Source organism: Cellulophaga algicola DSM 14237, from assembly GCF_000186265.1.
In the GTDB taxonomy this organism is placed as follows: domain Bacteria; phylum Bacteroidota; class Bacteroidia; order Flavobacteriales; family Flavobacteriaceae; genus Cellulophaga; species Cellulophaga algicola.
On the sequence record NC_014934.1, the window covers coordinates 2,939,894 to 2,997,564 of the forward strand.

Below are 57,671 nucleotides of genomic sequence, written 5' to 3' on the forward strand. Positions count from 1 at the left end.
CAATTATTTAGATCCAGATGACGACGGTGATAATACGCCAACCAGTGAAGAAATAGATATTGTAAATGGTGAAGTTGTTTTTAGAGATACTGATAATGACGGTATTCCAGATCACTTAGATCCTGATACAAAATAACATCAAAAACATATAAAATTTAAAAACCTGAAAACTACATGTAGCTTTCAGGTTTTTTTATGCGTTTTTAATTCGTCAGGAGATTTAGATCTTTAAAGATAGACTCAAGATTATTTGATCTGGTCTCGTATCTATTCTATCTGCACTTAATATATTGTTATTGTTGATAGCAGTTATTTCATTTTTAGAAAAACCACGTTCGTAACGTAGATCAATACCAATCTTTCCTAGATTAACACCTGCGCCTATGTTAAGGCCAACAGTAAAATCATTTTTAACATCTCCAAAGGTGATGCCATCATAATCGGTATCTAGTATATATTGTAATGATGGGCCAGCAAATACGGTTAAGGGGCCAATAACATTAAATCCTACTAATAGCGGTGCATCTAGCTTAGACATGTCCAAACTATTATTTTCATAATCAGACTTTGTTTTGGTGTAGACTAGTTCTGGTCTAAAATAAATTTTGTCTCCAAATTTCCCAAAAACACCCACATGGTAGCCAACGTTGCCGTCTGGGTTTTTGTATGCATCTTCTGCAGCATCGAAATAATCGCCATTAGCGCCATAGTTTAGACCTGCTTTAATTCCAAAACCAGGCTCTGTTTGTGCCATTGCTATACCGCCTATCAAGGCCAGTATTGCTGTTAAAATTGTTTTTTTCATGTTTTCTATAGTTTAAAAACAAGAATAGTATCAATAATAATACCAATTCTTGTTTGTTCTCATCTCCATGAACGATTAGCGCGGGGCTTTATTGTTTTTTAATTTATAAGACCTTGTTAAATTTTTAGGAGCAGAATTTTAGTTGTTTCTAATTTTGTATTCAATAATCTCAACTTTATTTTTTTCTTAAGTAATATCCTTGTCGAGTTAACTATATTTGCGCTAATTTAATAGACGATTTGAAATTTACACTAAAGTATACCGATCCACATAGTAAAGCTAGAGCAGGAGAAATGATCACTGATCATGGGAAAATTGAAACTCCAATTTTTATGCCTGTTGGTACTGTTGCCTCTGTAAAAGGAGTGCATCAGAAAGAGCTTAAAGAAGAAATAAACCCAGATATTATTTTAGGGAATACCTATCATTTATACTTGCGTCCTAAGACTCAAATTTTAGAAAAAGCAGGTGGACTCCATAAATTTATGGGCTGGGATAGAAATATCTTAACCGATAGTGGAGGGTATCAAGTATACTCCTTATCTGATAATAGAAAGATAAAAGAAGAAGGCGTAAAGTTTAAATCACACATAGATGGTTCGTACCATACGTTTACTCCAGAAAGTGTAATGGAAGTTCAGCGTATCATAGGAGCAGATATTATCATGGCATTTGATGAGTGTACACCTTACCCTTGTGATTATAAATATGCCCAACGTTCCATGCATATGACCCACCGTTGGTTAGAACGTTGTATTAAGCATTTAGAGAAGCTTCCTTATAAGTATGATTATAGTCAATCTTTTTTTCCGATTGTACAAGGATCAACCTATAAAGATTTAAGACGTCAATCTGCAGAATATATTGCAGGAGTTGGGGCAGAAGGGAATGCTATTGGCGGTTTATCTGTAGGGGAGCCAGCAGATGAAATGTATGCCATGACCGAAGTGGTTTGTGAAATATTACCAGAAGACAAGCCAAGGTATTTAATGGGGGTAGGAACGCCTATAAATATATTGGAAAATATAGCTTTAGGAATTGATATGTTCGATTGCGTAATGCCAACGCGTAATGCTAGAAACGGAATGTTGTTTACAGCACACGGAACTATTAATATAAAGAATAAAAAATGGGAGGATGATTTTTCTCCGGTAGATGAAATGGCAATAACATTTGTAGATACAGAATATTCAAAGGCATATTTACGTCATTTATTTGCGGCCAATGAATATCTAGGGAAACAAATTGCTACCATTCATAATTTAGGATTCTATTTATGGTTAACTCGTGAAGCAAGAAAACATATCTTAGCAGGAGATTTTACCGAATGGAAAAACAAAATGGTAAAACAAATGGATAAAAGACTATAGCCTTGACCATTTTAGATAAATACATATTAAAGCGTTATTTAGTAACATTTTCTGTAATGTTATTATTATTTATCCCAATCGGGATAATGGTACACTTATCTGAGCAATACAATAAAATGCAAGATAATGAGGCGCCATTAAACGAGATATTAATGTATCTAGGTAATTTTTCTATCTATATAGGGAGCATGCTACTACCTATTTTTCTATTTCTTTCTGTCATCTTTTTTACGTCAAAACTAGCAGGTAATACTGAAATTGTAGCCATGCTAAGTTCTGGTATTTCCTATGGTCGTTTTCTTAGACCTTATCTTATGGGTGCGGTTATTGTGGCTGCGTTTATGCTTTTAATGGGCATGTTTATTGTACCTAATGCAAGTAAGGGGTTTAATGAATTTAAGTTCAAGTACTTAAAAAAAGGTAAACAAGACCGGGTTACCGAAAATATTTTTAATCAATTGAATGCTAATGATTTTATTTATGTAAGTAGATTTGATCCCACTAGAGATATAGGATACAATTTTTCCATGGAGCATTTTAATAAAGATAACGTATTAGAATACAAGCTGTCAGCGGCAAATATTAGGTGGATAGAAGCAGATTCTATTTACAGACTTACGTCTTATGTGAAAAGAACTCTAAAGGGTGATACTGAGATTCTAGAGACTAAAAGAAGGTTAGATACCGTATTTCCATTTAAAATAAATGATTTAACACCTGTGTCTTATGTAGCGGAGACTAAAAATTTATTCGAGTTGAATGAGTTTATAGCTAATGAGAAACGTAAGGGAGCATCAAACATTAATACCTATATATTGGTTAAATATAAGCGTTGGACTATGCCAATAACTGCGTTTATATTAACGCTTATTGCAGTAGCAGTATCTTCTCAAAAGCGTAGAGGGGGTATGGGGGTAAATTTAGCTTTCGGTATTTTGGTAGCCTTTGTTTATATATTTTTTGATCGTGTTTTTGGTACTTTGGCAGAGCAGTCTGGTTTTTCACCATTGTTAGCGGTAATTGTACCCAATGTTTTATTCGGTTTTCTAGCATTTTATTTATTGCAAAAAGCCAAAAGATAATTTAGTAAAATAATCACCTTTCTATTACATTAGCGCAATGACAGATAGGCTAAAGAATTACCTTCATTTACATTTTATTATTTTTATTTGGGGATTTACAGCGGTCTTAGGAAAGCTGATAACTATTGATGCTTTACCGCTGGTATGGTATCGAATGGGCATAGCAGTACTGCTAATCGCTGTATTTATTGCTATAAACAAGTTTTCATTAAAGATTGCACCAAAACAGATTGCTAAAATGGCTGTTGTTGGGATAATAATAGCACTGCATTGGCTTACATTTTTTAAGGCGATAAAGGTCTCTAATGTTTCTATTGCTTTAGCCACCTTATCTACCGGAGCACTATTCACAGCAATCATCGAGCCTTTTATATACAAGCGGAAAATGATCTGGTATGAGATTGTTTTTGGTATTGTGGTCGTGATTGGGTTGTACATTATTTTTAATGTAGAAACAGAATATATTGAAGGAATTGTTTTAGCCTTAATCTCTGCATTATTAGCAGCTATCTTTTCTATTGCAAATGGCAAACTCATTCAGTCGCATAGGCCTAGTGTTATCTCTTTTTATGAACTTGGGGCAGGAGTCTTGTTTATTACGGTTTATTTAGCAATTCGTGGCGATTTTGATGCCAGTTTTTTTCAAGTATCTAAGAATGATTGGATCTACCTTTTTATTCTAGCCTCTATATGTACCGCATATGCATTCATAGCATCTGTGCGTGTTATGAAAGTGCTAACGCCTTATACCGTAATGCTTACCGTAAACCTAGAGCCTGTATATGGAATTCTGCTTGCCTTTGTCTTTTTAGGGGAGAGTGAAAAAATGAATCCGCTATTTTATTTTGGAGCATTACTGATTTTGAGCACAGTAGTCGCAAACGGATTAATAAAAAATAAAGGAAAATTAAAAAAACGAAATAGGAGTTAGGCAGACCTATTTAATGTTTTATATTTGTCAACTATTATAATTTAAACAGGAAATACTCATGGAATATTTAGATTTTGAACTTCCCATAAAGGAACTAGAAGAACAATTAGATAAGTGCATGATTATTGGTGAAGAGAGTGATGTAGATGTTACAGAGACCTGCAAACAAATAGAAAAAAAGCTTCTTGAAACCCGTAAGGATATATATAAAAACTTAACCGCTTGGCAGCGCGTACAGTTGTCTAGGCACCCAAACAGACCCTATACACTTGATTATATTAACGCCATCTGTGGAGAAACTTTTTTAGAACTTCATGGGGATCGTAATGTAAAAGATGATAAGGCAATGATTGGTGGTCTTGGAAAAATTGGCGATCAAAGCTTCATGTTCGTAGGACAGCAAAAGGGATATAATACTAAAACACGTCAATACCGAAATTTTGGTATGGCGAATCCTGAAGGATACCGTAAAGCCCTGCGATTGATGAAATCTGCAGAGAAATTTAATGTTCCTGTAGTATGTTTTATTGATACTCCAGGTGCATACCCAGGTATTGAAGCAGAAGAACGTGGTCAAGGAGAAGCAATTGCACGTAATATTCTTGAAATGACACGCTTAAAAGTACCTATCATTGTTGTGATAATTGGTGAAGGTGCCTCTGGTGGAGCTTTAGGGATTGGCGTAGGAGATAAAGTTTTAATGTTAGAGAATACATGGTATTCTGTAATTTCTCCAGAATCTTGCTCTTCTATTTTATGGAGAAGCTGGGAATATAAAGAAATTGCAGCAGAAGCTCTTAAACTTACTGCTACAGATATGAAAAAGTTGAAAATTATTGATGAAATTGTAAGAGAACCAGTAGGCGGCGCTCATAGTTACAGAGATAAAACTTTTGAAATTGTAAAAAACAAAATTTTAACACATTTTGAAGAGCTTAAAAAGTTATCACCAAAAGATTTAGTAAATAAGAGAATGGACAAGTACGCCAACATGGGGGTATTTAACGGTTAATTCCTAATTTATCATACAATTATAAAATCTGAAGAAATAATTCTTCAGATTTTTTTTGTTGTCAACACAAAAACGTAACTTATTAACAGGTAAATTGTTAATGAACTGTTGACATCCAATATCCAATTTTAAAGTTAACCTAAGGTTAATTACATACTTTCGTAATTATGGAGAAACCGAGTCCGATAGTAGGTCACAAAATAGACAAGTCTAATTTAATTAGCTTAGAGCGTGGGAAAATTCCGCCTCAAGCAATTGATTTAGAGGAGGTTGTGATAGGGGCAATGATGATAGATAAGAAAGGTATCGATGAGGTTATTGATATTCTTCACCCAGAAGTTTTTTATAAAGATGCCCATAGATTTATCTATGAAGCGATCTTTAAGTTGTTTGAAACCTCAGAACCAGTCGATTTATTAACCGTTTCTTCGCAATTAAAGAAGGATGGAAAATTAGAAGCTGCAGGAGGAGATTTTTATTTGATAAAATTGACTCAAAAAGTGGCTTCATCTGCCCATATTGAGTTTCATGCTCGTATCATTTTACAAAAATATATTCAGCGTAGTCTAATCAAAATTTCAAATGAAATTATTCAAGCTGCTTATGATGAAGCAACAGATGTATTTGATTTATTAGATACGGCAGAATCTAAATTGTATGATGTTACTCAAGGAAATTTAAAACGATCTGCAGAAACTGCTCAGAATTTAGTAATTCAGGCTAAAAAGAGAATTGAAGAAATTGCCAATAAAGAAGGGCTAAGTGGTGTACCTTCTGGCTTTGATAAAGTAGATAAGCTAACTTCTGGATGGCAGCCGAGTGATTTAATTATTATCGCAGCACGTCCTGGTATGGGTAAAACAGCTTTGACCCTGTCTATGGCAAGAAACATGGCGGTCAACTCTAATATCCCTGTAGCTTTCTTCTCTCTGGAGATGTCTTCTGTACAATTAATTACCCGTTTAATTTCTTCTGAGACAGGTTTGTCATCAGAAAAATTACGTACCGGTAAATTAGAGAAGCATGAATGGGAGCAATTAAATGTGAAGGTGAAAACATTAGAAAAAGCACCTTTGTTTATTGATGATACACCCTCGCTTTCTATCTTTGATTTAAGAGCAAAAGCAAGACGTTTGGCATCCCAACATGGTATCCGAATGATCATGATAGATTACTTGCAGTTAATGACCGCTGGGGGAAGCCAGAAGGGTGGTGGTAACCGTGAACAGGAGATCTCGACCATTTCGCGTAACCTAAAAGCATTAGCAAAAGAATTAAGTGTACCTGTAATTGCCCTATCGCAGCTTTCGCGTGCGGTAGAAACAAGAGGGGGTACAAAGAGACCATTACTTTCGGATCTTAGGGAATCTGGTGCAATTGAGCAAGATGCAGATATTGTATCTTTTATCTATAGACCAGAATACTATAAGATTGATGAATGGGATGATGATGAACGCTCACCGACTGCAGGTCAAGGAGAGTTCATTGTGGCAAAGCACAGGAATGGTGGTTTAGAGAATATTAGGTTAAAGTTTATTGGTAATCAAGGTAAATTTGATAATTTAGATGACTTTGATTCTCCTTTTGAGTTTCAATCAAAAATGAATGATGGAGAAGAAAATCCATTTGCCACTAAAAACCTTCCAAATGCAGATCAAGCTTTTGGTAGTTCTATGAATGAAACACCGCCAGATTTTGATGATAGTGATGTCCCTTTCTAAATTTAAAATTATAACATTTAAAAATAATATAAAGAGAATGCTTTTAATAGGCATTCTCTTTCTTTTTTCTACATCAATGTTTGCCTCTGCAATCCTAATTCCTATGGATGCAGAATCACAAAAAAATCATTTAAAAGCATACGGTATTACCTATTGGATGTTAGCGAAACAACAAAAAGTGCAATGGCTTCTTAACTATAGAGGGGGATCTTTTTTATTGCCAGATGGAGAAGCTATCCGCAAAGAATGCCAAATTAGGGGGGTGTCTTTTGAAGTTATATCGGATAGTGAAGCCAATGCAATTCTTGAAGAAATTTCTAGTCCGTCTAAAAACCAAGAAGCAGTTATTTTAGAGAAAGCACCGAAAATAGCGGTATATACTCCTAGTGGAACATTACCATGGGATGATGCAGTAACCATGGTATTAACCTATGCCGAAATTCCGTATGAAACGGTTTATGATGAAGAGGTTCTAGAAGATGGCTTAGTTTTATTTGATTGGCTGCACCTACACCATGAAGATTTTACAGGGCAATACGGGAAATTTTATGCGGCTTATAAAGCAGCACCTTGGTATTTGCAAAGCAAAAAAGATGCAGAAGCATTAGCGACTAAACTTGGATACAGTAAAGTATCCGAAGAGAAAAGAGCTGTGGCTTTAAAAATTAGAAATTATGTTATTGGTGGAGGGTTTATGTTTGCCATGTGTTCTGCAACAGATAGTTTTGATATTGCATTAGCAGTTTCTGATGATGTAGATATTTGCGAGGCTATGTTTGATGGTGATCCTTCGGATGCAAATTATCAATCTAAATTAAATTATGAAAAGACCTTTGCGTTTAAAGACTTTACTTTAGAGCGGAATCCTTTGGTCTATGAATTTTCATCTATAGATATGACCACAAAAAGAAATATTAATAAAGAGAGTGATTATTTCTCTTTGATGGATTTTTCTGCCAAATGGGATCCTATACCAACAATGCTTTGTCAAAACCATACGAGCTTAGTAAAGGGGTTTATGGGGCAAACCACTTCTTTTGAACGTTCGGAAGTTAAACCAACCGTTCTTGTATTAGGAGAGAATAAAGTCAATGGAGAAGCCCGTTATATTCATGGCATAAAGGGAAAAGGATTTTTTACATTTTATGGAGGTCATGATCCAGAAGATTATCAGCATAGAGTAGGAGACCCAAAAACGGAATTAGAATTGCATCCTTCTTCTCCTGGTTATAGACTTATCTTAAATAATGTTTTGTTTCCTGCAGCAAAAAAGAAGAAGCAGAAAACATAATCGTGCTTCTTTAAGAAGAATTAAGGTTGAAAACAATTCTTTTTTTTTAGGGGCTGACAGAGTGTAAAATTTTCCTCCTTTAAAAAAATAACGATGTATTTACGTGTATCCGTATGCTAGCAAACATTACAAAAATTAATCCCCCATTCGAAAAGGTATTTAAACGAAGCTAAAGAATTTATAGCAAAATACCCTCAGATTACTTCTGAATTTAGAGGGTGTTCTGAAGAAGAAATTAAGACTTTGGAAAGTTTGCATAACTAAAATATACCTGAAGCATTTAAAGAATTTTTAAAGTGGTTCGGTAAAAGTGGTGGAAAAATTCTTAGAGGAACTGATTATTATTATTATTACCCTTACTTGTCAGGAGAAATATATCAAGATTGGATTGAAGATGAAATTGTACCAATAGGATACAAATTTAATGATGTTGGTTTAAATATTTTAAACAGAAATGGTTTTGATGGACAAGAACTAATGAAAGATTCAATGGTAATTATGAGTCATCAAGGATATGCTGTTGAATTTATAAAAACAAATGAAGGCAATAATCCACCTGTATACATATTTGTAGAACAAGGAGATTGGTTAAAAAAATGACCAACAATCTGGGGGAATACTTTTAGCGCATATTTATTAAATATGTTGGAACAAGAGATTAAAGCATTGGAAAAGATAGGTCTCTTAAAATAGAAATTTGATAACAAGGAACTGTGGTTAATAACCTAGGACGTTTGTGCTTAGCCGAAAGTTCAATGCATAGTGATGAAGTACGCTAAATTTAAAATTTGGCGTTTACATCGGAAAAGATAAAAGCAAAATATGGCTATGTGCTAGACCAGAAATTTAGTGACTATTCTCACGATACGTTTCATAAACCGACCCTTAGCTTTGATATAAAAAAACGACATAGTTTAAATGAAATTAACACAAATTATTGGTTCTCAAAAAAAGAATTTGAACTAATTAAAGAAAAATATTTATTGAGCTCAAAAGAGAAAACGATTGATATAGAGTAAATTGGTCATCAAAAATTAATAGAGACACATTCTAGAAAGGGACTAAATATTATTGGTAGTTGTTTTGTTTTAGTAGCTTTAACTTGTTGGATTACACCATTTTTTAATGAAAACCCGAACGATGAATTAGATGTGTTAATCTGGGGCGGAATATTTATGCTAGTCCTTGGGATTACATGTTTTAAAGCCCCAATGGATAACACTTTAACTTTAAGTGGTGGTTATGTTAACTTGCGTTTTTTTCTGGATTCACCATCGAAAAAAGAAGTAGAAATATTTGTAGACACACTCATAAAATTATCCAAGGAAAAAATAAAAGCTAAATATTCTCGAATTGATGCAGACCTGCCAGAATAAACATTTATGAATCAATTGAACTGGTTGCTGAATAATAAACTTATCAGTGAAAATGAATATACTGAAAAGAAAAACGAGTACAAAATATCTAAACTAACGAGATAAATACCAAAGCTAATATCTGCTATTACCAATAGAACATAAAGCGCTATATTTAATTGATTTGTCGTGTTTTCTGGAAGCTGCCAAATCTTTTAAAACTGTCATTAAAATAGAAACAATTATTACAAAACCTACCTTGCCGGCAGGCAGACAAAAAAGCCTTGGCTAAGCGTTAAAACGGAAGGGATAGTACTTATATGATAATCTTATTGTCATAGTTAACTATTGCCAGTAATTCAAGAAAAAAATTATTACTTTGCAAGTAGAAATGAAAAACCCAAGAATCAAATGTTACAAATGCATGATGCCTTCAAGCTCATGTATTTGTAAACACATTAGTCCTTTCCAGACTAAGACTCGTTTTATTATTCTTATGCACCCTAAGGAGTATAAAAAAGAAAAAAATGGAACAGGACGCATGACTAAGCTTCAACTTGAAAATTCAGAAATTATCGTTGGAGTCGATTTTACAAATAATAAACGTGTAAATGAAATACTCGCTAAAGAGAAAAGTTGTTCTTATTTGCTTTATCCGGGGGAAGATAATTTTAACTTATCAATAAGAAAAAGTTCAGAAATAGTTTCATTTATGAGTGATAAGCCGCACATTTTTATTTTAGATGGCACATGGCCTTGCGCGCGTAAAATGCTTAAACTGAGTAAGAACTTGCAACAATTAAAAAGAGTGAGTTTTGATAATACAATAAAGTCAAAATTTATTATCAAGCAACAACCAGCATCTCTTTGTCTTAGTACTATTGAGTCCGTCTATACGGTCTTAAATTTACTTAAGAAAGGTGATTTTGAACAATGCGAGACAGAGGGTTTTCTTATTCCTTTTGAAAAAATGATTGAGTATCAAATAGAATGTATGCTAGACTCAAATAATAAAAACGATCGTTCAAGTGCAAATGGAGCGCTTATCCCTAAGAACATATATAAGAAAATTTCGGAAAGGAATATTATTTTTGAACAAGAAAGTTAGCGGCCTTTTTTGTGAATGTTAGTTGTTAGAGAATTAGTTATTAGCTTAAACGTAATGAAACTGATTAAAAGCGATCGGTTACTAGAATTTAGTATTTAATACACGATACAAATATAGTATGAATAGTAGCTAGTGGCAACGAGCTACGGCCATAAATCATGACATCATAGCTCTTACTACTTCATAAGATTTTCCATACTATTATCGTTGGTAGTAATTATAAACGAAAAAACTATCGCTTAAATATTTAAGGAATTGTAATTGACAAAAAGTATTCAGAAAAATTAACTGCATTTGCCTCCTGGACTAGATGAACTATACTTTTTAAGGAAGAAATTATGTCAGAGGATACTTGCGAAAGTTTTGAAGTAGGAGGTAATTGTGTTTAGAGAAGTAGCTTGCTTTCTATAAAGAATATGCTTTTTATTTCACTATTTTTATATGCCAAACCTTAGCCACAAGTAAAAAAAATGAAAAAGAAATTCTTAGTATTGATCATAACCATTATTTCATTTAGCTGTAAAAGTGAAGAGAAGAAACAGGTTAATTTAGAAGATAAAGAAGCGATAGAGAGAATTGAACTTGTAGAACTAAACTTGAGTACGTTTAAAATTGAAACTGATGAAAATTTGACGTACAGCCAGATTAAAAATTCGGTTAAAAGAAATTTAGAACGTTTGAATGATACAGAAATAGATTCTGCGTCAAAATTGTTTGAGAATTCATTGTTAAAAAGAATAATTCCGAGATGGGAAAATACGCCTTGGTCATTTGAAGGACATACATCAATACCAAAAAAAGGAGAAATAGCTTGTGGTTATTTTGTTTCAACAACGTTGAGAGATGTGGGATTAAAATTAAATAGGTATAAATTAGCTCAACAATCACCAATTAATGAAGCTAAGAGTTTAGCGCTTAATAAAAAAATAATTACTATAGTTGAAGAAGATAATTTGAAGAGAATTCAAGAAATTCATAATAGATTAAGTGAAGGAATTCATTTTATTGGATTTGGAAGAGGGCATGTAGGCTATATTTTTAAACAAGGTAAGGCGTTGTATTTAATACATTCAAATTATATGGGAGGGCGGAGAGTAGAAATAGAAAAAATAGAAGATTCAGATGTCTTTAATAGTTTCGTTGAAATTCATTTAGTTGAATTAAGCACTAATAAAGAATTATTGAACTATTGGAGAAGTGGAAGAGAACTAAAAATAGTACAGTAGGAGAACCTTTGTCAAATTAAGAATGGAGGTGAAAAACAACTCTTTTGTTCATTAGATTTAAACACGATCAATATAGGCTATAATATATTTTCGCCCTTTTTTTATGCTATTTTAGGAGCTGAATAAGTTTTCGATTTTCCCTTTAAAAAAGCAGCATACTTGTATGCCAAATCTATGAGACAAACAAGCTATATAATTTTATTATTAATTTCTACTTGGAGTTATTCTCAAAACAATTCAGGCGATGCTGTTTTTAAAAAAATAATTCATTACGAAATTCAACAAGATACCATAGGAATTTACATCAGCTGTGAAAAATCTAAAGCATTTTTTGACAAAGAAGATTTGAAAGAGCAAACAGTACTTGAAGTACCTGAAAAAATCTTAAATGAACTTGAGGAAAACGCCACAAAAAGTAATCACGGAAGTTGGGATTCAGAATTAATCACTGAACTTAATTATGGCTCAGATTTTATTAAATCAATGCAATGTTTGTCTCTAAAAGAGGCGCAATTATTATATGATAAAAAGAAAAAAAGACAACATATTATCACTCTTAGCGAGCCTGTCTTTGATAATGATTATGAAAATTGTGTTATATCGGTATCTTTTCAATATTTTACTGGAAGTGCCCATGGGTATAGCTATTTTCTTAAAAAAACAGATGGAGTTTGGACGGTAATAGCTTATTATGACGCGTGGATATCCTAAAAAAATAGTATATAGAACAGAGTATACCAAAATGCTAATTTCACTTAAACCAAAGTCAGTTGCTTTGTTTGCTAACTTCTGATTTTCCTTCTGTAAACCTTTACACACACACACACAAACAACATTCATATACATAAACGTTGAAACATTTTTAAAAAGACTATTTGCAAATGGAAAAACCCATTATTATTTCTGAAAACAGGTCTAAATTATTGACAAATGAACGATTTGAATTCGGTTATTTAGAAGTAAAAGAGAGCCTAAAGAAATTGAAAAAGGATGGATTAATTGACGAGAAGCAATTTGAGAAAATTCAGACCGAAGATATGCTCTTAAAAATAAAATACAAGACCTATAAAAAATGTGTTCGGAACATAATAATTGGGCTCGTATTGACGGGAATTGGATATATCGGTAATTCTCCTGCCATCTATGCAGTATTACTCATCGGAATTATATTTTCGGTTAGCTCCTTTTTTGGTGTTTTATCCAATAGAATAACAAAAAATCAAAAGGCATACCTGAAATAAAAAACGTGTTATGGCTAAACCTATAAACAATAAAGGGTTCAAGCTTAATCGAAAAGTCTGTGTATATTTATAGAGTCCCTATACCTCATGGAGGTAGCATTAGACAAAAAAATAAAACTAAACCTACCTCACCGGCAGGCAGTCCATAAGATTTAGCTTCGTTAGTAGATGGAAACGAAAAGTTTCGTTACAACGGCAGTACATATAGCTCGGTCTTAGTAATTAATTTAAACAAAACAATTAATTGATTTACATCATTATCATTATTATCGGTTTATTGATTTTTAGCGCAATCATATACGGTACCTATTACTCAAGCATTCCGAAAGATTTTATTAAAGTGGAAAATGAAATTCTTTATTTTGAGGAACGTATCAGATGGGAATCAGAAACGGGAGGAAACACTGGTCATATAAGTATGCCAACCTGGTATGAACCTATAATTAGTTATAACTATTTAGATATAAAATATATGTATAAAGCGAAAATTAATATAAGTTTAGACGCTCCAGACTTCAATAAATCCATAGAGATTTTTATTAGCCCGAAAAATCCAGAAGATGCCAGACACAAACTTTCAAAATAATTTACCTAAGAAGTTTACGACCGCCAGCGTGTATGAAACAAGCGACTATATAGGGTTCAGTGAGTTAGATGAAAATCTTAAAATATTAGTTAGCTCTCTAAAAGTTAAATCTTTAATTTTTAAATATGAAAGAAAAGACAAAAAAACTATACTCGGTCATTATACTAATTTTAATTTCTGGTTGGAATCAGAAGAGAAAAAGTTAATCCTTTTAGATTGTAAAATAAATAGGAACATGTTGTACGATTTCTTATCAATTTTAAATAAATTCTGTCAGGAAAATATAATTATACTCGATAATCATTTTGAAAAAGATGGTTATCGAATTGATATTTTAAAAAACAAATTGTTAGAAAAATCTATAAAGAAGAAAATTAATTACAGCAAAACAGAAACGTAGTGTGGATTTTGATATTAACAACAAGATATCTAAAGATGTATAAAGTCACTAAATCTATGGATGTTGTACTTTAAAAGACAAAATAAGAACCTCACCTACGAACCGAGAATTTAGCAAATAGTTACTAAAATAATATTCAATTTTGAATATATATATCATAGCCATCATTAGCTTGCTGTTGCTTTTGTGCAATTCTGATAAGAATTCAATAGTTGGTAATTGGCAAATAATTTCACTACAGAGTGATAGAGGGAATGAATTAAAAGAAGGCGATTATAGCTATACTTATGCGTTTAGAAAAGATGGTACATATGAATCTCATTTCCAAGGTGATACTACCCAAGGACAATGGGTTCTTGATTCAAAAAATAAAACAATTGTATTTGATGAGGGCTTCAAAGTTATAAAGGGGTTTTATAAACTGAATTCTAAAATGCTTTCTCTTGAGGTTAAAAAATATATTGGTAAAAGAGAAGATGCTTCTTTTGGGACAATTTTTATAAAACTTGAAAAACTACAGTAAGACTAATTATAGCATTTACCGCCAAATTGAAATATGCACTAAATGACTTAATCGAATGGTTTGTGTATTTTCAGATGGTTACAAAACATTTTAATGTGGTATTAAACATGAAAAATTAAAACAAAATTAAAAGAGTTTGCTAAGTTCAGATATGAAAATTGCTATTTTTAAATCCCGTACTATGCAGCGCTAAGTGTAATTTACCATTAAAATAAAAATTATGGGTTTATTTGATTTATTCAAAAAAGGAAAAAAAAAGAATCAAAAAGGATTTGAATTTGAAGTTGATTTAAAAAAACATTTAATAGATAATTTTTATATAATTCGTTTGCCTATAACATGGAATTCCTATGATAGCGATAGATTTAGGGCTAAAACTAATGATGGGAAATTACAAATGTCCATAGCTAATTATACGAGTCAGGATAAGAAGGATATAAAAATTAATAGTTCTTTTTTTAAAGACTTAAAATTAGAATTATATGACCAATTTGTCACGGAAGGTGAATACGAGGCTTATGAAGATTTAAAAATTACTGATGATTTTATCACTAAAAGTTTTAAAGTCGATCAAGAAACTCAATATTATTATACAACGGCTAAAAATGTAAATGGTCAATTAGTCATAACTGACATAATTATTAGAGAAATTGGAGCTTATAATAAAAAAATGCAGCCTCTATTGCAAATAATAGGTAAATCAATAGAAGTAGCGTAAAGCCCCTTGTGAAAAAACATAGTAATTTGGCTGCGTAAAAAAGGCAGAAAGACTAGCGGTTAGTTTATAAAAAAAATTTAATTAAAAACGTATATGGGTTTAAAAATAAAACTTGTTTTACTAACAATACTCTTAAGTAGTTTGGGCTTTGGACAAAAAAAAAGCAGTTTTGAAAAAGACATAGATTTTGATGGTGTTATAGATACGGTATATGTTGATAGAAATAAGTCGAAAATTATTTGTGTTTTATCAAGTATGAAGTTCTCTAAAATAGAAAGTAAGGAGGTACACATGCAAGTTATGAGTGGAATTTCAGATGCCAAAAATGGTTTCAATTTTGAAAATAATTATATGAGAGCCGGCTATTCTAATCAGTTTAGGTATGATCCCAAAACTGAAAAAATTAGGCTGATTGGTATAAAATTTTATGAGTTTTGCAATACTAATAGTAATGATGCTTGCGGAGATGCAAGCGGTAATTTTTTAACAGGAAATTTTATTGGCGAATGGATATACTTTGAGGAGCGTGATGATAAATATATAAAAATACCCATGGTAAAAGTAAAGGTTTCATTTAAAAATATTTCTTTAGAAGACTTTAATGAAGATACTTATTTTGATTTTGGAAGTACTACCTATGAAATATCTTGTGAAGCTAGAGATAAAATGTTGGCAAAAAGAAAATAGCTAGCTGTGAACTAAGATAAAATAGCTCTTTTCGTCTAGGTTTAAACTAGTACTTATTTTTTTAGGTTATTTTAGAACCTGAAAAAGTTTGCAAATCTTCCCCCAAAGAAAATTACGTTATACTTACATATATCCGTACGTTGGTAATAATTATGAAAAAAACAATCTTCATCATTTATTTTATTTCCTTATGTAGCTGTACAACTGATAATAAGAAAAATAGAAATAATGGACGAGAGAACCTCAAAAACATAATAGAAAAAACTGAACAACGGATTGACTATACATACGTAATTGCAAAATCAGGATTAAATTATAGAACAGAACCTAATGGAGATGTTATTGGGAAATTCAAATTTGGCAATAAGCTAAATATTATCATGAATACAGGTATTACTAAATACATATACGATAATGGTTATATTATTAAAGGGGAATGGTTAGGTATAGAATCGCAAAATGATACTGTATATACTTTTGGAGGATATTTATCTAAAGATAAGGATATAAATATTTATAAATCTAAAAAGCGATTAAGATATTTATATTATTCAAATGGTGGTTTAATAGGTTACTTTAGTGATGGGACTATAACAGGATGTGCAAGATGTGACCCAGATATGAGTAATATAAGTTCTATGTATACAAGTCAAACTACAGGAAGAACTTATACCGTAAATGATAGGGGAGAAATATTAGAAGAAAATAATTATAGTTATGACTATGGTGATGGTCCAACAATAATTAAACCGATTGAAGTTGATGAATATGGTGCAAGAGAATGGGGAATTATTAACTACAAGGAAGTTTTCTGATTTTTTAAAAGAAAAACATATTTTAATGAGCGGGTTTCGTATAAAAAAAGTAAAATTAAATAGGCAAAAATAGAAGTATACTACTATAAATAAAGCTGAACATGCAACAACATAAAGAAACAAAGGGGATTTGTGCTAACTCCTAAGTTCTGTGTTTGTTTGCAAAGTCTGCTAAAGGTAAAATTGGGCATTTAAACCAAAAATAAAAGCTACATATTTATATGGAGCTAAGTTATAAAAACCGAAGTGTAGTGCTTATTTACTGCTCTACATTTCGTATACTAAATTTTGTAAACCATTATGATAGATTTATCTCATGCTGAGAATCGAATTCGCTGTGTCACGAATTTTGAAGACCTTATTTCCATGCCTTTGCTTGGAGAAATTAATGCAAATTGTTGGACTCGTGAATTAGTAGGCAATTTTTCTGAGATTATTAAGCAAGTAGAACTAAACGGAAATATAGCGGAAATTGATCAAGAGGAGCTTCGTGAACTTAAGTTGAGTGAACAAGGACAACTTGCTCGTGAAATTCTTTTAAACGATTTTAAGGCATTAGAAGCCCATGGCGCATCTCCAATTCTTAATTTGATCAAGTGTTATGAAAGGGATGATGCTTACCCTTTTTTTCCTACGGATGTTTATTCTTTTCATGTAGACCGTTCTCCCATAGCAACCGATACCTTTTTATGCACTTACCATGGGGCAGCTAGTGAAATATTACCCAATTCACAAGCCAATCAAAAAATATTAGTTCCTGAAATACGTGATGAACTTAAAAAACTATATGGTGGCCCAGATGCAGGTTTTGAATCATTTTTAAGTGACTATTTCTTTGATTTACACTATGAATCTAAACCTAAGGCGCATATTGTGAACCTAGGTGTTGGTCACTTATGGAGGTTAGCTGTTGATCATCCTGATAGTCAGGTTCTTCCTTGTATTCACCGTGCACCAAAGGAAAAAACGGGAGAGAACCGTTTGTTAATGATCTGTTGAATACAAATCATAATAAGAACAATAGCGTTTTAGGAACGCTGTAATCCAACAAAAGACACATTAGCTCTTCGAGTAAAATTACATAGAGAAATTGAATGCGTTTTAATATGCGCTATAATAATATAGAATGGTTGCGATTAATTAGTTTTTTTTGATTGAGGATCAAGTGTTTAAATGAAAAAAAGTTCACGACAATCTATGAAAATTGCACTTATGCGCTAAATTAAAAGTTGGACTCTTTTATGCTATCTTTGGTTTCTATCTGAAAAATTACACGTATAAATTTGCTGCTTTTCATGTACAAAACCGTTGTAAGCAATTTCGAAAGAGATAATTAGTATAAAAAAATATGATGAAATTAAAATGTATATTCAAACTGTTATTAGTTTTGCTGGTTGTTAATCTAGTTCTAATTTCGTGCAAGGAGAAGCAAAAAAAAATCATTGAAAATTTCAGCAATGAAAAAATAGTAGCACAAAACTCAGCTATCAATACAGATACTCTAGTTTACGCTGAAAAAGACCATTCCAAATCTGGCAGTACACAAATTATTTCAAAAGGAAGAATTACGCTTGGACATGAAGTTAGTGCTTTTTCTCCTTGTGGAGATGATAATGACTTTTGGATTTGGGCAGATGAAGAGGTGAAAGATGTATACTACAATTTAACAAAAGACAAAGAGCCATACACCCCGATATTTGTGAGCATTGAAATTATTGATAGAGGAAAATCAGAAGACGGGTTTGCTGCTGAATATAAAAGTACCTATGAAGTAGTAAAAGTTTTAGAGGCAAGAAATATCTCAGACATGGATTGTGACTAAAGCTGCTTACAGTACTACCTAAATGTAGTACGCATTTTTGGATAAAACCGAATAGCTCGTATATATTTATAATGGAGCTAAATCTCTAGGATTTAGCATTGGACAAAAATATACATCTATATCCGCCTCACGGAAGGTAGACAAAGGGCTTTAGTTTTATGCGTTGGCGGAAAAAATATCCTTGCTTAATTTCTATGCTTATCCCAGTTGTTAGGTGTATCTAAAAATAACCAATATATAAATGAAACAATTAGTAATCTTTATTCTTGGGCTTTTATCTATAAGTTTACTTAGTAGTTTAATTAATCTTGATGACACAATAAAATGTTCTGATAACGGATGTAATGGTCAATATATAGGTGCGGAGTTTATAAACAGGTCTGATATAGCACATCAATTTTCCAACAAAATGTCGGCAAAAGTTGGAGACAAGCTCAAAGAATTATTTAAAGTTGGTAAATATTCGAAAGTCGATTTTGATCATATTATAATGACTACAAAAGGAATGGGAAGCGGAAATGTAACGTATTATTTAGAAATACCTTTTAAACGAGTAAATACAAAATGTGAAGCCTATACTTCTTTCGATCACGTTGGCGGATGGAATCATAAACCTGCATTGAAATCCAGAAAATTACAACTTAAAAATGTTGTTATAGATCATCAAGAATTAGCTATTAGCAACCTTAAAACAACACCCGAAGGGTTACAAGAATATTGGATACAGTGGAAAAACAAGGTTACTCAATCGATGTGTAAATAATAATAACATATATAAAAATAGGTACTGTGCTAAACATAAGATGTAAGCTCTTTTTACACGATATATTTTAAACACTTAGCCGTGGTGAGTTATTAATGAAAAACCGAAAACAGATCTATAAATTTGTTATAAGTATATTATTAATATGGTTTTTTGGCCATATAATGTATATAACAATTGACGGATTAACCAAAAACGAAAAAACAGCTGATATTGCAGTAATTCTTGGGAATAAAGTAAACGAAGATGGTACACTTTCGGAGCGCCTCGAAAAGCGTTTACAATGTGGATTAAGATTGTTCCAAAACGGACAAGTAAAAAAAATAATTGTTAGTGGAGGTTTAGGAAAAGAAGGTTTTTATGAAGGAAACAAGATGAAGGCATATTTAATTAAAAAAAACGTCCCTGATTCTTTGGTTATTATAGACAACTTTGGAAATAACACACTTGCAACTGTTCATAATACAATTAAGTTAAAAGACAGCCTAAATTTTGAAAGCATAATTGTTGTATCACAATACTTTCATTTAACTCGAACAAAAATGTTGTTTAGAAAACAAGGATTGAAAAATATTAGTAGTGCAAGTCCTGAATATTTTGAATTCAGGGATTTCTATTCATTATTTAGAGAATTCGTAGCATATTACGTTGAATAAGAACAGCATATAACAAATAACTGAGTTGTAAAAACAGGCCTTTTTCTTTCTTAAATTCATAAAGTATTGTTCTAGGCTTAAATTGCTGCTTACTCTTTTTTATGCTATTTAAGAGCCTACAAAAGTTTGCAATTCTTCCCCTCAAAGAAAATAATGATATACTTAGGTATATCCGTAGACTTGTACACCATTTGAGAACAAACCATGTGACCTTTAATAATACTGATATTTCTTTAACTGGATTCATAGGAAAAGTAAAAGTTGTTACTGTTTCAATAAACGGAAAAATTTAAGTTGACTGACTTCAAGAAATTAAATTATACAAAAAGGAATTAATAGATAAAGCGATTCGTTGGGTTCCGAAAACTCACAACATATTTAACTACGTTACTAGAATTAATACTGAGGACAATACTTTGCTAAAGGGCATTTGAAGTTGATGTTGATTTTACCACTTATGGAGCAACCGTTTACGCTACCCGAAAAGTGGACTATACTCTTTACTTGAAATTTAAAGATGGACAGTGTAAAATCGAAATAGCTAATTGGCTATTCGACGGAACTGATGCTTTAATGTTATTGATAGGTTATTTTATGAGTTTAGAAGAATATCGTGAATTCAGACTAAAAGCGGTTGAAAACTTTTAGGGAATTGGGAGAAAGTAGCAATCAAATCAATAGAAGATGATAAGAAATTTAAAAAAGATAGCGAGTCTCAACAGAATTATGGGAAAAAGATAATTACGCAAATAGTATAAAACTTAATTCTGATAGATTTAAGCTTATTAAGTTATATAAGAAATAAAGACGAAAAAAATGGCTAGTAGAAAGGGTGTATAATACTATTTATCAAAAATTGCAGTTTTTAGTTTAACCAATGTTAGTCGTTTCGTTTGCTGGTGTCTAATTTTCTTTCGAAAAATCTTCGCATACAAACACGCTACGTTTCTTACCTTAAACGTAAGGAAGCCTAAAAAAAATACTACTAGACAATATACCCAATACAAAAATGAAAAACATATTTACCTTACTCAATTTAGTTTTTTTAGTATGTACACTATTAATTTCTTGTAAGACAGAGAATAAAGAAGAAACTAATTCAAACGCTATACAATTAATAAAATCACAGGACTCAATACAGGGGCTAACTCCAAATATACAGGAAGAAAAAACTACTATTTCTGTATCAGATACCATTCCTAGTGGTTTTATAACCCAATGGTATCTAGACTATGAAGATACTATCACAATACTTACTGATGTTCCTGATTATACATATGATTATATTATTGATTGGGGTGATGGAACTAAGGATAGCCAAGTACAAGAAGACATAACTCACTCTTATGATGAAGGCGGGTACTATACGGTTACTATTACGGGAATGTTTCCGTGCTTTATTTTAGCTGAGTCTGATGACACAGAAAAACTAAGGTCTGTAGAACAATGGGGGACTCAAAAATGGGAATCTATGAAGGGTGCCTTTGAAGGCTGTAAGTATTTAAATATTAAAGCAACAGATACTCCAGATTTATCTAAGGTAACAAATATGCAATATATGTTTTATCAATGTGGCGATTTATATGGAAATTTTAAAGATTGGAATACTTCAAAAGTGACTAAAATGAGCGGTATGTTTGTAGAAATCGACAGTTTTAATGAAGATATTAGTAGTTGGGATACCTGTAAAGTAACCGATATGAATTATATGTTTCAGTACACTTCAAGTTTTAATCAGCCTATTGGCAATTGGAACACCTCTAATGTGAAGGATATGGAAGGTATGTTTGCTGGTGCAAGCGCATTTAATCAAGACATAAGTAATTGGAACACATCTAATGTAACAAATATGTCTTCAATGTTTTACAAGGCAGAATTATTTAACCAACCTATAGGCAAATGGAATACTTCTAACGTCACCAATATGAGTTCTATGTTTGAGAAAGCTAGTAGCTTTAATCAAGATATTAGTAATTGGAACACCTCTAAGGTTACTAAATTCTCTAAGATGTTTTCTTTTACTCAAAATTTTAATCAACCTATTGGTAATTGGAATACTTCTAATGTAACAGATATTTCTGGCATATTCTATGAAGCAAAATCGTTTAATCAACCCATAGGTAACTGGAACATTTCAAAAGTGACCAGTCTAAAACAAGTATTTTACAAGGCTGATTCATTTAATCAAGATATTAATAATTGGGATACTTCTAATGTAACAGATATGAATGAAACATTTTATTATGCTAAATCATTTAACCAACCATTAGAAAAATGGGATATCTCAAATGTTAAGAGTTTGAAAGACTTGTTTTTTAGAGCCCATTCTTTTAATCAAACACTTAATAACTGGGATACTTCTAATATTACTAGTTTGGAAAATGTATTTGATGGAGCATGGTCTTTTAATCAACCTCTTAACAATTGGAATACATCTAATGTCACAACAATGAAAAACATGTTTCATCAAGCAAATGCTTTTGATCAAAACATAAGTAACTGGGACACTTCAAAGGTCACAACAATGAAATCTATGTTTGCGGAAGCAAAGGCTTTTAATAAACCGATTGGTAATTGGGATATCTCTAATGTAGAAAATATAAATGAGATGTTTTTAATAGCCGAATCATTTAATCAAGATATAAATGATTGGGATATATCAAAATTAACAGTTTTAGAAAAAGTATTCTATAGTGCTGCTTCATTTAATCAACCTCTTAATAATTGGAACATCGCTAATATTACAAGTATATTTGCTTTGTTTCATAGTGCAGAATCATTCAATCAAAATATAAACAATTGGGACACCTCTAATCTTAAAATTATGTCTTCTGCTTTTCATGCTGCCAAGGCATATAATCAACCTCTTAATAACTGGGATACCCACAACGTTATGCGCATGGCAAACGTTTTTGGATATGCTGAATCATTTAACCAAGATATCAATAATTGGGATACCTCTAATGTTAAGTCTATGAACAATATGTTCAATAATGCAATTGCTTTTAATCAAGATATTAGTGATTGGGACACCTCTAATGTTACTAATATGGATTCTATGTTTGAAGCTGCCAGTTTATTTGATCAAGATATAAGTAAATGGAATACATCTAAGGTTAAGTACATGAGTTCTATGTTCAGAAATGCACTTACTTTTAATCAAAATCTATCAACATGGCATATCTCTAAATTAACTTCTGTTTCAGATATGTTTCAAGATTCAAATCTATCGACAGAAAATTATGATAATTTATTAATAGGGTGGCAAAATCAAGAAAATAACAATCGCTTGACTTTTGGAGTAGGAAAAACAACATATTCTACTAAGGGAAAAGAAGCTAGAGAAAAAATAATAAGTAAAGGCTGGGAAATATATGATGGAGGACTTCGTAAATAATTAGTAATTCATAAAGCAGTATACCAGTTTAGAACTATGAGATTAACGCTTAGTTTAAGCCAGCTTACAACACTATTTATAAGCAATAATGTAATTGGTGTTGAATTGAAAATCTTATCTCTATTTGTAAAGTCGCCCAATTTATTAGATCTGGCTTTGTTGAAAAAAAATCAAAACCAAAACCAAAAGATTTCGGTATGTGGTTGGTCTAAAACAAGGCTAGTTTGCTCAAGAACTACGTATAGCCTGACTGTTTTTTAATTAAAGTATATATTCAAATATGAAAATAACATTTATAGTAATTGGAACTATTGTTCTGTTAATCCTGCTGTTTCTGATATATAGGTATTTTGCATTTAAAAAAGAAGGTGCTCAAGCTCATAAATTGAGATTTGAGAGAATTCAACCTCTACACGAGAAACTAGAAAATGGAAAAGAAATAAAAAAAGAAGATGTTTTTGACTACGCAAAAGATAATAAAACACGAGAATTGACTTATCAAATACTATCAGACTATAATAAAACGGAGCTATACCCAAGAGCATATTTTACTATAGAAAGTGGGGCTGAAAGTAGTCTAGTTAATTGGCTTGAATTCCCAACCGAATTAGATAAAGCACCTGATGATATAAAACACCTTGAAAAAGTAAAGATTGTATTTGAGGATGAAGATGTGTTTTATCACGTGTTCAAGTATATGACAATTGAACCGCATTGGGCTGCAAAAAATGGATGGATGTTAGGAGTAGTGGGGCCTTATTTTGAAAATAGTAAACCATATGATTTTCCAGCGGCAACTTTTAGCAGATGTAGCAGTAAGTTTGGAGAAATAGAACCTAAAGATGAAGCAAAATGGGTTCATGAAAATATTGCTTTAAAAAGAGCGTAAAGTCCTATTGACAATAGGTATAAATATAAAGTAGGCTTTAGGGTGAAACTAAATGGCTTGTGTGTATTTAGTAAGTCGCTAGATTTTATAGGTTTAGCTTTGGGCAGATAATAGAGATAGCAAAAACCAACCTTACCAGCCAAGAATAAGCTTCAGCTTGGCCCGAAGAAGGAAACGAAACCGTCTCCTTGCTTTCGTGCTAAGCTTAGCTCTATTATTAATTTAAGAAAAGAATTAATTTTAATTCTTAGAAAGTACCTATAAAGTGACTTCCTTCTACATTAACTAATTCAGCACCTTTGGTTACTTCGCCAGTTTCAGTATGTATCACATAGATATTACCATTTTCTCCTACAGGAGCTTGGGTAACGTATATGTCTGTTCCATCAACTACAAAACCTTGGTATTGAAATAAATAAAAGTCTGGATCATAAGGTATAGCATCAATTTTTGTTGCTGTTTTAGTCATTAAATCAGCAAGAGCAAAAAAACCTTGAGCGCCAGCAACACCTTCTTCAGAGCCTCCATGTCTGTATGCTATTACAGCTTTACCATTGGCAGCAGGTCTCCAAGCAAGAATATAGGCATCTTCTATGCCTAAGGCAGTATCTAAATTAAAGTCATAAGAATCATCATATTCATTATTTGCATTAATTTTTAAAATATGAGAACCTTCAGGGTCACTTTGGTTTGCTTGATAAACACTTCCGTTGTAAAGGAAGGCATTAATACTACGGTAACCATTCGTGTTTCCGTACCCTACAGTAGACGTAATTACTGTTGAATTTAATAAAGAAGGGTAATCTAAAATAATAGTTTTAGAGCCTAAAATTTCAAAATCACTATCACTCTCAGTAGTAGCTGGGTCTAGCTTACTTAAGCGTGCTCCTATATATAATTTATCTCCAGTGTCATTTAAGACAGGCATATCTATTCTTGAAATATAATACCCTAATGCTTCTTCTTCAGGGCTTAAAGCAACACTATGTTCTTGAAATTCATTAATTAATGAGTTTTCTAAATCTAAAGTTACTACGCCTATGGTAGCATTTGTACGTGTATAATTTTCATTTTCATCAAATTCATTTTCAGTAGATACATATACAGCAGCTCCTGTTTGATCTCCATCAAATAGCTTGATCCATCGTGGTGCTGTTCCTACATAAGGAGCAATACTTATTTCAGAACCTGTTTGCGTAAAGGTTTGTCCGCCTTCTACAGTATATTTAGTATAGTTACCGCCAGTATCTCCTGCATAGCTAATATTAAATAGTGTGCTACCATCTTCTGATGACTGCAGCCTAGCAGTTCTGTTTGATGGGGCTATAAAACCATTTTCAAAAGGTTCAATAGATACTCTAGGATCTTTGGCGTCTTCACTACTTACAGCGTATATTAATGTTCCTCCATTTCCGTCTCCTGGTTCTTCGCCCATTCTTGCGCCAGCTACAGTTATCCATCGGGATACTGCTTCAGGGTCAGTATCTGTTCCGCTTCCTGCATTACTATCATCGCTACTACAAGAGGTCATTGCGCCTACTGTTAAAAAAATAGCGCATAAAGTTTTAAAATTTAAAAAGGTACGTTTCATATAGAATTGATTATAAATTATTGATGGTGTAATTTAATTTTAGATAAAAAGCTCTTCCCGGTTTCTGTACGGATAAGTTGTCATAAACAGGTTTGTCAAATATGTTTTTAATGTCAAAACTCATTACAAATTTTTTATTGGGAAAAGCGTAGCTAAGTCCAAGATCTTGGCTTAATTGTTCAGGTACTTTAAAAAAGTCGTCTCCTACAGTATTTGACCCTTGGTTTGTTAAGTAAGAGAAATCATCAGTAAAGTATATGGAGTAGAATAAGCTTAAACGAGATTTTTTCTGAACTACATTTTTAAATAAATAACGTAGGCTACCATTCATAGTGAAAAATGGAGTATTGGGAATGTCAAATTCTGTTCCTGCGCCTGATGTTGTTGTCAAATCAAAACGAGAAATAGTAAAGTTTACTCCTAGGTTATTATGGTAAGTATAGTTTAATTGGGCATCTATTCCTTTTGATTTTGCATTGCCTTGGTTTACATAAATAATTAATTCATCATCAACATTTAGTGATGTTTCAATGGGCAGACCAATTCTATCTGTGATATTTCTAGTGAAAAAATTAGTTGAAACCGTAAATTGATGTTTGTTTAGTTTAAACATTCCAAATCGGATTCCTAGGTTATAGTTCTTGCTTTTTTCGGGTCTAATACTTGTATTGGCTATTACATTATCTCCATCATTACCAAATACTTCTGTTTCGTCTGGTAAACGAATAGCTTTTTCTGCGGAGGCTAATAAAGTAATGTTTGGGATAATAGCATAAGAAGTAGCAAAACCATACCCTTCATCTTTATTGGTGCTGCTTACAATTTCGTCAACGATAACATCGGTCCCATTTTCACCTTCTTCAATGGCTGGATCTATACTTATTGTCTTTTGATAGTAATACTTACCAAAGAAACTAGCTTTTAGCTTTTGATCAAAAGCGGTTAGTTCATAAGTTAAAGCGTAAATATTTTTATGTAAATCCCTTGTTCCTTTAAAGGTGTTTTCTAATACAGATTGCAACGCATCACTATCTTCTCGGTCAATACCGCTATAACTATGGTTTGCTAAAACTTTATGGTGAGCGTTAATTGTATAGGACACTCCAGTTCTAATCGATGCCACTTTTCTCTCAATTTTAGCTAAGGTAGGACCGCCTTCTTGTTGAGATCCCCATGTATATTCATACTCATTTCCTCTAAAATCAATAGCTCTTCTGCCACTCCAACTATAAGCTGCGGCAGCAGTATCATTAACAGCGCGATTTCTTTTGCCATACAAACCATTTATTTGTACATCAAAACCTTTCGTAAATACATCTTTCTTTTGATAGATTAAGTTTGCTAATAAAGCATTTGATTCTAGAAACCTGTCTTTATAAGGTGTTATAGTCATAAAAGCCCCATGCTGTACCTCTTTATAATCATCAGAACCTGTAAAACCTATTAAAAATTGATCGGCCCATTTTACGGTTGTAAAACCAATTTGTGCCATTCCGCCAGTAGAACTATAGGCATCATTAAATCTTCTAGCGGTAATCGGGGTTTGTACTCCTCCAATACCCGTAACTACAACGCTTCTGCCAGAAACTTTATAATCATTATCAGAATAATTATGAAAAAGTGATGCTTTAACGGTAAAACCAGATTCTTTAAATCGATATACACCATTCGCACTGGCTTGTAGCGTATTAAAAGAACCATAGGAAATAGCGGTGTTAAAATTATTTTTAGCTTCTTTATGGAGCACTATATTTATAGCGCCACCTAAAGCATCATCTGCTAAATGCCCAGGAACAACACCTTTATAGACCTCAATATTTTTAATCATAGAAGGAGGAATACTATTTAGGCTAAATGAAGAACCATAAATTGAACTAGGAATTCCATCTATAAAAATTCGAATAGAACTTCCAGATAAGCCATTTAAACTATAGCTAACTTCAGATCCTAAGCCTCCATTTTGGCGAATTTTTACACCAACGGTAGTATTTAATAATTCGTTTGTTTGAATGTTTCGGATGCTGGCTTCTTCTGTTTTAACAACGTTTACGGCATAACCGGCCGTTTCTATCTTAGTTTCTTTACTCTGGCCGTTGACAACCACTTCACTTAGTTCGTTGGTTTTTCTAGTCACAGTGGTAGTAATCGAATTTTTTTCCTGGTCTATAGTGATAGCTATTGTTTTCTTGTTGGCTTCAATGGTAGATATATCTATTTGATACGATCCATAATTTATTTCATTAATTTTAAATTGGCCATCAAAATCGGTTACTGCACTATGTGTTGTGCCAATTATTTTGATATGAGCATTTATAACAGGAGTGCCATCATTTAGTAGGACAGTTCCTGCTAATGAACCTGTTTGAGAAAACCCTAGGTTGACTAGTAATAAAGTGGTAATGGCGGTTAAAAAATGCATTTATTTAGACTTAATAAAAATAATTATGCAAATGTATATATTAATAAAGACTAGTTTATAATAAAAAAAGACGCATTTTTAACAGATAGCCTTCTTTTAGTATTTATAAAATTATACGAATTCTTATGAGGGTTGAAAAGGGTAGCGCAAATGGAGAGACCACTATTTTATTGTAATAGTGTGGAGAGGTTTTCTAGAAATCTGAAGAGGATCAGATGATTCAGATGAATATTAGTATAGCGCAGAAGGCCCTATAACAGAATTAGAAGTGTATGCTTCCTATTTAGGTTACCTAATAATTTTAACTATTATAGGGACTATGATGGTATAGATGAAGAAACAAAAAACAAAATGACGAACCTATAATTAAAAAAATTCCTTCGACTTAACCCATGTTAGCCGGGTAGATAATTAGCGACCGCTGAGTGCAATTTTAATTCCCATTAAAATAAAAACAAAGCCGCTCAATTTGTTAGACCAGATGCTAAAACTTGGATTCGTCTTTATTTTATGAGAAAAAGTACTCGCAAAAAAGGTTAAACCTAGATACCAAATCGTTCCTATGAAGGCAAACGTGAGACCCAATAAAATAAAAGGAATAGGGTTTTCTAATTGAGAAGGCGTAATAAATTGAGGAAAAAAGGCTAAAACGAATAATGCAACTTTCGGGTTTAATGTATTGGTTAGAAAACCAGACCAAAAATCACTTTTTACTTTTTTTGGTTGCCTATTGTCTTCTGTGATTGGTAAAATATTTTTAGTGCTTTTTAGCTTTGAAATGCCTAAATAAATTAAATAAAGAGCACCTACATATTTGATTATTGAAAAAGCCATTACAGACTTAGAAAGCAATACAGATAAACCTAGTGCGGCAAATAATGTATGAGTAAGTACTCCAGTGTTTATGCCTAGTGTGGCATAGATGCCAGATTTTCTACCTTGACCAATAGATGTATTCAATACAAATACGGTATCTATTCCTGGTGTCATCATAAAAATTAATGCCGTTAGCATAAAAGTGACGAAATTTTCTATACCCATTTTTTTTAGTTGTTATTGGTAGCGTAAAAGCTTAGGCAAAGGAACTATTTTGATACCCTTTTAAAAATACTTATTTTAGCCTTATTAATGCAATAAACGCATCAAAGATGACAATTCAGCAAATAAAATATTTTTTGGAGCTTTCAAGTGAACTGCATTTTTGGAAAACAGCAGAGAAAGTTTTTATTTCTCAATCTTCATTAAGCAGACAGATTCAATCTCTTGAAAATGAATTGGGACTAAAACTTTTTGAAAGAGATAAAAGAAATGTAAAACTTACGGATGCGGGTAAGTTTCTGCAACAACATTGGACGATGACCATAAAGGATCTAGATCAAATTCAAAGACAAGCAAAGAAAATTGACGAAGGAGTGCTTGGGGTCGTTTCTATTAGCTATCCGGGTTCAGTTGCCTTTAATTTTTTACCTAACTTCTTAGAAATTATAAATACAAACCTACCAGATTTAAAATTAGAATTGACAGAGCCGAATGATGATAGTCATGAAAAATTATTACTAGATTACCAGACAGACATTGCTTTTAGCAGGGATAGAATAGAGAATGAAAATATAGATTCTCTAAAATTATATTCGGAGCCAATCTGTATCGTTGTTCCGGAAAATCATTGGTTTGATAAGGCGTCCTTGAATGATTTAAAAGTATTACAACACGAAAAGTTTATTATATCGGGTTTGCATAAAAAAACGTTCTTTGCATCACTTTTAAGAAGCTTGTTTGTTAAATATAATTTTGAGCCAATAACAAGTATTGAATCTGATTTTGGAGGGATGATTTTAAATCTTGTTTCTAAGGGACTTGGGATTTCTATTCTACCCTATTCTTTTAAATTTGCCAAGCATAAAAAGGTTAGATTTATTGAGTTGAATGAAGAAATAGATTTATTTATTAGTTGGAGGAAAAATGAGCAAAATAAAACAATAAAAAAAGTAGTAACGTTTGCAAAAGCTATAGAAAGATAGGGTTATATAATCTACTTATCCTTTTGAGCCCTGCCGGCCTAACATTTATAAAATAATATGCTGAGTAAATTTAAAAAACGAATTGTACAAATACTAGGAGTATTGATATTATTGGTACTCTGCTTTTTTGTATTTAAGAAAATCAATCTAAATCCTAATTATGAAGTAGGACAAGAAATAGATTCTTTAAATGGAGTGTCTGTTTATTACAATGGGGGAGTAGGCAATGTTGATGGACGCGAACTAACAAAAGATGGTTATAATCTTGGACTGAAGTATCAATGTGTGGAATTTGTGAAACGCTACTATTATGATGCGCTAAAACATAAAATGCCAGATAGTTATGGGCATGCCAAAGATTTTTTTAATCCGCTTGTAAAAGATGGTGAACTAAATACACAACGTAATTTAAATCAATTTATAAACCCGAGTAGTGCTAAGCCTCGAGTGAATGATCTGTTAGTCTATTCAGGAACCCTTCTAAATAAGTATGGACATGTTGCTATTATATCAAATGTAACCGCTAACGGAATTGAAATTATTCAGCAAAATCCAGGACCTTTCGGGGACTCAAGAGAAAATTATATTCTTGTAAATGAAGATGGAAAATGGCGAATTACAAATGATTGGATTATAGGCTGGTTGCGGAAATAGCTTTTTTTATGCTTAAATTCTATTTCTTTCGTTTTCTATATACTTTGTTTATAAGTTGTGTTTCATTCAAAAAAATGAGAGTTGAAATTTAAAAATAAAAAATATATAATAGTATTTGGATTGCTTCTAGGCTACTTTGTGCTTAATTCAGTCAGAATTTATAATTATTCATTTGAGTATAATGAACATAAATCTGATGTTGCAATAGTTCTTGGAGCTGGGACGAATATCGGAAAATTATCTCCAGTTTTTAAAGAAAGAATTAATCATAGTATTTTACTTTATAATAAAGGAATAGTTAAAAAAATCATTCTAACAGGAGGCTTTGGTAAAGGACAAAAAACAATAGGATAGTAAAACCGCAAAATATTACGCCATAGAAAACGGAATTCCTGAAAACAAGATTATCATAGAAGAGAAATCAAAATATACGACAGAAAACACAGAACAATCAAAGCAAATAATGGATTCGCTCAGGATAAAAAATGCTTTACTAGTTTCCGACCCAATTCATATGAAAAGAGCAATGAAAATTGCTAAATACTATGGAATTGACTGCAACCCTTCATCAACTAAGACAACAAAGTATAAATCTACTTATCCTAAAATAAAGCAACTCTTATATGAAACGTTCTATTTTAGTCTAAGGGAGCCATTAAGTATTTTTTCATAGAAACGGAGATGAAAAACGAAAAAATAACAATGGCTATAGTTAATAAGGGTTTTGATGCCTAACCCAAAATGAAGTGCTTATAACCAAGTCCACCAAATTTTTTGATTTGGCTTTAGAACAAAAAAGAGTAAACAAAATAAAAAGTTTTGGCTAAGTACTTAATCGGAAATTAATTACTTTTAACTTCCCATACTAACCATAGCCTAAACGATAATGAATCTTAAGTGTTCTCTTATTTTTATTTGGCTTTACTCCTAACTAATACATTCTTGTTCTATTTTTCTGGATTCTTTAATAAATGCACTCGCAAATGCCGTCTATATAATTAAACTATAATTTTTTAACTAAAGCTGTTAGTTTGTGTACTATTGCTGTGGGGGCTACTCCCCAAGGATCAAATATTGAATCAGGGCTACGCTGTACCCAAGCACTATTCATTCCATACATTTTAGCACCAATAACGTCAAAATTATTGCTAGAGATTAACCAACTTTCTTCTTTTTTAGCTTTAGCAGTTGCTAAGAAATAAGTGTACACAATAGGACTAGGCTTAAACATTTTTACGTTTTCTACACTTACCACCCCTTCAAAGTAATTTAAAATATTTGCAGTAGAAAGGAGTTTTGTAACAGCTTCTTCACTTCCATTAGAAAAAGCAAATAAACGATGACCTGCTTTTTTTAAGGTTTCTAGTCCTTCTGCAACATCATCAAAAGCCGGTAATGTTTTATATTCGTCTAAAAGTGCTCCCTTTTGTTTGTCACTTAAATCTATATGGAATTTAATACAGGCATAATCAAGTGCATTCTGTGTACAGATAGAAAAATCTATGTATTTATCCATTAATCCACGTCTATAGGAATACTCTAATTGCTTGTCTCGCCAAGTATTCATAAAAGGTGTTGCAGTCTCTTTTCCGATTAATTTTTCTAAGGAATTTAATACTGCGGCAGTATCTATTAACGTACCATAAACATCAAAAGCTAAAGTATATTTCATAATTAATTATTTGGAAGTGCTATTTTATTCACCGTAAAAACCATATCCGATATATCTGCTGTGACTTCATTGATTCTAGAATTGGTAAAATATAAATAATTGTTATAAATACTAAAAGTGTCTGCCCACTTTATAGCATCACCTTTAATTAAGGTTTGGATACTATTATCTGGTTTGCGGTACATAATTTTATTATGTTCTAAATCTGCAAAATAAAGAATACCATTTTTATCAAAAATCATTCCGTCTGGAGCTGATGTTTTCGTTTCAAAATTCACCGCTTTTTCAATTTCAAGTTCATCTTCTAGAAGCAAGGCATTTGTAGGTATACTATACAAGTTATATCCTGATAGTGCGTGGTAATACAATTTATCATTCTTATCATCTAACGCAATTCCATCAGAATTTACGGTATTGGTCCATTTTCCATTAGCAAAGGTTAAATAATCTAATGCTGCAGCTGTAGATTTATGATCATCTAGGATTCTTGTGAACGTGCCCGTAGTACGTTCTAAAATAACTAACCCAGAATTCCCAGAGTCTGTAAAATAGATGCGGTTATTCTTTTTATCAATTCGTAAATCATTTATGTAGGAATTTGAATGATAGCTTCCTTCACTAAAAATATAGGTATGCTCCAGTTTTTTTGTATTTATATTAAAAACAAAAACTCTTGGAGCATCTACTACTGCTTTGAAAAGAGGACTTCTTGTGTCTAAGACATATAATAAATCTTCAAAGGCAACGACAGATTGTACCCCAACAAATTTATTAGCTTCTATTTTAGCGCCAATTTCCCAAGAGTTCCATTCTTTGTTAGGGAATGGCGTATTTGTAGTAGCACTTAGTACTTCTACTACAGAATTAGTAACTCCTGTTCTCCACCTAGGGAAATTTACAAAAATGCGCCCCTCATGAGTAACAGAGATACCTGTTACTTGTTGCCCCTTAAAAGAAGTAACCTCGCTAATTTCAGGAGTTGCTATTTGCATTGCTTCAGAAGCTGTTTCTGTTTTCTTAACTACGTTCTCTTTGCATGAAAAAAGGAATAAAGAAAGAAGTATGATATAGCTGAAAGTTTTCATGTTATGATGCTAATATATCCGTTAATATTTTTTTATATACTGCTACAGGTTGTGCACCATTTACGGCACTTTTTCTATTAAAAACAACCGTAGGAACAGAGTTCACACCTAAACTTTTCCAATACTCTTCTTCAGACTTTACTTTGGTACGCATTTCTTTATTGTCTAATACGGAAAAAGCTTCGGTAGCATTTAAACCAATGGCTTCTAATTCTTGTTTTAGAATAGCTCTATCAGACACATCTTTGTGTTCTCCGAAGAATGCATTCAATAAACGCAATTTAAGTTCTGTTTGCTTCCCTTGTTCTTTAGCATATGTTAACAATACATGAGCATCAAAAGTATTAGCCATACGCATCCCTTTAAAATAGTCAAATTTGAAACCAAGTTCTGCTCCAAATTCTGTCATTCGTTCTTGAGATTCCTTCTGTTGTTCAGGAGTAGAGCCATATTTTTCTGTAATATGTTCTTCTACGTCCTGACCTTCTGCAGGCATATTAGGATTTAATTGAAATGGTTGCCATTCTAAGGCTATTTGATCTTGAATACCCATTTCTGTGATAGCTTGTTCTAAGCGTTTGTAGCCAATGGCGCACCAAGGACAAACGACATCAGAAACAACATCTATTATAATTTTATTCTTCATAAGTTTTGTATTTTTTATAAACTATTTACTTATTATATCAGTGTTTAAGAAGGCTTCTTCACTAGGTTCATTTTTATTGATTATACCTTTTGGTAACAAATTTAAAATCATAGAATTTACTATTCTACTTTTTGTTACATCTGGTCTTACGATGAGTACCTTATGAAATACACCCAACATTTCAGGAAACGATTTCGGTTTGCTGTTGTTGATAAAAACAATGCGATAGGTATCGCTATTAAATGAACTTACTTTAGTCACATAAGGGGCTAGTAAGGATTCATCTTCTTTGAATATGGGAGTAATTTTTTCAATACATTCCGTTGATTCTACTTTGCTGTCATTAGCATATTTAACGTAATCGGCTAAGTATAGTTCACTATCTACTTCGCTAGGTTCATATCCTAACATTAAAAAAGATTGATCTTCAGCATTATCCAAATGGAATGGGGTATTTACTTGCTGATCAAAACGGACTAACCAATGATAGGCTAATGTGCTATTAAATTGTTTGGTAGTGAACTTTGATAGTTCATTTTTTAAATCAACCATAATAGATCTGAATTCAGTGGAACTTAAGTTTTTTCCAAAATTAAGATGAACATAACCAGGTTTTGCTGTGCTTGTTCTGAATACGTTTTCAATACAAACTTGTGCGATATGCGCTATGTTAATCTCTTTCACTTCCATTTATGTAGTCTATATAATATTATTTTTTGATCTAAAAGCTTATCAATTTCTAATTTAATTTCATTGATAAGCGCTATAAATTTTTAGTAGTTACTAAAAATACCATTTCAAATGATTACTTAAAATGATATCAGCTCACTAATCTGAAGTTCTCCTTTTACATTGCTATAATTTTTAATATCAGCAGCAAAAGTTTCAGCGTGTGGGCCAAATGCAGTTTGGAAAGATGCAATATCGTCAAATTTTAAATGTGCAATAGCAACATAAGGAGCTAATTCTCCAGGAACTCTACTAGCAATTCCCAAGTCTAATTCTAATCCTTTTAGTGCATCACCAACGGCTTTAACTACCATTGGTAAGTGACTATTTTTATAATATTCGGTATCAAACATAACATCTTTGCTGTTTGGATACATTACAGATACTTTTATCATAACTATATATTTTATCTATTAATTTTTTTTAAAAATCTGCTAGAACAATAGCATCAGAAAAACTTTGATAAGCACTTTCTACTTGTTTGGCCATTGCATCTGGAAATAAATGAAAATCACCAGCTTTTAAAGCAGTAATAATACCTTCAGAAACTTCTGTGGTTGCCGCAGCACCTTCAAAGCCAGCAGCAGCACTCATATCTGTGTCAATAGGCCCTGGATGCACACTTAACACAGTAACCCCTTTAGCACCTAATTCTGTTCTTAACCCCTGTGTTAAAGAATAAGATGCAGCCTTAGAGGCCGAGTATGTAGATAGTTGTGAGAAATTTTTTAGAGAAGCAATAGAGTTTAATTGTACTAAAGCTCCTTTTTTCTCTTCTAATTGTTGAGCAAATGCATTGGCTATACGTAATAAACCAAAAGCATTTACTTGCAATTGTGCGGTAAAATCTTCTTCTACATCTTTACCGATAGTTGCGTAAGGTGTTCCTATGCCAGCATTATTTACAACAATATCTACGTCATTAGCTTGTTTTGCTAATTCATTTATAGCTGCAGTGCTAGACACATCTGCTTTAAGTGTAACCACTTTATTGCCATATTTAGCTTCTAATTCTTTAGTAGAAGATATATCTCTTACTGCTAAATAAACTTTTTTAGCACCATGATTTACAAACGATTCTACAATTGCTTTTCCGATACCTCTATTTGCTCCTGTTACTAAAGCTACTTTATTTTCTATTGTGAAACTCATGATCTATCCTTTTGAATTAATATTTAGGGTGATAAAGTATTTTATACCCAATGCTGTATATTTTTAGATTTAATTTTGGGTACTACATATTGATGTGGTCGTTTTTTTTAAAATTCCCCAAAAAAAAGAAACCTTCCGCTTGTAGGCGAAAGGTTCTTATAGTGCCATTCTCCTGCATTACAATTCTACATTGGCATTCGTATTCTTATTTTTTAGACCAAGCAAATTTTTGGAATGCTTCGTCTACTGGAGTATTAGCAATATGATTTGTGTAATTGCTTATCACTTTTTGAGATAGCCCTAAAATAATTTCTAATACTTGTTGCTCACCATAACCAGCAGCATAAAAAGCTTCTAAATCTTCTTGAGAAACATTGCCACGGTTACGAGTTAACGATAATGTCATCGTACGTAAAGCTTCTAATTTAGCATCTGCAAGAGGTGTTTCATCACGCAAAGCATTTATGATTGTATCATCAACTTTCATCATTTTTGCAATACCAGTATGTGCAGGTACACAATAATGACAAGCATGCTCTACGTTAATTGTTTGCCATACTACTGTAAGTTCATCATTATTAAAAGATGTTTCTGTAAATAGTTGGTGTAAATCTTGGTATGCTTTAAGTAATTGAGGTGAAGTAGCTAAAACACCGTGCAGACCTGGAATCATACCATAAGCTTTTTTAGAATCTTCTAATAATGATTTAGATTTTTCTGGTGCAGTTTCAATAGTTTGAATTTTTAAAGTTGTCATAATTTTAATTTTTATATTCGTATTAATTTTTGTTCTTAATTTAACTAAGCATTCGCTTAGTTATTTAGCAAAAAAAATGTTATAAATTGCTAAAGGTAACTTCTATTATATTTTCTAATTGATCTAGATTAAATACTTTAGAAGCTATTGAAAGTCCTAACAGAGTGTTCATTAAAAAATCTGCTTGCTTTTCTATTAAAATAACTACTCTTTGGTCGTCCTGTTTTAAATTACTTACAAATAAAGTTCGTATTTCATTAGCAAACTTTTTAAGTTCAATCATCACAATAGGATCAGCATCTTCTTTAATTTCATTTACACTATTGGTAACTAAGCAACCTTTTTGTAAGGTACCTTCTTTAGAAAATTCTAAAAAATCATAAAAATATTGTTTTATACCAATGATACCATTGTTAGATTTTTGTAGCTTTTCTTTAATAGCATTAATTTCTATTTTGTAATGCTTAACACTCTCTAAAAAAACGCCTTGTTTATTTTTAAAACTAGCGTAAATAGAGAATTGGTTAATGCCCATTTCTTTTTCAAGCATACGTACGGAGGTAGCCTCATAGCCATTGCGCCAAAAAAGCCCCATAGCTTTCTTTATCACTTCCTCCTCGTTATATTGTTTTTTACGTGCCATTAGTTTTAAACTACAGTACAAAGCTAAGCAATTGCTTTGTTATAAGGAAAAGTTTAACTTTTTCTTATATATTGTAATAGTTAAGTATTTTATTTTGAGGCTATTAACTTTTCTAATATGCGTTCTACACCATAGTTGTCATTGTTGGAAGTACTATAGTTTGCTAATTTTAACACATTAGGATGGGCATTTTCCATGGCAATACTATAGTCGGCTAAGGCTAGCATTTCAAGATCATTATTGTAATCTCCGAATACTAATAATTCATGAGGTTTGATATTGTTTTCTTTCATGACTTTCTCTAAAGCATATCCCTTATTGGCATTTTTACTGGAAATATCTACCCAATTGGCACCTGATATTTTTACTTGCAATTCATCTTCTAAATGGAATACTTTTGGATAGATATACTTTTCTGAGCTTTCAAAATGATAAATAGCAATCTTAACAATTTCACCATCGTAAGCACTCAAATTATCTAGTAGTTCATAATTGGAGTAGTATTCTTTTAGTTTTTGTTCAAATAGTGAAGATTCTTTTGATATATATGCACAGTTTTTACCGCATAGGACTAGATGAATATTTTTTACTCCGTTTAAGAGTGAGATTATTTCGTTCTTAGTTTTGTTTGGTAAGGGAGTTACTAAAATTTCTTTTCCATGCTGCATGGCAAATCCTCCATTCTCTGAAATGACAATAATCTCATTTTTTATTGGAGCTAATTTATCAATTATACTATGGTATTGTCTTCCGCTAGCAGCGACAAATTTTATGTCTCTCTTTTTTAATTCTTCATAGAGCTGGTAAAACTTGTCACTTACTTGATGGTTAGAATTTAAAAGGGTTCCATCCATGTCTGTAACGACCATTTTTATTTGTGATAAATCCATAGGTTCAAAATTTAAAAGCAGCAAAGTTATTCTTTAAGCAGAGAACATTTGTGTTTAAATAGATAAGTTTGTGTGAATATTAGTTTTAAATGTTAAATACAATGAATTTTTATCAAACAGAAGTAAGATTAAGAAGTTTTTCGCGAGGGTTTCATTTGGTTACTACGGAGGTTTTGAATGCACTTCCTGAAATAAAAGCTATTAATGTTGGAATGCTACAGGTTTTTATAAAACACACATCTGCAAGTTTAACCATTAATGAAAATGCAGACCCAACCGTCCGTTTAGATTTCGAAAGTCATATGAATGTTATGGTTCCGGAGAATCAACCCTACTATAAACATGATTATGAGGGTGCTGATGATATGCCTGCCCATATTAAATCTTCATTGATGGGGGCTTCAGTTCAAATTCCAATTACAAATGGGCAGTTAAATTTAGGGATTTGGCAAGGAATCTATTTATGTGAACATCGGGATAATGCTTCTGGTAGACATATCGTTATCACAGCTTTTGGTAATTAGCTTATAAATTTTATAGTTAATGGGTATTTGTAGAATTCTCCTTTTGATGCTGCTATGCCTCCTATTATAGGGTACACAATTAAAAGAAGTGCGAGTGGTATTCCAATGATACTGAGGATAATGATAAATACAAATCCTATGAATATAAAAGTCAATAGTATGGAGATAAAAAACAACATAGCGTAGATTACTCCGTATAACAACATACTCAATTGATAATTGATAACGTGTTTTCCATGTTCATCCATTCCTTTGATTTCAGTCTTTTTAGTAGACCATAGGACTACGGGTATGATGATGCCGAAAAATCCAAAGAAATTTAAGAGTTGACTATAATGTAAAAGAGCTAAGGTGCTATTGTCTTCTTTTAACGTGTGTTCTATTATAGGGTTTTCAATTAAATTGTTTTCAATCATTTTTATAATTCTTACTGAAAATAGTTAACGTATTTAAATAGGGGATAGGTATACGGTAGGGTAAAAAAAAATCCGATTCGTTAGAATCGGATTTTTTATAAGCGAGAGATATTGTTAATGTTACTTTATTTTTTGAACTACAGCTTTAAAAGCTTCTGGGTGATTCATTGCTAAATCGGCTAAAACCTTACGGTTTAATTCGATGTTGTTAGCTTTAACTTTTCCCATAAACTGAGAATAAGACATTCCGTGTAAACGAGCACCTGCATTAATACGAGTGATCCATAATGAACGGAAATTTCTTTTCTTGTTTCTACGGTCTCTATAAGCATATAACATTGCTTTTTCAACTGCATTTTTAGCTACTGTCCAAACGTTTTTACGTCTTCCAAAGTAACCTTTGGCTTGCTTCATTACCTTTTTTCTTCTGGCTCTAGAAGCAACTGAATTTACTGATCTTGGCATACTTTTAAATTTTTTTTGTAGTAGGCGGTCGATTATCGACACTTTTAAGGCCTAACTCCATGGTTAATAATTAATTACCGGTAAAAAGAAAATTACTTTAAACGTAATTGCTCTTTAATACTGTTAACATCAGCCTGGTGAACTAACCCTGAATGTGTTAACGCTAGCTTACGCTTTTTAGATTTTTTCGTCAAAATGTGACTCTTAAAAGCGTGCTTTCTTTTGATTTTACCCGAACCTGTAAGCTTAAAACGCTTTTTGGCACTGGATTTTGTTTTTTGTTTAGGCATCTTGTTCCTAGTTTATTAAATTATCTCGCTTATTATTATTGAAAATGCCGGCTATACAGCTGGCAATTTCTTTATTGTGTTACTATTTTAATATGAAATTAAAACAGTAGTTATGTTACTTCTTATTTGTTTTTGGAGCAATGAACATCGTCATTCTCTTTCCTTCTAATCGAGGCATTTGTTCTACTTTACCTAGGTCTTCTAATTCAGACGCTAACTTAAGCAAAAGTATTTCACCTTGATCTTTGTATACAATAGAACGTCCTTTAAAAAACACATAAGCTTTTAATTTAGCTCCGTCTTTTAAAAATTTCTCTGCATGTTTCTTTTTGAACTCATAATCATGATCATCAGTTTGTGGTCCAAAACGAATTTCTTTTACGATAACTTTCGTCGCTTTAGCCTTCATGACTTTTTCGCGCTTCTTTTGCTCGTATAAGAATTTCTTATAATCTGTTATTTTACAAACAGGCGGATCAGCATTTGGAGAAATTTCTACCAAATCTAATTCTAATTCCTCAGCTTTGTTAAGTGCTTCCCGTATAGGGTAAACACCAACTTCTACATTATCACCTACCAACCTTACGTTAGGAGAAAGTATTTGTTCGTTGATTTTGTGAGGGTTTTTGTTTTCCCTCCGTGGTTGGGGTTTAAATCTTTTTCTTATTGCTATGACTAAATCTTTTTAATTAAACTTATTTTTTTTTAAAACGACTTTAAGGTACTATTTATTTCTGTAGTTACCAACTCGTTAAAGTCAGAAATTGTAATTGAACCTAAATCTTCGCCTCCGTGTCTTCGAACAGAAATGGTTTCCTCAGCTTCTTCATTTTCACCTACGATCAGCATAAATGGTAATTTATTCATCTCAGCTTCTCGTATTTTCTTGCCGACTGTCTCATTACGCTTGTCAACAAGTGCGCGAATTTCGTGTTTTTCTAGCGATTTTAAAACTTTTTCTGCATATTTTTCATGTTTCTCGCTAACAGGTAATATTATAGCCTGCTCAGGGATTAACCAAAGAGGGAAATTACCTCCTGTATGCTCTAGCAAAAGCGCTATAAAACGTTCCATACTACCAAATGGTGCACGGTGAATCATTACAGGTCTGTGCAGTTCGTTATCACTTCCTTTGTAGGTAAGGTCAAAACGTTCTGGAAGGTTGTAATCTACTTGAATGGTTCCTAATTGCCACTGTCTGCCAAGTGCATCTTTAACCATGAAGTCTAACTTTGGACCATAGAAGGCAGCTTCGCCACTTTCAATCACAAAATTAAGCCCTTTTTCTGTGGCAGCATTGATAATAGCACTTTCTGCTTTTTCCCAGTTTTCTACTGAACCAATGTATTTTTCTGGTTTTGTTAAATCACGAACAGATACTTGTGCTGTAAAATTATCAAAACCTAAAGATCCTAAAACATAAAGAGATAAGTCTATTACGTTTTTAAACTCTTCATCTAGTTGATCAGGAGTACAAAAAATATGAGCATCATCTTGTGTAAAACCTCTTACCCGAGTTAAACCATGTAGTTCTCCACTTTGTTCGTACCTATAAACGGTTCCAAACTCAGCAAAACGCTTAGGTAAATCTTTATAAGAATGTGGTTTAAAATTATAAACTTCACAGTGGTGCGGACAATTCATTGGTTTTAACAAGAATTCTTCATCCATTTTTGGAGTTTTGATAGGTTGAAAACTATCTGCTCCATATTTAGCGTAGTGACCTGAGGTAACATATAATTCTTTCTGGCCAATATGTGGTGTAATCACCATTTCGTAACCTGCTTTCTTTTGAGCTTTTTTCAAGAAATCTTCTAATCTTTCTCTCAAAGCAGCTCCTTTAGGCAGCCATAAAGGTAGGCCTTGACCTACTTTTGCAGAGAACGTAAAAAGTTCTAATTCTTTACCTAATTTTCTATGGTCTCTTTGTTTTGCTTGCTCTAATAATTCTAAATATTCGGTAAGCTCTTTTTGTTTAGGGAAAGAAATACCATAAATTCGGGTAAGCTGTGGTTTGTTTTCGTCACCTCTCCAATAAGCTCCTGCAACACTTAGAATTTTAATAGCCTTTATAATTCCTGTGTTTGGAATATGACCACCTCTACATAAATCTGTAAACGTGTCATGATCACAAAATGTGATGGTGCCATCTTCCAGATTTTCTATAAGCTCAACTTTATACTCGTTGCCTTGTTCCTTGTATTTTTGTAATGCAGCTGCTTTAGAAACAGGGTGCATTTTAAAGTTATGTTTGCCTCTAGCTATTTCTATTGCCTTCTTCTCAATTGCAGGAAAATCTTTGTCAGAAATAGAGGTATCACCTAAATCAATGTCATAATAAAATCCGTTATCAATAGCAGGCCCTATGGTTAGTTTTACACCAGGGTACAATTCTTCTATGGCTTGTGCAACTACGTGGGAAGACGAATGCCAAAAAGCTTTTTTACCTGCAGCATCATTCCAAGAATACAATACAAGAGAGCCGTCCTCTAATAAAGGAGTGGTAACTTCTAGTACTGTGTCATTGAATTTTGCAGAAATTACATTTCTAGCAAATCCTTCGCTAATGCTTTTAGCTACATCCATTGGAGTGCTTCCTTTTTCGCACTCTCTAATACTACCGTCTGGTAATGTAATCTTAATCATACTAAAAATAGTTATATGATGTAAAGATAAGGTCATCAAAAATACTTTCAATAATATTTTAGGTACTTTTTTATAAAGCCGGTGCTAAATAAGAGGATTGTTTAAATAACATTGATAGTTTTTTTTAGTGATTGGGGTGTGTGTTGTGAGTAGTGCTACTTATGTAGGTATAAGTAATTGTTTGATAATGTATATAAGCGTTTTTAGTACGTTATTATTTATATTTAAATTAGTGTGATAAGGCGATATTGATAAAATATTACCTTATAAATTGATTTTAAGGGATTTAAATATGTTAAAATTTATGGTTATGTGAATTTTTATACTATTTTTGAGCAAACGTTATAATGACGTTTAATATAAAATACGAACCGAAAATCATTTTTAAGAATGAAAAACGTAAAAAAAAGACCAGTAAATAAGACGTTGTATTTATCTCAAGTCTTACTAAAAGCTAATCGTTTGAAAATGTTATCTATAGCTTTTGTTAGTGCTGTGTTCTTCTTAGGGGTAAATGTTGCTACAGCACAAGAAGATCAAATGGAAGAAGATAATTATAAAGCCTTTAATGCTAGTGGTCATTTAAAAAACATGCATACATGGCATGGTTTTGTTGTTCATCCTGGTGCCGTATTCGCTACAAGCCTAGAATATAAAACTAGAAATCAGAAATTTACATTAGGAGTGTGGGGTGGTGCAAGTTTAACAAGTGTAGATGTTATTAATAAAGACACTGGAGCATATGTAAATGCTAATTATAAGGAGTTTTCAATGTATAGTTCGTACCATTTTTCTGATAAATTCTTTATCGAAGCAGTATCACATAATAATTATACGGGTGTAGAGGAAAGAGGAGACAAGTTGCAGTATTGGAGTTATGATAAAACGCAAGGGTATAATTTTGTAGATTTAAACTTCGGGTATACGATTGCTGATAATACCTTATTATACTTTGCTACTATATTAGGAGGTGGTTCTGGTGATTATGAAGTCCAGACCAATGGTTCTTTGAGAAATTCTTGGACGCACTATTTTGAAGTAAAAAGTAAAGTTTGGGAGAAAGAGGATTACAAATTATCTGTTTTTGCAGGTGGGGCTTGGTCATTTATAAACGATACATCTTTTTATACAGAAGGTGTTGGTAATATTATTAATGTAGGTGCAACGCTAGGTAAGAATATAAATTTTGGAAATTATAAAATGCCAGTAGAAGTCACGGCTATGTGGAACCCTGAAAAGGAGAAAACAGTCTTGCAATTAGATATTATGCTTTTCTAGTAAAAAAAAAACTCAACAAAAAACAACAAAAACAAATGAAACTAAAAAACCACCTTTCCATAAAAGACCTAATAAAGGTATTTGTGGTATGCTCAGTACTCTTGATAGTAGGCTGTGCAGAACCTATTGAGAAATCAGACAATAGTAGAAAAAGTGAATCTAGTGATGATGCACTTATCGAAAGTGCTATAGACCTTTCGGGGAAAACTATAGGGTATTGTTCGCCAACATTAAATGCTCCTTATTATCAGGCATTATTGCAAAGTATAAAGGAAACAACGGAAAAAAACGGAATGACTTTTTTATCTGCAGATGGTCAAGATGATATCAATAAGCAAGTAGCTGCTGTAGAAGACTTAATTACTAAGGGTGTAGATGCTTTATTATTGAATCCAAAAGATCCTGATGCACTTGTGGGGGTAACTAAATTGGCGAAAGCTGCTGGCATTCCGGTTTTTATAATCGATAGCTCAATAGATCCTTCTGCAGAATATGTAACAACAATTCAATCTAATAATTTAGCGAATGGTGAGTTAGCAGGTGAATGGTTGGCTAAAAAATTCGGCAAGGAAAAAATGAATATTGCTTTATTAAGTGGTAATGCAGGAAACCCTGTAGGTAGAACACGAAAGCAAGGGTTGTTGCAAGGTATTTCGGAAGAGCAATTAAGAAGTTTAGGGTATATTGATTTAAACATACAAACACAAGCCTACACCGATTGGTCGTATGCAGGTGGTTTACAGGCTATGGAAGATATTTTGGTAGCACACCCAGATATAAATGTGGTAATTACCGAGTCAGACGTTTGTGTGCTCGGGGCTATAAAAGCAATAGCACAGGCAGGTAAGACAGATGATATTCTTATTGTCGCAGGTGCAGACGGACAAAAAGAAGCAATTAAATACATTATGGAAACCGATTTCTATGGTTGTACCGCGATGAATAGTCCTGTACAGATAGGTAAAAATGCAGTTATCTACGCAATTCAGTATATGAACGGAAAAAAAGATTTTTCAAAAACGTCTTTTACTGCTCCATTATTGATTACTAAAGAAAATGCAGCACAGTATTACAATCCTAATGCATTGTTTTAATTCTTAATTATGGCTGATATAGAAAATACGAAAAGCAAATATAGGCTTGAAATGTCCGGAATTTCGAAAAGTTTTGGGATTGTTTCAGTTTTAGAAGATGTAAACTTGAAAGTAAAGCCTGGGGAGATTCATGCATTACTAGGAGAGAATGGCGCAGGTAAATCTACCTTAATGAAAATATTAAGTGGAGTGCACCAAAAAGATACAGGGAAAGTGCTGCTTAATGGTCAAGAGATAAACCCTAAGAATACACATGACGGCCAAGTTTTGGGTATCAATGTGGTGTATCAGGAGTTGTCTTTAATAAATGATTTGTCTGTAGCAGAAAATATATACCTGCATAAATTAGGAGCTAGTAAATTCTGGATGAATTGGAAAGAAATAACTAGAGATGCACAGGAGTTAATTAATTCTTTAGGTTTTGATATTGATGCATCTGCTACTGTTAGAAATTTAAGTATCGTGCAAAAGCAAGTGGTAGAAATAGCAAAGGCGATTTCAGAAGATACTAAAATTTTAGTGTTAGATGAGCCTACTACGGTATTTGATCCTACAGATACTCAAAAACTCTTTGATAATTTATTCAAACTAAAAGAAAAAGGAATCTCTATAATTTACATTTCGCATCATTTAGAAGAGATTTTTAAAATTGCAGATACTGTAACGGTGCTTAAGGATGGTGTAGATACGGGAAGTATGCCGGTTTCAGAAACTGATACAGATGCTGTAATTCGATTGATGATTGGTAGGGAGTTAAAAGATTTGTATCCAGTTCGAAACATAACAATTGGTGATGTTCCAATTTTTGAAGTTAAAGACTTAACAGCTAAAAATACTTTCGTTCATAATGTATCATTTTCTGTAAGACCAGGAGAGGTTTTAGGTATTGCTGGATTAGGTGGGAGTGGAAGAACAGAAACTGCAAAATTAATTTTTGGAGCAGATAAAAAGAAATCGGGTAGTGTTTTCTTGAATGGAGAAGAGCTCAAAACAAAATCTCCTGTAGATGCTGTTAAGAAAGGAATAGGATTAGTTTCTGAAAATAGAAAAGAAGAAGGCGTGTTTTTGCCGCTTTCAATCCGTAAAAATATTAGTGTTACAGATTTTAAGTCTATTTCTAAAAAGTTTGGGTTTATCAATGTAGAAAAAGAATGTAAAAACGCTCAGAATTTAATAGATAAACTTAATATTAAAACACCTAGTTCAGAAGTTCCTGTGGCGAACTTAAGTGGTGGGAATCAACAAAAAGTAGCGCTTGCAAAATGGTTGAGCATAGATAGTAAGATAATTATTATAGATGAACCTACCCGTGGCGTAGATGTTGGAGCAAAAGTAGAAATCTATAACCTGATTAATGAGGTTGCTAAAAAAGGTGTTGGAGTCATTGTTATTTCTTCAGATATGCCAGAAATAATGGGAATCGCAGATAGAATTCTAGTAATGTATAAGGGGTCTATCTATGGTGAATTGCCTAAGGAGAAGTTTTCTGAAGAAAACATACTTCGTTACGCAATAGGCAAAGCTTTAAAAAATTAACTCAAAAAAACAGCAACAATGGCTTTAACTTTAAAACAACAACTTAGTAGTCCAGGCGGAATGCTTAAGTTTTTAATAAAATACAATACCATATTTATTTTCTTAATTCTGGTATTGTTCTCAGCACTTATTTCAGATGTGTTTTTTACATCAGTAAATTTAAGCAACCTTCTAAAACAGGTTTCAGGTATTGGTATTATTAGTATAGGTATGTTAATTGTAATTCTCACAGGGGGTATAGATTTGTCTGTGGGTTCTATGGTTGCGCTATTAGCTGTAGCATTTGCAATTCTGGTAAATATTTTTGCTTTACCAATAGCAATCTTAATGACTATTGTAATTGGTTTTGGCTTAGGGAGTGTGGCTGGTTATTTGGTAGCTTATCAAAAAATGGCGCCCTTTATAGCAACATTGGCATTAATGACTATAGCGCGGGGAATGGGTTTTATATACTCCAAAGGTTCTCCGGTAACCTTCAAGACATATGGTGGTTTGTTTATGTCAGATTTTGCAAATAATTCTTTTTTAGGTATTCCTAATATCGCAATCGTATTTTTTATAATCGTAGCAGGAGCTTTTGTAATGTTACGGTATAATGTTTTTGGGAGAATAGTAATTGCGATTGGTAGTAATGAAGAAGCATCTCGTTTGTCGGGAATCAAAGTTAATAAATATAAGTTTTTAGTGTATGCTATCTCTGGATCTTTAGCGGCAATTTCTGCTATAATTGTGGCTTCTAGAACAAACTTAGGATCTCCTAATATGGGAATGGCTTGGGAACTTGATGCTATTGCTGCAGTAGTTATTGGTGGTGCAAGCTTAAATGGGGGTAGAGGTTCTGCAATTAATACCTTAATGGGGGTATTGATTTTAGGGTTGATAAGTAATATTCTAAACCTTTTAAATGTACCCTCGTACCCACAACAAGTTGTAAAAGGCGGAATTATCATTTTTGCTGTTTTGTTACAGCGATTTGAAAACAAATAATAAAAAATTTATGGAAAGTATGAAGTTGAATGCTCAAAATTTGAGCAAGTTTGAAGGTAAGGTTGCTGTTCCTACTTATGATAGGTCTTTGGTAAAGACGGGAATTGTTCATGTAGGAATAGGTGGGTTTCATAGAGCCCATGAAGCCTTGTACACAGATCAATTATTGCATCAAAAAGGGAATGAAGCTTGGGGTATTTGTGGAGTAGCACTTTTAGATTTTGATCAGAAAATATACAATACGCTTAAAGATCAAGATGGACTTTATACGCTCATTGTAAAAGAATTAGATGGCTCGCTAACAAAAAGAATCATCGGTTCTATCGTAGAATATTTATTTGCACCAGAAAACCCTGCTGTTGTAATAGAGAAAATGGCGAGCTTAGATACCAAGATTGTAACACTAACAATAACAGAAGGTGGTTATAATTATAATGAAGCTACAAAGCAATTTGATTTTTCAAACCCATTAGTGCAGCATGATTTAGCATATCCTTTAAAACCAAAAACAATTTTTGGATACCTTACACAAGCCTTAAAACTTCGTAAAGAAAGAGGGCAAAAAGGAATAGCATTACAATCGTGTGATAATGTTCAGGGAAACGGACATATGTTGCAAAATATGCTGATGAGTTTTGTGGAGAAAGCAGCGCCTAGTTTACTAGAGTGGATTCAGAAAGAAGTATCTTTTCCTAATAGTATGGTCGATAGGATTACTCCTGCAACAAGCCAAATAGACATCATTAATTTAAAGGAAGACTCGGGTATTGATGATCAATGGCCTGTTGTCTGTGAGCCTTTTAAGCAATGGGTTATTGAGGATCATTTCGTAGCAGGTAGACCAGCATGGGAAAAGGTAGGTGCTCAATTCGTTTCGGATGTTGTGCCTTATGAAAAAATGAAGTTGAGTTTATTAAATGCAGGCCATTCTGTCTTAGGTATTTTAGGGGCTTTAAAAGGATATGCTACCATAGATGAAGTGGTTGGTGACGATGGAATAAATAATTTCCTGAAATTCTATATGGATCATGAAGTGACACCAATTCTAGGAGATTTAGAAGGTGTAGACTTAGAGAAGTATAAGGAGTCATTGCTTCAGCGTTTTGGAAATATTTATATAAAAGATCAAATAGATAGAATTTGCTCAGAAACGTCTGCAAAACTTCCAATCTTTGTGTTGCCTACGGTAAATGCGCAACTTAATGAAAACGGCCCTGTTCAGTTTGCAGCGTTTGTTATTGCTGCATGGGCAATTTATTCTTTAGGTGTAGATGAAAATGGAAAATCGTTGATTATTAAAGATGCTTTAGCTGATGTTTTAAATAAAAAAGCAATAGAAGCTAAAAGTGATCCCAAACAATTCTTATCAATCGAATCGGTCTTTGGGGATTTAAAAAAATCGGAAACATTTGTAGCTGCTTATAGTAAGTCATATCATGATATTTTAAAGTATGGTATAGAAAAGTGTGTGGTAGATTTGAATGATAAGATGCTAAATAAAATATAATGAGTGATATTACTTGTTTCGGAGAAGTACTTTGGGATGAATTTCCAGAGCATAAAAAAATAGGAGGAGCTCCATTAAATGTAGGTATTCGTTTAAATTATTTTGAGAATAACGTATCGGTTATAAGTAGAATTGGTGCAGATGAAGATGGTAGAGGTATTTATGAGTACATCAAACAAAACGGAATTAATACAGATGGTCTACAGGTTGATGATAAATTAAAAACAGGAACTGTTAAAGTGGTTTTGGATTCAAAAGGTTCTGCTTCTTATGATATAATGTATCCTAGAGCTTGGGATCATATAGAACTGTCTTCAACTGCCGTAAAAACAGTAAAAGCTTCGGATGCTTTTATCTATGGTAGTTTAATAGCGAGAACAGAAATGTCAAAAGAAACACTTTATGAGTTGTTGAAAATTGCTTCTTATAAAATATTTGATGTCAACTTAAGAGCTCCGTATTATGCTAAAGATGTTTTACTTTACTTAATGAATCAGGCAGATTTTATTAAGTTCAATGATGATGAAATTTATGAGATAAGTAAAATGTTTGGTTCTAAAACAATTGGGTTAGAACATACGATACAATTTATGGCTAAAAAAACAGGAACAAATGCAATTTGTGTTACTAAAGGTAAGCATGGAGCTGTCCTATATATAGACGGTGTTTTTTATCATAATTGCGGTTATCATATAGATGTGGTAGATACTGTGGGTGCTGGAGATTCTTTTTTGGCAGGATTGACGAATATGTTGTTAAAAAGGGCACAACCGCAAGATGCAATTGATTTTGCTTGTGCCATTGGCGCACTAGTGGCAAGTAAAGCGGGTGCTAATCCTGAAATAAATCAAAAAGAAATTGAACTAATGATGACTTCGTAGCATTGGAATTATTTTTTGTTGTTGAGTGGCCGCACTTTAATCATGGCATGGTTAAAGTGCGTTTTTTTATAGCATTTTTTTATTCATTAACACCAAACATTCTTTTATGGGGGTAGAGCGTAGTTTGGATAGGTAATACTTAAATCGTTCTTGAAATAAGTCGTGCGTAACTAAATCTTTAAAGAAGGCATTTTTTTCTAAAAACAGTTGTGGGTTTTGATGAGAAAGTGCTGCAGTTCTAATAAGTTGATTGCTTAAGCTGTCTTGAATATCAAAAGAGTGTCCAAAATCATCAATTCCGTCATAATATTTACACCATGCCGCTATTACAAATGTTCCGTATTCTATTGATTGATGATTCGTTATTTGATCTTTAAGTGTAGGGAATACAAAAATTGGAATTTTTGACGAACTCTCTTTGCAGATTCTAGAAAGGCTATCATTTATATGAGTGTTTTTAAACCTCTCAATAACTTCCTTGGTATAGGCTTTAAGGTTGTGTTGGTCTATGTTTTGAAAATTAGGATTAACCTCGGTTTTAATAAAACTTTCTAAAAAAAAGATAAAATGTTCGTCATTGGCAACTTCGTGAACGTATTTGTACCCATTCAGCGTTCCTAGAATTCCTAAAATAGAGTGTCCTGCATTTAAAATGCGAAGTTTAGTGTTTTCATAAGGCTCAATATCTTGAACAAACTCTATTCCAACTTTATCCCAATCGGGTCTTCCGGCTATGAAATCATCCTCAATAATCCATTTGCTAAAAGGTTCGCAAACTACGGGCCATTGATCATGAATATTATAGGTTTCCTTAAGTAGTTCTATGTCTTTAGTGGTAGTTACAGTTGTAATTCTGTCTACCATAGAATTAGGGAAGCTAGTATTTTTCTTTAACCATGGTAATAACGAAGGCTCCGTTTTTTCTACATAAGTATAGAAAGATTTTTTTATAGTAGCTCCGTTAGCTTTTATATTGTCGCAGCTCAAAATAGTACAACCAGGTAATCCTCTATGTTTGCGTAGCATAAAAGCTTGTGTTAAATAGCCAAATACTGTTTTAGGATTAAACTTACTTATGGTATCTTCTTTAACTTTAGGATGTGTTAGGTTAAATTCTCCTGTTGTTTCATTTAAATGATAACCGTCTTCTGCAATGGTGAGCGAAATTATTTTAATATCTGGCCTTGCTAATCGTTCAATTGCTGCTAAAGGATTTTCTGGACCGTAGAAGTATTCTATAATAGAAGCTATAATTTTATATTCTTGAGTGCCATCAGCATTTTTTATAACTAAAGTATACAGGCCATCTTGATCCTTAAGTATATTGTATATTTTCCTGTCAGACTCTAATAAGTCAATACCACAAATTCCAAAATTTAATTCATCATGTTTTTCTATAAGTTCATGGATGTAGTAAGCTTGGTGGGCACGATGAAAATTAGATAATCCAATATGTGCAATACCAGTCTTTATTTTATCACGATCTATTTTTGGTTTAAGGATATCTTTAGATAGGGAATGAGTGTTTTCAGTATTTAAATAGAGCAAATTTGACATAGGTACTGCAAAAAGATTAAACTGTGAAATTAGATATTCCTTTTAAGGTCTTCGTTTTAGTAAGCTTGGTATCTTACTAAGATTAACTAGCTGATAAATTTACTAAAAAAGAAGTTGAAATCAATAGCTTTCATTAGAGTAATGACTTACGTGCTTATGTTGGTCTTGTGTTCGTGTTGGATGTTTTAATTCCTATATTTGTTACTCACAGTTTAGTGGAATATGGATTTTAGAAAAAGAGATAATGTAACGGTAGATTGTGTCGTTTTTGCTTTAGACACAAATGGCCTTCATGTGTTGTTGCGTAATAGGACCTTAAATATGTATGATGATGATTTCCTAGAAATCAATGATTGGGTAATTACGGGGTACTATGTTTTTAAAAGCAAAACATTAGAAGAATCCGCAGATCTTATTTTTAAAGAAATAACGGGAGTTGCGCACACGGATAAAATTCAATTTAGAACCTACGGGAATCCAAGTAGAATAGAGTCAGAAAAAGATTTGCTTTGGGTTCGCAGTAGAGGGGTGCAAGCACAAACGATGGCTATAGGGTATTATTACGCTTTACCTTTAGATGTTGTTAATCTTAAGCATGATGGTTTTAAATGGTTTAAATATCAAGCATTACCAGAATTGGGCTTTGACCATCAAAAAATAATAGTTGATGCATATGAAGATTTAAAAAAGAAAATAATGACAGAGCCTATTATCTTCAATTTTCTTCCTGTAAAATTTACATTGAATGATTTACAATTTGCATATGAGTCTATATTAGATGTCAAAATTGATAATCGTAATTTTAGAAAGAAGTCTTTAGGTAAACCTTATATAGTACCCTTGAATGAGAAAAGGAAAGGAGTTTCAAAAAAACCTTCTAAACTATATGTATTCAGTAAAGATGTGTATGATACTGTTAAAGAGAAGGATTATATCATAAGTGTATGATTGTTTAAGTAGGGAATCTTGTAACTAGGAGAAAAGCATATTTCATTACCTACTATTCTTCATTAATAAACAAAAGGATACTTTTCAAATAAGGCCATAATTTTTTTGTTCGTGTTAAGTCTTTGTTTCTAGGGTGTTATGGTATTATGAAAAAAAGATTAATTTTTTTTTACAAAAACGCTTGTGGGTTTCAAAAGAGGGTGTATATTTGCAGCCGCTTAGGGAAACAACGATACGGAGATAAGCGTTAATAGATATAGAAATAAAAGTTCATTGACATATTGTAAGACAGCGTTTAATTACTGGAAACGGTAATTAAATAAATTGAATTAAAGAATTAGCTTAAAGAATATTAAGGGCTAGGATTCGGATGAATTAGATGTTGAATTAAGATGTTATATAATATTTACAAAACAACGATGAAGAGTTTGATCCTGGCTCAGGATGAACGCTAGCGGCAGGCCTAACACATGCAAGTCGAGGGGTAACAGGGAGCTTGCTCCGCTGACGACCGGCGCACGGGTGCGCAACGCGTATGCAATCTACCTCTTACTAAGGGATAGCCCAGAGAAATTTGGATTAATATCTTATGTGGTATATGACTGGCATCAGTTGTATATTAAAGGTTACGGTAAGAGATGAGCATGCGTCCCATTAGTTAGTTGGTGTGGTAACGGCACACCAAGACTTCGATGGGTAGGGGTCCTGAGAGGGAGATCCCCCACACTGGTACTGAGACACGGACCAGACTCCTACGGGAGGCAGCAGTGAGGAATATTGGACAATGGACGGAAGTCTGATCCAGCCATGCCGCGTGTAGGAAGACTGCCCTATGGGTTGTAAACTACTTTTATACAGGAAGAATAAGATCTACGTGTAGATTGATGACGGTACTGTAAGAATAAGGACCGGCTAACTCCGTGCCAGCAGCCGCGGTAATACGGAGGGTCCGAGCGTTATCCGGAATTATTGGGTTTAAAGGGTCCGTAGGCGGGCTGTTAAGTCAGAGGTGAAATGCTGCGGCTCAACCGTATGCACTGCCTTTGATACTGGCGGTCTTGAGTTATAGTGAAGTGGCTAGAATAAGTAGTGTAGCGGTGAAATGCATAGATATTACTTAGAATACCGATTGCGAAGGCAGGTCACTAACTATACACTGACGCTGATGGACGAAAGCGTGGGTAGCGAACAGGATTAGATACCCTGGTAGTCCACGCCGTAAACGATGGATACTAGCTGTTCGGTTTTCGGACTGAGCGGCCAAGCGAAAGTGATAAGTATCCCACCTGGGGAGTACGTTCGCAAGAATGAAACTCAAAGGAATTGACGGGGGCCCGCACAAGCGGTGGAGCATGTGGTTTAATTCGATGATACGCGAGGAACCTTACCAGGGCTTAAATGTAGATTGACAGGTTTAGAGATAGACTTTTCTTCGGACAATTTACAAGGTGCTGCATGGTTGTCGTCAGCTCGTGCCGTGAGGTGTCAGGTTAAGTCCTATAACGAGCGCAACCCCTGTCGTTAGTTGCCAGCATGTTATGATGGGGACTCTAACGAGACTGCCGGTGCAAACCGTGAGGAAGGTGGGGATGACGTCAAATCATCACGGCCCTTACGTCCTGGGCCACACACGTGCTACAATGGCCGGTACAGAGAGCAGCCATCTGGCAACAGAGAGCGAATCTATAAAACCGGTCACAGTTCGGATCGGGGTCTGCAACTCGACCCCGTGAAGCTGGAATCGCTAGTAATCGGATATCAGCCATGATCCGGTGAATACGTTCCCGGGCCTTGTACACACCGCCCGTCAAGCCATGGAAGCCGGGAGTGCCTGAAGTCCGTCACCGTAAGGAGCGGCCTAGGGCAAGATCGGTAACTAGGGCTAAGTCGTAACAAGGTAGCCGTACCGGAAGGTGCGGCTGGAACACCTCCTTTCTAGAGAAAAACATCTCAACACTGAATACGAACGAGTTCTAGTCCTTGTATTTTTAAGTTATTAATTATTTTAAATTGCTGTCTTATAATTATGTTATTATAATATTGATAGAGTCTGTTAAAGGATTCGCTAAGTGAGAGTCTCATAGCTCAGCTGGTTAGAGCGCTACACTGATAATGTAGAGGTCGGCAGTTCGAGTCTGCCTGAGACTACAAGCTTAAATTTTGATTATTTATTTAATCAAGATACGTTCATTAAAATTGAGGATGCTAATTTAGATTAGTATTCTTTGAAAGGAAATTTTAGAGGTTGAGTATAGCCGTTATAAGTACTGTTAACTAATAACTGTTAACTGATCACTAAAAGACGGGGGATTAGCTCAGCTGGCTAGAGCGCCTGCCTTGCACGCAGGAGGTCATCGGTTCGACTCCGATATTCTCCACAATCCCATCCTAGCCTTCCCTAAGGGAAGGAATAAGCACGAGTAAGTGCGCTCCCCCTTTGGGGGAGTAGGAGGGGGAAAAAGTTCATTGACATATTGGGACAAAGTGAATTACAATTATCTTCAGGGATATTGTAGTCACAAGAAAACACAAATTTAAAAATAGAGTAAAGTACGATAGAGGTACTACTGTATTTATACAGTAGTAATTTATATAATAGCATAAAAAGGACTAGTGACAAGCTAGAAAAGGGCGTATGGGGGATGCCTAGGCTCTCAGAGGCGATGAAGGACGTGATAAGCTGCGAAAAGCTGCGGGGAGGTGCACACAACTTGTGATCCGCGGATATCCGAATGGGGCAACCTGTCTGGTTGAAGGCCAGTCGTGATCGTAAGATCAAGCAAACCCGGTGAACTGAAACATCTAAGTAGCCGGAGGAGGAGAAAACAAAAGTGATTCCGTTAGTAGTGGCGAGCGAACGCGGATTAGCCCAAACCAGTATTGTTTCGGCAATGCTGGGGTTGTAGGACCACGCTATTTGATGCGTAATGAATTAGAATTGTTTGGAAAGACAGACCGAAGAGGGTGATAGTCCCGTATAAGTAAAGATCGTTATTGATAGTGGTATCCTGAGTAGTGCGGGGCACGTGAAACCTTGTATGAATTTGCCGGGACCATCCGGTAAGGCTAAATACTCCTGAGAGACCGATAGTGAACCAGTACCGTGAGGGAAAGGTGAAAAGAACCGTGAATAACGGAGTGAAAAAGATCCTGAAACCATACGCTTACAAGCGGTCGGAGCCCTTCGGGGTGACGGCGTGCCTTTTGCATAATGAGCCTACGAGTTACTTTTACTAGCAAGGTTAAGATTTTAAGGATCGGAGCCGTAGCGAAAGCGAGTCTGAATAGGGCGCCATAGTTAGTAGTAGTAGACGCGAAACCGTGTGATCTACCCATGGGCAGGTTGAAGCTTTGTTAACCCAAAGTGGAGGACCGAACCCGTTGACGTTGAAAAGTCTTGGGATGACCTGTGGGTAGGGGTGAAAGGCCAATCAAACTCGGAAATAGCTCGTACTCCCCGAAATGCATTTAGGTGCAGCGTTGTGATAGTTTTATAGAGGTAGAGCTACTGATTGGATGCGGGGGCTTCACCGCCTACCAATTCCTGACAAACTCCGAATGCTATAAAATGTTTCACAGCAGTGAGGGCATGGGTGCTAAGGTCCATGTCCGAGAGGGAAAGAACCCGGACCATCAGCTAAGGTCCCCAAGTGTATACTAAGTTGATATAACGCGGTGGAATTGCATTGACAGCCAGGATGTTGGCTTGGAAGCAGCCATTCATTTAAAGAGTGCGTAACAGCTCACTGGTCGAGCGATTCCGCATGGATAATAATCGGGCATAAGTATACCACCGAAGCTATGGCTTTTGTACTCGGTACAAAGGGGTAGGGGAGCATTCTATATGTGTTGAAGGTGATCTGTAAGGGTTGCTGGAACGTATAGAAACGAAAATGTAGGCATAAGTAACGATAATGCGGGCGAGAAACCCGCACGCCGAAAGACCAAGGTTTCCCCAGCTATGCTAATCAGCTGGGGGTCAGTCGGGACCTAACGCGAACCCGAAAGGGGTAGTGGATGGACAAGCAGTTAATATTCTGCTACCTGCTCACGCTAAAAGTGACGGGGATGTGGTGTTGGTGCGCGCTGACGGAATAGCGCGTTGAAGGGAGTGGTGACACCCCGATAGTACGACGAGGCTTCGGCCAAGTTGATAATCCAGCGTAACATCCTCCGAGAAAAACAAGTGAAGCAGCCCGTACCGTAAACCGACACAGGTGGTTGGGATGAGTATTCTAAGGCGCTCGAGAGATTCATGGCTAAGGAACTAGGCAAAATAGACCCGTAACTTCGGGAGAAGGGTCGCCCACCTTCGGGTGGGCCGCAGTGAAGAGGTCCAGGCGACTGTTTATCAAAAACACAGGGCTCTGCAAAATCGAAAGATGAAGTATAGGGCCTGACACCTGCCCGGTGCTGGAAGGTTAAGAGGAGATGTTAGTTTCGGCGAAGCATTGAATTGAAGCCCCAGTAAACGGCGGCCGTAACTATAACGGTCCTAAGGTAGCGAAATTCCTTGTCGGGTAAGTTCCGACCTGCACGAATGGTGCAACGATCTGGACACTGTCTCGGCCATGAGCTCGGTGAAATTGTAGTATCGGTGAAGATGCCGGTTACCCGCAGTGGGACGAAAAGACCCCGTGCACCTTTACTATAGCTTCGTATTGGTTCTGGGTAAGTAATGTGTAGGATAGCTGGGAGACTTTGAAGCGGCGTCGCCAGGCGTTGTGGAGTCATTGTTGAAATACCAGCCTTTGCTTATCTAGGGCCTAACCCTAACACTAGGGAACAGTGCGTGGTGGGTAGTTTGACTGGGGTGGTCGCCTCCAAAAGAGTAACGGAGGCTTCTAAAGGTACCCTCAGCACGGTTGGTAATCGTGCGTAGAGT

Annotated in this window: 56 protein-coding genes, 2 tRNA genes, 2 rRNA genes and 1 pseudogene (2 of these 61 running past the window's edge); 42 read left to right on the forward strand and 19 right to left on the reverse strand. The window is 33.7% G+C overall.

Annotated features, from left to right (window positions below; genetic code table 11):
- Positions 1 to 136, forward strand: partial view of an FKBP-type peptidyl-prolyl cis-trans isomerase gene (locus CELAL_RS12630; protein ID WP_013551298.1) — the end only. Its footprint begins 809 nt before the window's first position; the window shows 136 of its 945 coding nt (coding positions 810-945); its start codon lies off the left edge, out of view; it ends in the stop codon at positions 134 to 136.
- A gap of 84 nt (positions 137 to 220) precedes the next feature.
- Here the strand turns inward: CELAL_RS12630 and CELAL_RS12635 are convergent, their stop codons facing one another.
- Positions 221 to 805: an outer membrane beta-barrel protein gene (locus CELAL_RS12635; RefSeq protein ID WP_013551299.1), complete on the reverse strand. Its 585-nt coding sequence runs from the start codon at positions 803 to 805 to the stop codon at positions 221 to 223.
- Positions 806 to 1,044: 239 nt separating this feature from the next.
- Here CELAL_RS12635 and tgt point away from each other — a divergent pair, with 239 nt between their 5' ends.
- The 25 genes from tgt (at position 1,045) to CELAL_RS12765 (ending at position 24,398) form a co-directional block, all read left to right on the forward strand.
- Positions 1,045 to 2,175, forward strand: coding sequence for a tRNA guanosine(34) transglycosylase Tgt (gene tgt / locus CELAL_RS12640; RefSeq protein WP_013551300.1), 1,131 nt, complete (start codon positions 1,045 to 1,047; stop codon positions 2,173 to 2,175).
- Positions 2,176 to 2,177: 2 nt separating this feature from the next.
- Positions 2,178 to 3,257 (forward strand): LptF/LptG family permease, encoded by a 1,080-nt coding sequence (locus CELAL_RS12645; RefSeq protein ID WP_013551301.1) that lies wholly within the window; start codon positions 2,178 to 2,180, stop codon positions 3,255 to 3,257.
- 37 nt (positions 3,258 to 3,294) lie between these two features.
- Entirely contained in the window at positions 3,295 to 4,188 is an 894-nt protein-coding gene (locus CELAL_RS12650) for a DMT family transporter (RefSeq protein ID WP_013551302.1), read from the forward strand.
- Between the two features lie 58 nt (positions 4,189 to 4,246).
- Complete coding sequence (locus CELAL_RS12655) at positions 4,247 to 5,200, forward strand: acetyl-CoA carboxylase carboxyltransferase subunit alpha (protein WP_013551303.1); 954 nt, start codon at positions 4,247 to 4,249, stop codon at positions 5,198 to 5,200.
- A 167-nt stretch (positions 5,201 to 5,367) separates the two neighbouring features.
- Positions 5,368 to 6,921, forward strand: coding sequence for a replicative DNA helicase (gene dnaB, locus CELAL_RS12660; RefSeq protein WP_013551304.1), 1,554 nt, complete (start codon positions 5,368 to 5,370; stop codon positions 6,919 to 6,921).
- Between the two features lie 37 nt (positions 6,922 to 6,958).
- On the forward strand, positions 6,959 to 8,212 hold the full coding sequence (locus CELAL_RS12665; protein WP_013551305.1) for a hypothetical protein: 1,254 nt from the start codon (positions 6,959 to 6,961) through the stop codon (positions 8,210 to 8,212).
- 360 nt (positions 8,213 to 8,572) lie between these two features.
- The gene (locus CELAL_RS12670; RefSeq protein WP_013551306.1) at positions 8,573 to 8,812 is read left to right on the forward strand and encodes a hypothetical protein; all 240 of its coding nucleotides are present in this window, start codon (positions 8,573 to 8,575) and stop codon (positions 8,810 to 8,812) included.
- 188 nt (positions 8,813 to 9,000) lie between these two features.
- Positions 9,001 to 9,231: a hypothetical protein gene (locus CELAL_RS12675; RefSeq protein WP_013551307.1), complete on the forward strand. Its 231-nt coding sequence runs from the start codon at positions 9,001 to 9,003 to the stop codon at positions 9,229 to 9,231.
- A gap of 192 nt (positions 9,232 to 9,423) precedes the next feature.
- Entirely contained in the window at positions 9,424 to 9,588 is a 165-nt protein-coding gene (locus tag CELAL_RS22385) for a hypothetical protein (RefSeq protein WP_013551308.1), read from the forward strand.
- 358 nt (positions 9,589 to 9,946) lie between these two features.
- Positions 9,947 to 10,675 carry a tRNA-uridine aminocarboxypropyltransferase gene (locus CELAL_RS12685; protein ID WP_148229676.1) on the forward strand — a complete coding sequence of 243 codons (729 nt, stop codon included), beginning with the start codon at positions 9,947 to 9,949 and terminating at the stop codon, positions 10,673 to 10,675.
- A 470-nt stretch (positions 10,676 to 11,145) separates the two neighbouring features.
- A complete protein-coding gene (locus CELAL_RS12690) occupies positions 11,146 to 11,901 on the forward strand; it encodes a hypothetical protein (protein ID WP_013551310.1) in 756 nt (251 codons plus the stop codon).
- A 174-nt stretch (positions 11,902 to 12,075) separates the two neighbouring features.
- Positions 12,076 to 12,612, forward strand: a complete 537-nt coding sequence (locus CELAL_RS12695; protein WP_041557725.1) for a hypothetical protein — start codon at positions 12,076 to 12,078, stop codon at positions 12,610 to 12,612.
- 170 nt (positions 12,613 to 12,782) lie between these two features.
- Entirely contained in the window at positions 12,783 to 13,142 is a 360-nt protein-coding gene (locus CELAL_RS12700; protein ID WP_013551312.1) for a hypothetical protein, read from the forward strand.
- 277 nt (positions 13,143 to 13,419) lie between these two features.
- Positions 13,420 to 13,728, forward strand: a complete 309-nt coding sequence (locus CELAL_RS12705; RefSeq protein WP_041557726.1) for a hypothetical protein — start codon at positions 13,420 to 13,422, stop codon at positions 13,726 to 13,728.
- Positions 13,703 to 14,128 (forward strand): hypothetical protein, encoded by a 426-nt coding sequence (locus tag CELAL_RS12710; protein ID WP_013551314.1) that lies wholly within the window; start codon positions 13,703 to 13,705, stop codon positions 14,126 to 14,128. The genes CELAL_RS12705 and CELAL_RS12710 overlap by 26 nt, the downstream gene beginning before the upstream one ends.
- A gap of 142 nt (positions 14,129 to 14,270) precedes the next feature.
- A complete protein-coding gene (locus CELAL_RS12715) occupies positions 14,271 to 14,651 on the forward strand; it encodes a lipocalin family protein (RefSeq protein WP_013551315.1) in 381 nt (126 codons plus the stop codon).
- Positions 14,652 to 14,871: 220 nt separating this feature from the next.
- Complete coding sequence (locus CELAL_RS12720; protein ID WP_013551316.1) at positions 14,872 to 15,369, forward strand: hypothetical protein; 498 nt, start codon at positions 14,872 to 14,874, stop codon at positions 15,367 to 15,369.
- 93 nt (positions 15,370 to 15,462) lie between these two features.
- A complete protein-coding gene (locus CELAL_RS12725; protein WP_013551317.1) occupies positions 15,463 to 16,056 on the forward strand; it encodes a hypothetical protein in 594 nt (197 codons plus the stop codon).
- A gap of 152 nt (positions 16,057 to 16,208) precedes the next feature.
- Entirely contained in the window at positions 16,209 to 16,871 is a 663-nt protein-coding gene (locus tag CELAL_RS12730) for an SH3 domain-containing protein (RefSeq protein WP_013551318.1), read from the forward strand.
- 300 nt (positions 16,872 to 17,171) lie between these two features.
- Positions 17,172 to 17,870, forward strand: coding sequence for a hypothetical protein (locus CELAL_RS12735; protein ID WP_013551319.1), 699 nt, complete (start codon positions 17,172 to 17,174; stop codon positions 17,868 to 17,870).
- A gap of 349 nt (positions 17,871 to 18,219) precedes the next feature.
- Entirely contained in the window at positions 18,220 to 18,693 is a 474-nt protein-coding gene (locus tag CELAL_RS21535) for a hypothetical protein (protein WP_052303998.1), read from the forward strand.
- A 241-nt stretch (positions 18,694 to 18,934) separates the two neighbouring features.
- Positions 18,935 to 19,456 (forward strand): hypothetical protein, encoded by a 522-nt coding sequence (locus CELAL_RS12745; RefSeq protein WP_013551321.1) that lies wholly within the window; start codon positions 18,935 to 18,937, stop codon positions 19,454 to 19,456.
- Positions 19,457 to 19,620: 164 nt separating this feature from the next.
- Positions 19,621 to 20,112, forward strand: coding sequence for a YdcF family protein (locus CELAL_RS12750; protein WP_148229677.1), 492 nt, complete (start codon positions 19,621 to 19,623; stop codon positions 20,110 to 20,112).
- Positions 20,113 to 21,121: 1,009 nt separating this feature from the next.
- Complete coding sequence (locus CELAL_RS21540; protein WP_013551323.1) at positions 21,122 to 23,509, forward strand: BspA family leucine-rich repeat surface protein; 2,388 nt, start codon at positions 21,122 to 21,124, stop codon at positions 23,507 to 23,509.
- A 280-nt stretch (positions 23,510 to 23,789) separates the two neighbouring features.
- A complete protein-coding gene (locus CELAL_RS12765) occupies positions 23,790 to 24,398 on the forward strand; it encodes a hypothetical protein (RefSeq protein ID WP_013551324.1) in 609 nt (202 codons plus the stop codon).
- Positions 24,399 to 24,645: 247 nt separating this feature from the next.
- Here CELAL_RS12765 and CELAL_RS12770 read toward each other — a convergent pair whose 3' ends face one another.
- From CELAL_RS12770 to CELAL_RS12780, 3 genes are all read right to left on the reverse strand, one after another.
- A complete protein-coding gene (locus tag CELAL_RS12770) occupies positions 24,646 to 25,989 on the reverse strand; it encodes a hypothetical protein (protein ID WP_013551325.1) in 1,344 nt (447 codons plus the stop codon).
- Between the two features lie 10 nt (positions 25,990 to 25,999).
- Positions 26,000 to 28,408 (reverse strand): TonB-dependent receptor, encoded by a 2,409-nt coding sequence (locus tag CELAL_RS12775; protein WP_013551326.1) that lies wholly within the window; start codon positions 28,406 to 28,408, stop codon positions 26,000 to 26,002.
- A 411-nt stretch (positions 28,409 to 28,819) separates the two neighbouring features.
- Entirely contained in the window at positions 28,820 to 29,449 is a 630-nt protein-coding gene (locus CELAL_RS12780) for a LysE family translocator (protein WP_013551327.1), read from the reverse strand.
- A gap of 107 nt (positions 29,450 to 29,556) precedes the next feature.
- Here CELAL_RS12780 and CELAL_RS12785 point away from each other — a divergent pair, with 107 nt between their 5' ends.
- The 4 genes and pseudogenes from CELAL_RS12785 to CELAL_RS22860 form a co-directional block, all read left to right on the forward strand.
- The gene (locus CELAL_RS12785) at positions 29,557 to 30,429 is read left to right on the forward strand and encodes a LysR family transcriptional regulator (RefSeq protein ID WP_013551328.1); all 873 of its coding nucleotides are present in this window, start codon (positions 29,557 to 29,559) and stop codon (positions 30,427 to 30,429) included.
- 57 nt (positions 30,430 to 30,486) lie between these two features.
- Entirely contained in the window at positions 30,487 to 31,083 is a 597-nt protein-coding gene (locus CELAL_RS12790; protein WP_013551329.1) for a CHAP domain-containing protein, read from the forward strand.
- A gap of 81 nt (positions 31,084 to 31,164) precedes the next feature.
- Positions 31,165 to 31,437 carry a YdcF family protein gene (locus tag CELAL_RS21545; RefSeq protein WP_052303999.1) on the forward strand — a complete coding sequence of 91 codons (273 nt, stop codon included), beginning with the start codon at positions 31,165 to 31,167 and terminating at the stop codon, positions 31,435 to 31,437.
- Positions 31,438 to 31,450: 13 nt separating this feature from the next.
- Positions 31,451 to 31,756 (forward strand): annotated as a pseudogene (locus tag CELAL_RS22860) (YdcF family protein); the annotation flags it as partial.
- A gap of 330 nt (positions 31,757 to 32,086) precedes the next feature.
- On the opposite strand, the gene CELAL_RS12800 reads toward CELAL_RS22860, so the two are convergent.
- From CELAL_RS12800 to CELAL_RS12840, 9 genes are all read right to left on the reverse strand, one after another.
- Entirely contained in the window at positions 32,087 to 32,755 is a 669-nt protein-coding gene (locus tag CELAL_RS12800; RefSeq protein ID WP_013551330.1) for a haloacid dehalogenase type II, read from the reverse strand.
- Between the two features lie 2 nt (positions 32,756 to 32,757).
- Entirely contained in the window at positions 32,758 to 33,840 is a 1,083-nt protein-coding gene (locus CELAL_RS12805) for an L-dopachrome tautomerase-related protein (protein ID WP_013551331.1), read from the reverse strand.
- Between the two features lies 1 nt (position 33,841).
- Positions 33,842 to 34,486 (reverse strand): DsbA family oxidoreductase, encoded by a 645-nt coding sequence (locus tag CELAL_RS12810; RefSeq protein WP_013551332.1) that lies wholly within the window; start codon positions 34,484 to 34,486, stop codon positions 33,842 to 33,844.
- 21 nt (positions 34,487 to 34,507) lie between these two features.
- Positions 34,508 to 35,176 (reverse strand): hypothetical protein, encoded by a 669-nt coding sequence (locus CELAL_RS12815; protein WP_013551333.1) that lies wholly within the window; start codon positions 35,174 to 35,176, stop codon positions 34,508 to 34,510.
- Between the two features lie 119 nt (positions 35,177 to 35,295).
- On the reverse strand, positions 35,296 to 35,610 hold the full coding sequence (locus CELAL_RS12820) for an EthD family reductase (RefSeq protein WP_013551334.1): 315 nt from the start codon (positions 35,608 to 35,610) through the stop codon (positions 35,296 to 35,298).
- Between the two features lie 28 nt (positions 35,611 to 35,638).
- Positions 35,639 to 36,367: an SDR family oxidoreductase gene (locus tag CELAL_RS12825; protein WP_013551335.1), complete on the reverse strand. Its 729-nt coding sequence runs from the start codon at positions 36,365 to 36,367 to the stop codon at positions 35,639 to 35,641.
- Positions 36,368 to 36,572: 205 nt separating this feature from the next.
- Positions 36,573 to 37,124, reverse strand: a complete 552-nt coding sequence (locus tag CELAL_RS12830) for a carboxymuconolactone decarboxylase family protein (protein ID WP_013551336.1) — start codon at positions 37,122 to 37,124, stop codon at positions 36,573 to 36,575.
- A 79-nt stretch (positions 37,125 to 37,203) separates the two neighbouring features.
- Positions 37,204 to 37,767, reverse strand: a complete 564-nt coding sequence (locus tag CELAL_RS12835; RefSeq protein WP_013551337.1) for a TetR/AcrR family transcriptional regulator — start codon at positions 37,765 to 37,767, stop codon at positions 37,204 to 37,206.
- Between the two features lie 89 nt (positions 37,768 to 37,856).
- Positions 37,857 to 38,657, reverse strand: a complete 801-nt coding sequence (locus CELAL_RS12840) for an HAD family hydrolase (RefSeq protein ID WP_013551338.1) — start codon at positions 38,655 to 38,657, stop codon at positions 37,857 to 37,859.
- A 101-nt stretch (positions 38,658 to 38,758) separates the two neighbouring features.
- On the opposite strand from CELAL_RS12840, the gene CELAL_RS12845 reads away from it, so the two are divergent.
- Positions 38,759 to 39,181: a secondary thiamine-phosphate synthase enzyme YjbQ gene (locus CELAL_RS12845; protein ID WP_013551339.1), complete on the forward strand. Its 423-nt coding sequence runs from the start codon at positions 38,759 to 38,761 to the stop codon at positions 39,179 to 39,181.
- Here the strand turns inward: CELAL_RS12845 and CELAL_RS12850 are convergent.
- From CELAL_RS12850 to thrS, 5 genes are all read right to left on the reverse strand, one after another.
- Entirely contained in the window at positions 39,178 to 39,597 is a 420-nt protein-coding gene (locus CELAL_RS12850) for a DUF4870 domain-containing protein (protein ID WP_013551340.1), read from the reverse strand. The two genes, CELAL_RS12845 and CELAL_RS12850, sit on opposite strands and share 4 nt — an antisense overlap.
- Before the next feature lie 120 nt (positions 39,598 to 39,717).
- Positions 39,718 to 40,062, reverse strand: coding sequence for a 50S ribosomal protein L20 (gene rplT, locus CELAL_RS12855; protein ID WP_013551341.1), 345 nt, complete (start codon positions 40,060 to 40,062; stop codon positions 39,718 to 39,720).
- Positions 40,063 to 40,154: 92 nt separating this feature from the next.
- Positions 40,155 to 40,352 carry a 50S ribosomal protein L35 gene (gene rpmI, locus CELAL_RS12860; RefSeq protein WP_013551342.1) on the reverse strand — a complete coding sequence of 66 codons (198 nt, stop codon included), beginning with the start codon at positions 40,350 to 40,352 and terminating at the stop codon, positions 40,155 to 40,157.
- A 115-nt stretch (positions 40,353 to 40,467) separates the two neighbouring features.
- Positions 40,468 to 41,025, reverse strand: coding sequence for a translation initiation factor IF-3 (gene infC / locus CELAL_RS12865; RefSeq protein WP_083807794.1), 558 nt, complete (start codon positions 41,023 to 41,025; stop codon positions 40,468 to 40,470).
- Positions 41,026 to 41,057: 32 nt separating this feature from the next.
- Positions 41,058 to 42,998, reverse strand: coding sequence for a threonine--tRNA ligase (gene thrS / locus CELAL_RS12870; protein WP_013551344.1), 1,941 nt, complete (start codon positions 42,996 to 42,998; stop codon positions 41,058 to 41,060).
- A 390-nt stretch (positions 42,999 to 43,388) separates the two neighbouring features.
- Here thrS and CELAL_RS12875 point away from each other — a divergent pair, with 390 nt between their 5' ends.
- Genes CELAL_RS12875 through CELAL_RS12900 form a run of 6 tightly spaced genes read left to right on the forward strand, consistent with a single transcriptional unit; the run spans position 43,389 to position 50,281 of the window.
- Positions 43,389 to 44,276: a hypothetical protein gene (locus tag CELAL_RS12875; protein ID WP_013551345.1), complete on the forward strand. Its 888-nt coding sequence runs from the start codon at positions 43,389 to 43,391 to the stop codon at positions 44,274 to 44,276.
- Between the two features lie 35 nt (positions 44,277 to 44,311).
- Positions 44,312 to 45,370, forward strand: coding sequence for a substrate-binding domain-containing protein (locus tag CELAL_RS12880; protein WP_013551346.1), 1,059 nt, complete (start codon positions 44,312 to 44,314; stop codon positions 45,368 to 45,370).
- 9 nt (positions 45,371 to 45,379) lie between these two features.
- Complete coding sequence (locus tag CELAL_RS12885) at positions 45,380 to 46,906, forward strand: sugar ABC transporter ATP-binding protein (RefSeq protein ID WP_013551347.1); 1,527 nt, start codon at positions 45,380 to 45,382, stop codon at positions 46,904 to 46,906.
- A gap of 18 nt (positions 46,907 to 46,924) precedes the next feature.
- On the forward strand, positions 46,925 to 47,893 hold the full coding sequence (locus tag CELAL_RS12890) for an ABC transporter permease (RefSeq protein ID WP_013551348.1): 969 nt from the start codon (positions 46,925 to 46,927) through the stop codon (positions 47,891 to 47,893).
- Between the two features lie 10 nt (positions 47,894 to 47,903).
- The gene (locus tag CELAL_RS12895; RefSeq protein ID WP_013551349.1) at positions 47,904 to 49,400 is read left to right on the forward strand and encodes a mannitol dehydrogenase family protein; all 1,497 of its coding nucleotides are present in this window, start codon (positions 47,904 to 47,906) and stop codon (positions 49,398 to 49,400) included.
- A complete protein-coding gene (locus tag CELAL_RS12900; RefSeq protein WP_013551350.1) occupies positions 49,400 to 50,281 on the forward strand; it encodes a carbohydrate kinase family protein in 882 nt (293 codons plus the stop codon). Before CELAL_RS12895 ends, CELAL_RS12900 begins: the two co-directional genes overlap by 1 nt.
- Positions 50,282 to 50,347: 66 nt before the next feature.
- Here the strand turns inward: CELAL_RS12900 and CELAL_RS12905 are convergent, their stop codons facing one another.
- Positions 50,348 to 51,838, reverse strand: coding sequence for a mannitol dehydrogenase family protein (locus CELAL_RS12905; RefSeq protein WP_013551351.1), 1,491 nt, complete (start codon positions 51,836 to 51,838; stop codon positions 50,348 to 50,350).
- Between the two features lie 222 nt (positions 51,839 to 52,060).
- Here CELAL_RS12905 and CELAL_RS12910 point away from each other — a divergent pair, with 222 nt between their 5' ends.
- The 5 genes from CELAL_RS12910 to CELAL_RS12930 all read left to right on the forward strand — a co-directional run.
- Positions 52,061 to 52,786: an NUDIX hydrolase gene (locus tag CELAL_RS12910; RefSeq protein ID WP_013551352.1), complete on the forward strand. Its 726-nt coding sequence runs from the start codon at positions 52,061 to 52,063 to the stop codon at positions 52,784 to 52,786.
- 416 nt (positions 52,787 to 53,202) lie between these two features.
- Positions 53,203 to 54,721: ribosomal RNA gene (locus tag CELAL_RS12915) — 16S ribosomal RNA — on the forward strand.
- Positions 54,722 to 54,860: 139 nt separating this feature from the next.
- Positions 54,861 to 54,934 (forward strand) — tRNA-Ile (locus CELAL_RS12920).
- Positions 54,935 to 55,090: 156 nt separating this feature from the next.
- A tRNA-Ala gene (locus CELAL_RS12925) sits at positions 55,091 to 55,164 on the forward strand.
- A 235-nt stretch (positions 55,165 to 55,399) separates the two neighbouring features.
- A 23S ribosomal RNA gene (locus CELAL_RS12930) occupies positions 55,400 to 57,671 on the forward strand (it continues 562 nt past the right edge of the window).
- Together the 16S and 23S rRNA genes with 2 tRNA genes alongside form the textbook arrangement of a ribosomal RNA operon.

What these genes read in the sequence shown, in the direction of transcription:
- CELAL_RS12735 (WP_013551319.1), top strand. Translation starts at nt 17,172, where the DNA reads ATGATAGATTTATCTCATGCTGAGAATCGAATTCGCTGTGTCACGAAT.
- CELAL_RS12810 (WP_013551332.1), bottom strand. Translation starts at nt 34,486, where the DNA reads ATGAAGAATAAAATTATAATAGATGTTGTTTCTGATGTCGTTTGTCCT.
- CELAL_RS12880 (WP_013551346.1), top strand. Translation starts at nt 44,312, where the DNA reads ATGAAACTAAAAAACCACCTTTCCATAAAAGACCTAATAAAGGTATTT.
- CELAL_RS12885 (WP_013551347.1), top strand. Translation starts at nt 45,380, where the DNA reads ATGGCTGATATAGAAAATACGAAAAGCAAATATAGGCTTGAAATGTCC.
- CELAL_RS12830 (WP_013551336.1), bottom strand. Translation starts at nt 37,124, where the DNA reads ATGACAACTTTAAAAATTCAAACTATTGAAACTGCACCAGAAAAATCT.
- CELAL_RS12700 (WP_013551312.1), top strand. Translation starts at nt 12,783, where the DNA reads ATGGAAAAACCCATTATTATTTCTGAAAACAGGTCTAAATTATTGACA.
- CELAL_RS12690 (WP_013551310.1), top strand. Translation starts at nt 11,146, where the DNA reads ATGAAAAAGAAATTCTTAGTATTGATCATAACCATTATTTCATTTAGC.
- rplT (WP_013551341.1), bottom strand. Translation starts at nt 40,062, where the DNA reads ATGCCAAGATCAGTAAATTCAGTTGCTTCTAGAGCCAGAAGAAAAAAG.
- CELAL_RS12890 (WP_013551348.1), top strand. Translation starts at nt 46,925, where the DNA reads ATGGCTTTAACTTTAAAACAACAACTTAGTAGTCCAGGCGGAATGCTT.
- thrS (WP_013551344.1), bottom strand. Translation starts at nt 42,998, where the DNA reads ATGATTAAGATTACATTACCAGACGGTAGTATTAGAGAGTGCGAAAAA.
- CELAL_RS12775 (WP_013551326.1), bottom strand. Translation starts at nt 28,408, where the DNA reads ATGCATTTTTTAACCGCCATTACCACTTTATTACTAGTCAACCTAGGG.
- CELAL_RS12905 (WP_013551351.1), bottom strand. Translation starts at nt 51,838, where the DNA reads ATGTCAAATTTGCTCTATTTAAATACTGAAAACACTCATTCCCTATCT.
- CELAL_RS12835 (WP_013551337.1), bottom strand. Translation starts at nt 37,767, where the DNA reads ATGGCACGTAAAAAACAATATAACGAGGAGGAAGTGATAAAGAAAGCT.
- CELAL_RS12725 (WP_013551317.1), top strand. Translation starts at nt 15,463, where the DNA reads ATGGGTTTAAAAATAAAACTTGTTTTACTAACAATACTCTTAAGTAGT.
- CELAL_RS12665 (WP_013551305.1), top strand. Translation starts at nt 6,959, where the DNA reads ATGCTTTTAATAGGCATTCTCTTTCTTTTTTCTACATCAATGTTTGCC.
- CELAL_RS12815 (WP_013551333.1), bottom strand. Translation starts at nt 35,176, where the DNA reads ATGGAAGTGAAAGAGATTAACATAGCGCATATCGCACAAGTTTGTATT.
- CELAL_RS12635 (WP_013551299.1), bottom strand. Translation starts at nt 805, where the DNA reads ATGAAAAAAACAATTTTAACAGCAATACTGGCCTTGATAGGCGGTATA.
- CELAL_RS12850 (WP_013551340.1), bottom strand. Translation starts at nt 39,597, where the DNA reads ATGATTGAAAACAATTTAATTGAAAACCCTATAATAGAACACACGTTA.
- CELAL_RS12785 (WP_013551328.1), top strand. Translation starts at nt 29,557, where the DNA reads ATGACAATTCAGCAAATAAAATATTTTTTGGAGCTTTCAAGTGAACTG.
- CELAL_RS12650 (WP_013551302.1), top strand. Translation starts at nt 3,295, where the DNA reads ATGACAGATAGGCTAAAGAATTACCTTCATTTACATTTTATTATTTTT.
- CELAL_RS12750 (WP_148229677.1), top strand. Translation starts at nt 19,621, where the DNA reads ATGTATATAACAATTGACGGATTAACCAAAAACGAAAAAACAGCTGAT.
- CELAL_RS12900 (WP_013551350.1), top strand. Translation starts at nt 49,400, where the DNA reads ATGAGTGATATTACTTGTTTCGGAGAAGTACTTTGGGATGAATTTCCA.
- CELAL_RS12695 (WP_041557725.1), top strand. Translation starts at nt 12,076, where the DNA reads ATGAGACAAACAAGCTATATAATTTTATTATTAATTTCTACTTGGAGT.
- CELAL_RS12805 (WP_013551331.1), bottom strand. Translation starts at nt 33,840, where the DNA reads ATGAAAACTTTCAGCTATATCATACTTCTTTCTTTATTCCTTTTTTCA.
- rpmI (WP_013551342.1), bottom strand. Translation starts at nt 40,352, where the DNA reads ATGCCTAAACAAAAAACAAAATCCAGTGCCAAAAAGCGTTTTAAGCTT.
- CELAL_RS12720 (WP_013551316.1), top strand. Translation starts at nt 14,872, where the DNA reads ATGGGTTTATTTGATTTATTCAAAAAAGGAAAAAAAAAGAATCAAAAA.
- CELAL_RS12825 (WP_013551335.1), bottom strand. Translation starts at nt 36,367, where the DNA reads ATGAGTTTCACAATAGAAAATAAAGTAGCTTTAGTAACAGGAGCAAAT.
- CELAL_RS12910 (WP_013551352.1), top strand. Translation starts at nt 52,061, where the DNA reads ATGGATTTTAGAAAAAGAGATAATGTAACGGTAGATTGTGTCGTTTTT.
- CELAL_RS12710 (WP_013551314.1), top strand. Translation starts at nt 13,703, where the DNA reads ATGCCAGACACAAACTTTCAAAATAATTTACCTAAGAAGTTTACGACC.
- CELAL_RS12800 (WP_013551330.1), bottom strand. Translation starts at nt 32,755, where the DNA reads ATGAAATATACTTTAGCTTTTGATGTTTATGGTACGTTAATAGATACT.
- CELAL_RS12745 (WP_013551321.1), top strand. Translation starts at nt 18,935, where the DNA reads ATGAAACAATTAGTAATCTTTATTCTTGGGCTTTTATCTATAAGTTTA.
- CELAL_RS12770 (WP_013551325.1), bottom strand. Translation starts at nt 25,989, where the DNA reads ATGAAACGTACCTTTTTAAATTTTAAAACTTTATGCGCTATTTTTTTA.
- CELAL_RS21540 (WP_013551323.1), top strand. Translation starts at nt 21,122, where the DNA reads ATGAAAAACATATTTACCTTACTCAATTTAGTTTTTTTAGTATGTACA.
- CELAL_RS12790 (WP_013551329.1), top strand. Translation starts at nt 30,487, where the DNA reads ATGCTGAGTAAATTTAAAAAACGAATTGTACAAATACTAGGAGTATTG.
- CELAL_RS12840 (WP_013551338.1), bottom strand. Translation starts at nt 38,657, where the DNA reads ATGGATTTATCACAAATAAAAATGGTCGTTACAGACATGGATGGAACC.
- CELAL_RS12820 (WP_013551334.1), bottom strand. Translation starts at nt 35,610, where the DNA reads ATGATAAAAGTATCTGTAATGTATCCAAACAGCAAAGATGTTATGTTT.
- CELAL_RS12655 (WP_013551303.1), top strand. Translation starts at nt 4,247, where the DNA reads ATGGAATATTTAGATTTTGAACTTCCCATAAAGGAACTAGAAGAACAA.
- CELAL_RS12765 (WP_013551324.1), top strand. Translation starts at nt 23,790, where the DNA reads ATGAAAATAACATTTATAGTAATTGGAACTATTGTTCTGTTAATCCTG.
- CELAL_RS12845 (WP_013551339.1), top strand. Translation starts at nt 38,759, where the DNA reads ATGAATTTTTATCAAACAGAAGTAAGATTAAGAAGTTTTTCGCGAGGG.
- CELAL_RS21535 (WP_052303998.1), top strand. Translation starts at nt 18,220, where the DNA reads ATGATGAAATTAAAATGTATATTCAAACTGTTATTAGTTTTGCTGGTT.
- CELAL_RS12730 (WP_013551318.1), top strand. Translation starts at nt 16,209, where the DNA reads ATGAAAAAAACAATCTTCATCATTTATTTTATTTCCTTATGTAGCTGT.
- CELAL_RS22385 (WP_013551308.1), top strand. Translation starts at nt 9,424, where the DNA reads ATGGATAACACTTTAACTTTAAGTGGTGGTTATGTTAACTTGCGTTTT.
- CELAL_RS12875 (WP_013551345.1), top strand. Translation starts at nt 43,389, where the DNA reads ATGAAAAACGTAAAAAAAAGACCAGTAAATAAGACGTTGTATTTATCT.
- CELAL_RS12780 (WP_013551327.1), bottom strand. Translation starts at nt 29,449, where the DNA reads ATGGGTATAGAAAATTTCGTCACTTTTATGCTAACGGCATTAATTTTT.
- dnaB (WP_013551304.1), top strand. Translation starts at nt 5,368, where the DNA reads ATGGAGAAACCGAGTCCGATAGTAGGTCACAAAATAGACAAGTCTAAT.
- CELAL_RS12895 (WP_013551349.1), top strand. Translation starts at nt 47,904, where the DNA reads ATGGAAAGTATGAAGTTGAATGCTCAAAATTTGAGCAAGTTTGAAGGT.